The organism is Actinomadura meyerae, from assembly GCF_900188445.1.
GTDB lineage: Bacteria > Actinomycetota > Actinomycetes > Streptosporangiales > Streptosporangiaceae > Spirillospora > Spirillospora meyerae.
Genome location: NZ_FZOR01000018.1, coordinates 1 through 56,194, shown reverse-complemented (window position 1 = coordinate 56,194; position 56,194 = coordinate 1). Strand labels below are relative to the sequence as shown.

The window sequence follows — 56,194 nt, the reverse complement described above, 5'->3', positions numbered from 1 at the left end:
CCCGGCGACGTGGAGGGCGGCGCCGCCCCGGTGGAGATCCCCGTGGTCTACGACGGCGAGGACCTCGACGAGGTCGCCCGACTCACCGGGCTGTCACGGGAGGAGGTGGTCCGGCGGCACGCCGGGGCCGCCTACACGGTCGCCTACCTCGGCTTCTCCCCCGGCTTCGGCTACCTGACCGGTCTCGACCCGGCGCTGCACGTGGCGCGCCGGGAGTCGCCGCGCACGGCGGTCCCGGCCGGGTCGGTGGCGATCGCCGGCCCGTACGCGGCGGTCTACCCGTCCCGGTCGCCGGGCGGGTGGCGGCTGCTCGGGCGCACCGGGCTGCGGCTGTGGGACGTCACGCGCGACCCGCCGTCGCTGCTCCGGCCGGGGACCCGTGTCCGCTTCGTCCCCGAGGAGCGCCCGTGAACGAGGAGCGCGCCCGTGGACGAGGAGCGCCCGTGATCGAGGTCGTGCGGCCCGGTCCGCTGGCGACCGTGCAGGATCTCGGCCGGCCCGGCCGCGCGCATCTGGGCGTCCCGCGGTCGGGGGCAGCCGACGAGCGCGCGCTGCGGCTCGCGAACCGGCTCGTCGGCAATCCCGAGGGGGCGGCGGGCGTCGAACTCACCTTCGGCGGCGCGGTGCTGCGCTTCCACGGGTGCGCCTGGATCGCGCTCACGGGCGCCCCTGCGCCCGTGACGATCGACGGCCGGGCCCATGGGGCCAACGCACCGTGCTTCATACCGGACGGTGGAACGGTGGAGGTCGGCCCACCGTCGTCCGGGCTCCGCAGCTATCTCGCCGTGCGGGGCGGTATCTCGGTCGATCGGGTGCTGGGGAGCCGCTCGACCGACCTCCTGTCCGGCCTGGGCCCGCCCCCGTTGACGCCCGGCGACAGCCTGCCGGTCGGGTCCGCCGAGGGGTTCGCCGACATCGCCGTGGACATCGCTCCCGCACCGGCCATGCCGGACACGCCCGTGCTCCGGATACTCCCTGGCCCGCGCGACGACTGGTTCACCGGTGACGCGCTGGCCACGCTCACGTCCACGCCCTACACGGTGTCGCCGGACAGCAACCGTGTAGGGGTCCGGTTGGAGGGGCCTCCCCTCGTCCGCGCGCGCGACGGCGAACTGGGCAGCGAGGGCATGGTGACGGGGTCGGTCCAGGTGCCGCCCAGCGGGCTGCCCATCATCTTCCTGGCCGACCATCCGCCCACCGGCGGCTACCCGGTGATCGCGGTGCTCGTCTCGGACGCCGTCCCCGACGCCGCTCAGCTCCGTCCCGGCCAGCAGGTCCGCTTCCGCCGCTAGCCCCCGCCGGGGTCAGGTCGGCAGGGCGCGTCAGGTCAGCGGAGCCGGTGCGGACCAGTCCAGGTGGGCGACGTCGTTGAAGCCGCGGATGGACGCCAGGTCGCCGAGGCGCACCAGCAGCGAGATGGACGCGTTGTCGGGGGCGAGGAACGCGAAGGGGCGGGCGCCGGTCGCGGCGGCGAGCGCCTGCGCGATCACGCCGCCGTGGGTGAAGACCGCGATCCGGCCCCCGGCGTGCGCCGCCGCGAGCCGGGTGAGGCTCTCCTCGACGCGGGCGGCGAAGTCGGCGGCGGGCTCGGCGCCCGGGATGACGTCCCAGCGCTCCTCGGCGAACATGCGCTGCGCCACCGGGTCGTTCTCGGCGACCTTCCGGCGGTACAGGCCGCCCTCCCACTCCCCGAGGTGGACCTCGCGCAGGCCCGCCTCCACGCGCGGCTCCAGGCCGAGGCGGCGTGCGAGCGGCGCCGCGGTCTCCGCCGTGCGGCGCAGGGACGTCACGTAGATGGCGTCGAGCTTCTCGCCGGCGAGGCGTTCGCCGACGCGCTCGGCCTGCTCCCGCCCTTCCGGGGCCAGTTCGGGGTCGGCGTGGCCGTCCACGAGCGGGAACGGCCGGTCGGCGCGCGAGGGCGCCGACGCGCCGTGCCTGACCAGAAGAATCTCGGTCGCGCCTTCCGGTGCCTTGTACCGCGTCTGCCGGTACTCGACCGGCTCGTCCCGCTCGTCCCGCTCGTCCACGAACGGCACCCTAGACGATCGCCGCGGTGCCCCGTGCGCCCGGCCCTCTCAGCGGACCAGGGAACCCACGCGGCCGATCTCCTCCTTGAGCGGCCTCTGCGGGACGTCCTCGAACGCGGTCACGGCCACGTCCCCGTCCTGCATCTCCCATACGCCCGCCACACGCCCCTCGTGGAGGACCACCGGAGAGATCCAGCCGCCCGTGCGGCTGACCTTGCTGCGATGCTCCGCCGGTAGGAGATAGATCGCCCCTGTCCCCGCCCCCAGGACGTACGGGTCGAACGCACCCAGTAGCCGGACCGACGCGGTGGGCTCGGTGGCGAGGAGTTCATCGCGATGCTCGGCCAGAACGAACATCTGGACGCCGTCCACCTCCACTGTGGACAGGCCGTCCTCCGCCATCGCGAACCAGCTTTTGACGTCCTTCTTACGGCTCGTCTTGCGCATCAGCCAGTTGTCGAACATGTCGGGGGTCGCGGGGCCGTGCGCGGTGAGGAACGCGTGGACGACGGTCCGCGCCGCCTCGTCCAGCGGCGGCAGGCCCGTCCAACCGGGCAGCCATCGCTCCGGTGCCGTGAACGTGACGCGCGTACCCTGCGCCGGGCCGTGGCACAGCACACCCCACCATGCCAGCGGCTTGAGCAGGACGCCCCAACTCGACCCCAGTACCTCCGCGAGATGCCGGGAGCCGGTCTCCTCGATGACGGCTTGGGTGAGTTCCTCCCGTGTCAGCACCTCACCGCCGGCCAGCGCGGCGGTGGCCGCCTCGGCGAGCGCCTCCAGGTCGGCGGGCGAGGCACCGAAGGTCTTCTGCCAACTGGGCTTCTCCCAGGGACGGGCGGTGGAGCACAACGCGAGGTAGGCCGGGGCCACATCGGCGGGGAGGAGATGCAGGGTGCCGCGCATGGCCCACGTCTTGACGAGGGTCCGCTCGTCCAGGAGCGCCTTGGCCACCGCTCCGCGTTCAGGGCTCCGCTGCCGCACCGCGACCGCGAGTTCCGCGGCCGATGCCACCTGCGCCTGGACGCCCGCAAGGCGACGCGCGACCTCCACCGCCGACGCCTCACCCAGGGGCTCGATGTACTGCCGCCGCATCCGCCAGGCGAGAACCTGCGCCCACGTCACCGCTGTCATGGCCTGATTACACCGCAGACCGCGGACAGTACCGTTCGCCTGCCTCAGGCCAGGCGGTGGGCGAGGTCGGCGAACGCGTTGCGCACGTCGGCCGGGGTGAGCAGCGTGAGGTCGTCGGCGGTGGCGCGGTCACCGAGTTCGGCCGCCCGCAGCGCCCGGCACGCGCACGCCTTCTCGTAGATGGAGCGGGCGAAGCGCCCGTTGCCGAACTCGTCGATCCGTCCCGTCCCGCAGACGCGCTGGAACACGAGGGCGAGGTCGTCGAGCGCGCCGTCGTCCCACCGGTCGCCGCCCTGCTCGGCGATGAGCTGCGCGATGCGCAGCAGCTCGTCCGGGCCGTAGGAGGGGAACTCCACGCGCACGTCGAACCGTGAGGCGAGCCCCGGGTTGGACGCCAGGAACCGGTCCATGTCGGCGCTGTAGCCCGCGAGGACGACGACGAGCCGGTCGCGGTCGTCCTCGGCGCGCTTGAGCAGGGTCTGGACCGCCTCCGCGCCGAACGCGTCGCCGCCGCCGTAGCCCGGGTTGCTCAGCGCGTACGCCTCGTCCACGAACAGGACGCCGCCGAGCGCCGAATCGACGACCTTGTTCGTCTTGAGGGCCGTCGCGCCGAGGTGCTCGCCGACGAGGTCGGCGCGCTGGGCCTCGACCACCTCGGGGCGGGCGAGGAGCCCGGCGGCGGCGAAGATGCGGCCCAGCACGCGCGCGACGGTCGTCTTGCCGGTCCCGGGCGGGCCGGTGAAGACGAAGTGGCGGGTCGGCGGCCGCGTGACGAGCCCCTGCTCCTGCCGCATCCGGGCCACCTGGAGCTGGGCGGCGATCTCCCGGACCTGCCGCTTGACCGGTTCGAGGCCGATCATCGCGTCGAGCGAGCCGAGCGCCTCGTCCAGCGTCGGGGTCTCGGCGTAACCGCGGTACCGCTCGGTGACCTCGGCGAACGCGGTCTCGACGTCCTCCGCGCGCAGGGTGACGAGGTCGTCGGCGCTGGGCTTGGCGGGCTCGCCGGACGCGGACGCGGCGTCCACGACGCGGACGTCCCGCGCGCGCGCCGCCGCCTCCGTCAGCGACCGGACGAACCGTCCGTTGCCCAGTTCGTCGACGATGCCGCGCCGCTCGACCTCCTCGAAGCGCGCGGCGAGCCGCCGCCGGGCCTCCGGGTCGAGCCGGTCCTCGCGGAGCCCGGTGTGGTAGTCGGCGATCCGGAGCAGCTCGGACGGCCGGTAGGACGGGAAGTGCACGCGCGTGCCGAAGCGCGACGCCAGGCCGGGATTGGAGTCGAGGAACTCGGCCATCTGCGCGTCGTAGCCGGCGAGGATGATGACGAGGTTGTCGCGGTCGTCCTCGGCCCGCTTGAGGAGCGTCTGGACGGCCTCGTCGCCGAACCGGTCGGGCTGCCCCTCGGCGGAGTTGACCAGGCCGTACGCCTCGTCGATGAACAGGACGCCGCCCAGGGCGGAGTCGACGAGCCGGTTGGTCTTGAGCGCCGTGGCGCCGAGGAACTCGCCCACGAGGTCGGCGCGCTGGGCCTCGACGAGGGCGGGCTCCGGCAGCAGCCCGAACGCGTAGAAGATCTTGGCGAGGACGCGCGCGACGGTGGTCTTGCCCGTGCCCGGCGGGCCGACGAAGACGAAGTGCCGCATGGGCTTCTCGGTCGGGACGCCGGCGGCGGCCCGCATGTGCGCCGCCTCGATGGACGCGGCGATGGAGCGCACCTGCCGCTTGACCGGCTCCAGCCCGATCATGTTCTCCAGCTCGGCGAGCGCCTCGGCGACGGAGATGTCCGGCGCGGCGTCCACGCGGCGCTCCGGCGGCGGCGCCTGCCGCTCCGGGGACACCGCCGCCCCGGCCGCCTGCGCCGCCGCCTGTGCGGCGGTCTGCGGGGCCGCGGCGGGCTCGTCCGCGGGAGCCCGCCAGTCGGGCCTGCTCGGCCGCTCCTTCTTGTCGGGCTTGTCCGTGCCGGACGGGTTCTTGCGCGGGGCGGGCGGCACGGCGTCCCCCTTCGGGCTCGCCTGTTCCTGGACCCAGCCGGTCTCGTACGCCTCGGCGGGCACCGTGCGGCGGGCCCGGTCCCAGCGGTAGGCGAGGACGGCCAGGGCGGCGGCCCAGCCGGGCGCCGCGCTCGCCTCCGGCAGCGGCTGGGCGAGCGCCGCCGTCGCCGCTCCCGCGGCGGCCAGCGTGACGAGCGTCGTGCGCCACGGGGTGTACCCGCGCAAGCGGAACGCGACCACTGCCACGGGCACCGCGAGCACTGCCAGAAGCAGCGTGGGGCTCAGATAGGACGGATGCCTGCCGTCCGGGTAAAGCCTGCCCAAGGGCACCAGCAGTGCGAGCCAGGACGCGATGACCGCGATGACCGCCATGCCCGTGGGCGAGCGCAGCGTCAGGTGGACGACGACGAGCAGGACGACCGTGCCCACCGCCACGCCCAGGACGGGCCCCTCCAGCAGGACCGTCCCCGCCAGCACCAGCGCCATCAGCAGCAGCCCGCCCAGGAACCGCAGCCCGGGGGTGATCTGGAAATAGCGCACCCGCAGGCGCTCGAAAAGATCCCGCGCCGCGGCGTCCTTCGCCGGGCGGGAGCGAGACCTGCCGAACAAAGCCATCAAGAGCGAGTAAAGCGCAGGACCGCCCGGAACGGGACTCCCCCCGCGAGGAACCTTGGCTCGCGCGCCGCCCGCCTGGGCGTGCCTACCGCAGACTGCGCGGGCGTACCTTCCGCAGAACGGGCCGCGGCGGCGCTGCCATGATGAGGCGCATGCGGATCCTGCGCACGCCAGACGAACGCTTCGAGCAACTCCCGGACTTCCCTTACGAACCCCGCTACGCGGACGTCCCGGCCCAGGACGGTGACGGAACTCTGCGGATGGCCTACGTCGAGGCGGGCCCGCCCGACGGTCCCGTGGTGCTGTGCCTGCACGGTGAACCGAGCTGGTCGTTCCTCTACCGCCGCGTCATGCGGGTCTTGGCGGACGCGGGGCTGCGCGTGGTCGTGCCCGACCTCGTCGGCTTCGGCCGCTCCGACAAGCCCGCCGAGATCACCGACCACACCTACGCCCGCCACATCGAGTGGACGCGCGCGCTGGTCTTCGACGCCCTCGGCCTCCACGACGTGACCCTCGTCGGGCAGGACTGGGGCGGCCTCATCGGCCTGCGCCTGGTGACCGCCCACCAGGACCGCTTCTCCCGTGTCGTCGTCGCCAACACCGGGCTGCCCACGGGCGACTTCCCGATGCCGGAGACGTGGCTGAGGTTCCGCCAGTCCGTCCGCACCGCGCCCGAGTTCGACATCGCCCGCAACATCGCCGCCGGATGCCGCACCGCACTGGCCGACGACGTGCGCGCCGCCTACGACGCGCCGTTCCCGGACGAGTCGTACAAGGCGGGGCCGCGCGCCATGCCGGCGCTCGTCCCCGCCGAGCCCGACGATCCGGAGGCGCAGCCCAACCGCGACGCGTGGGACGTCCTGCGCGCGTGGGAGAAGCCGTTCCTGGTGGCCTTCAGCGACAAGGACCCCATCACCGGGGCGATGGCGCCGCTGTTCAAGCAGCTGGTTCCGGGCGCGCAGGGCGTCGAGCACCCTACGATCGACGGCGCGGGCCACTTCCTCCAGGAGGACGACGGGGAACGGCTCGGCCACGCGATCGCGGCGTTCATGCGTTCCTGAGGAGCCTCCTTGCCCGACCCGACCACCACGACCGACCCCACCACGACCGACCCCACCACGACCGACCCGACCGCTGCCCTCCCCGGCATGGACCACACCCCTGCCGGGCCGCACGCGGTCCCGCGCGTGGCAGGCTACGAGATCGAGGGCGAGCTGCTGGCCGCACCGTCCGCCAAGGGCGCGCCCCTCATCATCGCCGGAGTGGACGAGGTCGGGCGCGGCGCCTGGGCGGGCCCCGTCGTGGTGTGCGCCGCCGTCACCGACCTCAGCCCGCCGCCGGTCGTGCCCGGACGCGGCAAGAAGACCATCGCGCTGACGGACTCCAAACTGCTCACCGAGGCGCACCGCGAGGCGTTCGCCGGACTGCTGCCGGGCTGGCTCGCGGGGCACGCGATCGGTGCGGCGCCTCCCGAGGAGATCGACGAGGTCGGCATGACCGAGGCGCTGCGGCGCGCCGCCGTCCGCGCGCTGGAGTCGCTGCCCGTCCGGCCCGACGTCGTCCTCCTCGACGGCAAGCACGACTTCCTGGGCCGATCCTGGCGCGTCCGGTGCGAGGTGAAGGCCGACCAGAGGTCGGTGACGGTCGCGGCGGCGTCCGTCCTGGCGAAGGTCCACCGCGACCGGCTGATGGCGGAGCTGGACGGCGAGTTCCCCGGCTACGGGTTCGCCGACAGTGCGGGATACCCGTCACCCGTCCACCAGAAGGCGCTGGAAGAGCACGGCCCCACGCCGCACCACCGGATGTCCTGGTCGTACCTGGACGACCTCCCGCGCTGGCGGCATCTGAAGAAGCACCGCGACCCGCTCGCGGGGGAAGGCCAGCTCAGCCTCCTGTGACCCTGGCCGGGCACCGCCCAGGAGTCATCCCCGCCCGGCCGGGTAAGCGCCATCCACGGGAGGTAGATGCCATGGATGCCGTTGTGAAGAACCTGCTGCGCGAGTCCGGCCGGACGTTCGCCGAAGACGCGGGCATCACGCTGAAGGACCAGCCTTCCGCGCTGTTCAAGCTGCTCGTCCTGGCCAACCTGCTGAGCACGCGCATCTCGTCGGAGATCGCGGTCGCCGCCGCCCGCGAGCTGTTCGAGGCGGGCGGCGGAACCCCGCGCGGGATGGCCCGCATGTCGTGGCAGGACCGGGTGGACGCGCTCGGCCGCGGCCACTACGTCCGCTACGACGAGAGCACCGCGTCCCGCCTCGGCGACACCGCCGAGCTCGTCCAGGACAAGTACAAGGGCGACCTGCGGCGCCTCGCGATCGAGGCCGAGCGCGACCCGAACAAGGCCGCCGACCTGCTCCAGGAGTTCCCCGGCATCGGCCCCACCGGCGTGGACATCTTCTGCCGCGAAGCGCAGGCCATCTGGCCGTGGCTTCGCCCCCACATCGACGACCAGGTGAAGAAGGGCGCCGAACGGATCGGGCTGCCCACCGACCCCGGCGAGCTCGCAGACAAGGTCGCCGACAAGGACCTCGCCCGCTTCACCGCCGCCCTGGTGCGGGTCGCCCACGACAAGAAGCTCGCCGACCACCTCAAGGCCGCGTGAGCGCCCCGGTGGGCGACCCGGGCGGAGCCGTCAGTCCTTCCCGCGGGAGGCGACCCACTCCAGGTTCCAGGCGTAGGCCTGGTCGACGGCCATCTTCCCCCAGCGCGGACGGCCGGGCGGCGGGAGGATGAAGCGTCCCTCGCGCCGGACGACCAGCTCGCCGTTCACGTTCTCGATGAGCGCCAGGACGGCGTCGCGGGAGGCGTCCACGCAGTCGTCCATCCGCATCTCGATCGGGGGCGCGCCCACCGGGAACAGGGTGGCGATGGCGTCCAGGCCGCGGAAGTCGTCGGCGCCGTCGTAGATCTCGGCGAACACCAGGATGCGCTTGAAGTCCTTGGTGTGGTCGAGGTTGATGTGGAGGTTCTCGCCCGACTCGACGGCGCCGGTGCGGTCGTCCTTGTCGAGCTTGATGAAGGGCGCGCGCTCCAGGGCGCCCATGTCGCCGATCGCGTGGATGATGCCCTTGCGGCCGTCCTGCAGCTCCCAGAGGCAGCACAGGTCGAGGTCGAGGTCGACGCCGCGGCGGCGCTTGCCGAGGAGCCCCTTCGCGACGCCCGCGCGCGCGGTCCAGTTGAGGTTGACGCGCATGTGGCCGCCGGTCGCGCCGTGCTTGGTGAGCGACACCGATGGCGCGTTCTTCGTCAGGGAGATCTTGCCGCCCTGCTGCGGCGCCGCCCCGGCGGGCGGGGGCGGAGGCGCGTACTGGCCGGGCGGGGGCGGCGCGTACTGGCCACCGGGCGGCGGGGGCGGCGTGTACTGCCCGCCGGGCGGAGGCGGAGGCGGCGCGTACTGGCCGGGCGGAGGCGGAGGCGCGTACTGGCCGCCGGGCGGCGGAGGCGGGACGTACTGCCCGCCGGGCGGGGGCGGCGGCGGCGCGTACTGCGGCTGCGCCGGTGCCTGCGGCTGCGCGGGCTGCGGCGGGGCCGGGGGCGGCGGGGGCGCCGCCTGGCCGGGGTCGTCGACCGAGATGCCGTAGTCGGTGGCGAGGCCCGCGAGGCCCGAGTCGTAGCCCTGGCCGACCGCGCGGAACTTCCACGCGCCCTGCCGCCGGTACAGCTCGCCGAGGACGAACGCCGTCTCCGAGGTCGCGCCCGGGTTGTCGAACCGGGCGACCTCCGTGCCGCCCGCCGCGTCCACCAGGCGCACGTACAGGCCCTGGAACTGGCCGAACGTCCCGCCGTCGGCGGACGCCGCGATGACGACCTTGTCGATGGCGGGCTCGACCCGGTCCAGGTCGACCGCCAGGACGTCCAGGACCGTCGGGCCCTGCTGCTTGCCCTCGTGCCGGACGGCGCCGGAGGCGTGCGCCGGCTGGTTGTAGAAGACGAAGTCGTCGTCCGAGCGCACGCGTCCGCTCTCGGTCACCAGGAGCGCCGACGCGTCCGCGTCCGGCACGCCGGGACCGGCCTGCCAGCCCAGCTCGACCCGCACCGAGGGGACGGGCACCGCGGTGTTGGCACCCTTCTGCATCGACATCAACGCTCCTCATCTTCGGCCGACGGAGACCAACCTATGGCGTGCCGCGCCGGCCCCGCGACCTGCCTGACAGGAGGACGCACGAGCAGGCGCGAGGGTTCCGCCCGCCGTTCGGGGCGTGTCAGGGCACGCGCGCCGTCCATTCGGCGGTGCTGAACTTGTCGGTGACGTACTTGCGGGCCAGCCGCATCTCGTCGTCGCGCACCCGGTCGCCGATCAGCCCGTACCGCCCCCGGAAGTGCGCGATCATGCGGTCGATGATCTCCTCGCGGGGCAGCCCGGTCTGCCGCCGCAGCGGGTCCACCCGCTTCACCGCGCTGGCGATGCCCTTGTCGGACACCTTCTCCCGGCCGATCCGCAGCACCCGCAGCATCTTCTCGGCGTCGATGTCGTAGGCCATCGTCACGTGGTGCAGCACGGCGCCGGACGAGAGCCGCTTCTGCGCCGCGCCGGCGATCTTGCCGTTGTCGGAGGTGATGTCGTTCAGCGGCTGGTACCACGCCCTGATGCCGAGTTCGCCGAGCGCGCCCAGCACCCAGTCGTCCAGGAACGCGTAGCTCTCCGCGAACGACATGCCCGCGACCAGCGACTCCGGCGCGTACACCGAGTAGGTGATGGTGTTGCCGGGCTCGATGAACATCGCGCCGCCGCCGCTGATGCGCCGCACCACGTCCACCCCGTGCCGCCGCGCCGCCTCCGCGTCGACCTCGTTGCGCAGCGACTGGAAGCTGCCGATGACCACGGCGGGCGACGCCCACTCCCACACCCGCAGCGTCGGCGGGCGGCGGCCCGCGCCGACCTCCTCGGCGAGCACCTGGTCGATCGCCATGTGCAGGGCGGGCTCCTGCGGCGGTTCGTGGATCAGCCGCCAGTCGTGGTCGCGCCAGTCGGACGCCCGCGCGACCGCGCGCCGCACCGCGACGCCCACGGCCTCGGCGGTGAGGCCGAGCATCACCGTGTCGCGCGGCAGCCCGGCCTGGACGCGGGCACCGATCGCCCGCGCGTCCAGCCCGGCGGGCAGCCCGTCCAGGACGGCGTTGATCGCGTCCAGGGCCTCGTCCGGTTCGAGGAAGAAGTCGCCGCTGATCCTGGGGGCGCGCAGAAGCCCGTCAACGACGTCGACGTCGGCGACCACGAGCTTGCCGCCGGGGACCTTGTACTCACCGTGCATCACATACAGCAGAACCCGGGGCACGGGTGCCCCATTCCGCAGGTTCGTCCGCCCCGGGCGTAGGGCATCGTTAAGGGACGGTTTCGTGGGGAGGGGGACGGTTCCGGTGAGCAATCTCGATGTCCGGCCCAAGCCGGTGCAGACGGGCGGACGGGACGAGGTGTCGGCGCGGCCCGTGCACGAGCTGCTGCCACCGAGGCGGGTTCCGCTGGGGGAGAGCACGGTCGTCCGCAGGCTGCTGCCCAGCCTGGGACGGCGCATGGTGGGCGCATGGTGCTTCGTCGACCACTACGGCCCGGACGACATCACCGACGAGCCCGGCATGCAGGTACCGCCGCACCCGCACATCGGGCTGCAGACGGTGAGCTGGCTCCACGGGGGCGAGGTACTGCACCGCGACAGCCTCGGCAGCCTGCAGACGATCCGTCCGAAGCAACTCGGGCTGATGACCGCTGGACGGGCCATCGCGCACTCGGAGGAGTCCCCGCGCGCGCACTCGCCGATCCTGCACGGCGCCCAGCTGTGGGTCGCACTACCGGACGGGCACCGCCACACCGACCCCAAGTGGGAGTTCTACGCCGACCTTCCCGTGGTGACCGCGCCCGGCTTCACCGCCAAGGTCCTGCTGGGCGAACTCGACGGCGCGGCCTCCCCCGGTACGACGTTCACCCCCATCATGGGCGCGGACATCACCCTGGACGACGCCGCCGACGTGCGCGTCCCGGTCGATCCCGACTTCGAGTACGCGGCGCTCACCATGTCGGGCCGCCTGGAGATCGACAACGAGCGGCTGGAGCCCGGCTCCATGCTCTACCTCGGCTGCGGGCGCCGCGAGCTGCGGGTCCGCGGCGACGAACCGGGCTCCTTCGTCCTGCTCGGGGGCGAGCCGTTCGAGGAGAAGCTCGTCATGTGGTGGAACTTCGTCGCGCGGGCCGGCGAGGAGATCGCCCAGGCGCGCGAGGACTGGATGACCGGCGACCGGTTCGGCACCGTCGAGGGCTACCACGGCGACCGGCTCGCCGCCCCCGCGATGCCGCCGACCCGCCTGAAGCCCCGCGGCCGCACCCGCTAGGCCACCGCATCGGCCTCCCTGGTGCCCGCGACCTGCCGATCGCTCGTCTCACCTGCATGGTTCGCGATTTCTCGCAGCATGCCGTCATACTCTGCGGCTAACCGGGCCCCTATCCCCCGTGTCTAAGGAGTCGACGGATGCGCTCTCGGCCGCTCTACGACGTCGTGGCAGCCCTCGCGCGGCTCGGCGTGGGCATCGTGTTCATGGCGCACGGCTGGCAGAAGATCGAAGCGGGCATCACCGCGACCGGCCGCACCTTCGACGGCCTCGGCGTGCCGCTGCCCACCGCCGCCGCCGTGTACTCCGCGTTCGTCGAGCTCCTCGGCGGCGCCGCGCTGATCGCCGGGCTGGGCCTGCCGGTCACCGGCGCCCTGCTGTTCCTCGACATGGCGGGCGCGTTCGTGTTCGTCCACGCCGACCAGGGCCTGTTCATGGTGGACGAGGGGGCCGTCCGCAACGGCTACGAGCTCGTCGTCGCCCTCGGCATGGCCAGCCTGGTGTTCGCCGCGGGGGGCGGCGGCCGCCTCACGCTCGACCAGTGGATCATCGGCAAGCGCCTGCGCGGCGCCGGCGACGCGCAGGAGGAGGACGACGCCGCCAGCTTCGTGGAATCGCTCCGCCAGGCCGAGCTCAAGCCGCCGAAGAAGCCGCGCCGCGCACCGAAGCCCCGCGCGCCCGAGCCGCCCGCCGACGCACCCGCCGACGCGTCCGCCGACGCGTCCGCCGGCGCGTCCGCCGGCGCGCCCACCGCAGCCGAGCCGTCCACGCCGGGGTCCGGAAAGACCAAGGGCAAGCCGGGCGACGACCCCGACGACGACGTCCTGGTGGCGGGCCGCCGCAAGGCGTCCCGCCACCGCCGCTCCTCGACGACCCAGCCGATCAAGCCGGCGGGCGACGACAAGCCGTCCTCCACCTGACCGGACGCGGTCCTCCGGGACGAAGGGCGCGTCACATCCCGGCCCGGAGGCCCTGGCGCCAGCTCGGGTGCGCCGGACGCCAGCCCAGCTCGCGCTTGGCCTTGGCGTTGGACGCGCCGCGCAGCTCGGTCATGAGCACGACGCCGGCCTCCCCGGCGGCCAGCCGCCCGACGAACCGCGGGACGCGCATCGGCTTCTTGGCGCCGAGCATCGACGCCACCTCCGGCAGCCACTCCGCGACCGGCGCGGGGTCGTCGTCGACGATGTTGTAGACGCCGCGCCCGCCGTTCTCCACCGCCGCGACCGTGGCCTCCGCGGCGTCGGCGATGTGGACGAAGGACCACACCCCGCCGCCGTCGCCGACGATCGGGAACCGGCGCTTGCGGATCATCTCGAGCTGCTCCGAGCCCGGCGCCATGGAGGTGCCCGGCCCGTAGAACGCGCCGTAGCGCAGCACGATCCCCTCGGTCCAGGAGGCGTCCAGCACGGCCTTCTCCAGGTGCCGGACGGCGGCGATCATCGACGCCATCTGGGCGACCGGTGCGCCGTCCAGGGCGTCCTGCTCGTCCTTGACCGGCCCGCCGGTCCGGGCGTAGGTGAACGCGCCGTTGCTCTGGGCGATGTACCGGCGCACCCCGGCGGCGCGCGCCGCCGCGAGCAGGTTGTCGTTGCCCTCGGTCCGCAGCCGGTCGGTCGCGGCGAAGCTGCGCTCGAAGCGGCGGGTGTCGACGTGCCCGATGGCGGTCAGCTCGTTGACGACCACCTCCGGGGCCGCCTTGCGCACGGCCGCCTCGACCTGGGCGCGATCGAGCGCGTCGGCGATGACCGGCACCGCGCCCAGCGCCGCCGCCGCGGACCCGGCGGCCTCGCCGCGGACCATCGCGTACACCTCGTGTCCCGCGTCGACCAGCCGCGGCACCAGTTCCTTGCCCATCGCTCCGGTCGCTCCCGCCACCAGCACCTTCATCGTCGGCTCCCTCGCTCTCGGGTTCGAGTTCGCCCCTTGAACCGGATGGCCCGCCGATTGCTGACAGAAGTCTTGTGTGACGTGCGTCACACCACGAGGAGAGGCTCCCCGTGGTCCGCCGCCGCCCACTGCTCGGTCGCGCGTTCGAGCTTGTCAGGGTTCGCCTGGGTACGGCAGGCCGTAATGCCCTCGGCCGTGACCTCCAGGCAGATGATGGTGACGACCCGGCCGTCCACCACGGCCACGACGGCGGGTTCGCCATTGGCGACCCAGGCGTACATGGCGGGCGAGCCGCCGACGATGGCGCGCTTGGCGTCGGTGGCCTTGAAGAGGTTCCGCATGAACTTGGCGACCGCGACGGCGCCCTCGAACGCCTTGGTGCGCGCCGGCACCTTCCCTCCGCCGTCGCCCATGGAGACGGCGTCCGCGGTGAGCAGGCGGACGAGCTCGTCGGTCCGGCCGCTGGTGGCGGCCGCGAGGAACTCCTCGACGATCCGGCGGGCGGAGGCGTCGTCGATGTCGTTGCGGGCCCTGCCGCGCGCGACATGCTCCTTGGCCCGGTGGAAGATCTGCTGGCTGGCGGCCTCGGAGATGTCGAGGATCTCGGCGATCTCCCGGTGCGGGTAGTCGAACGCCTGCCGCAGCACGTAGACGGCCCGCTCGTTCGGCGACAGCCGCTCCATCAGGGTCAGGACCGCGTACGACACCGATTCGCGCTGCTCGGCGGTGTCGGCCGGCCCGAGCATCGGGTCCCCCGCGAGCAGCGGCTCGGGGAGCCACCGGCCCACGTAGGTCTCGCGGCGCGCCCGCGCGGAGGCGAGCTGGTTGAGGCACAGGTTGGTGAGCACCTTCGTCAGCCACGCCTCGGGGACCTCGATCCGGTCGGCGTCGGCGGCCTGCCAGCGCAGGAACGTCTCCTGGACGACGTCCTGCGCCTCGTGCGCGGAGCCGAGGAGACGGTAGGCGATGGCCTGCAGACGGGGCCTCGCCGACTCGAACCGGTCGACGTCATCCACCGTCATGGGCATGGCCTGATCATAGTCTTCCGCCCCATCAGGACGGCCCCTCGCCCGCGTCCCCTACCTCCGGTACGCCGAAGGGGAACCGGCCGTCACCGGTTCCCCTTCTCTACTGGCGTCTTCTCTACCGGCGTCTCCGCGGCAGTCGCTCAGCACGACCCCGCGACGGGCGACGTCAGCTGCAGCCGCTGGTGGAGCCGCAGCCCTCGCAGACGTAGCAGCTGCCGGCCGGGCGCATCTTCGTGCCGCAGGTCAGGCAGAGCGGCGCGTCGGCCGTGCGGCCCTGGCGGCTCTCGATCGCCTCCACCGACGAGTGCGCCTCCCCGGCCGGGGCCGCGGCCGCCGGACGGGAGATCTCGGCGGACTGGGCGAGCGACTCGTGGTCGACCTCGTCCTCGGCGTGCAGGACCGCCGGGTCCTCGCCGTTGGCCTGCATCGCGCGCTCCTCGGCGGTGAAGATGCCGAGGCCCGCGCGCTCCTCGTACGGGAGGTGGTCCAGCGCCAGCCGGCGGAAGATGTAGTCCATCACCGAGGTCGCCATGCGGATGTCGGGGTCGTCGGTCATCCCGGCGGGCTCGAACCGCATGTTGGTGAACTTCTCCACCCACGTCTCCAGCGGGACGCCGTACTGCAGGCTGATGGAGATCGCCATGGAGAAGGCGTCCATCACGCCGGCGAGCGTGGAGCCCTGCTTGCCGAGCTTGAGGAAGACCTCGCCGACGCCGTCGTCCGGGTAGGACGAGGCGGTCATGTAGCCCTCGGCGCCGGCCACGGAGAACCGGGTGACGGTCGCGGGACGCTGCTTCGGCAGGCGCCGCCGCACCGGGCGCGGCGTGGCCGGCTCGGCCGGCTCCGCCTTGTCCTTCTTGCCCGCGGCCGACAGCGGCTGGCCGACCTTGCAGTTGTCGCGGTAGATCGCGAGGGCCTTCAGGCCGAGGCGCCAGCCCTCGAAGTACACCTTCTCGATGTCCTCGACGGTGGCCTGCTCCGGCATGTTGACCGTCTTGGAGATCGCACCGGACAGGAACGGCTGGACGGCCGCCATCATCCGGACGTGCCCCATCGGGCTGATCGCCCGCTCGCCCATCGCGCAGTCGAACACCTCGTAGTGCTCGGGGCGCAGGCCCGGTGCGTCCACGACGTGGCCGTGCTCGGCGATGTACTCGACGATCGCCTCGATCTGCTCCTGCTGGTAGCCGAGCTTCTCCAGGGCGCGCGGCACCGTGTGGTTGACGATCTGCATGGACCCGCCGCCGACGAGCTTCTTGAACTTCATCAGCGCGAGGTCCGGCTCGATGCCGGTGGTGTCGCAGTCCATCATCAGGCCGATCGTGCCGGTCGGCGCGAGGAGGCTGGCCTGGGCGTTGCGGTAGCCGTGCTTCTCGCCGGCCTTGAGGCAGTCCGCCCACTGCTTGGCGGCGGCGGCGTGGATCGCCTTGTCGATCTCGTCCAGCGTGCGGATGCCGTCGTTGGCGGCGGCGTGCTTGCGCATGACGCGCTTGTGCGCCTCGGCGTTGCGCGCGTACCCGGCGTACGGGCCGACGACGCCGGCGATCTCGGCGGACCGGCGGTAGGCGACGCCCGTCATCAGCGACGTGATCGCCGCGGCGAGGGACCGGCCGCCCTCGGAGTCGTAGGCGTGCCCGGTCGCCATCAGCAGCGCGCCGAGGTTGGCGTAGCCGATGCCGAGCTGCCGGTAGTCGCGGGTCGTCTCGGCGATCTTCTCGGTCGGGAAGTCGGCGAACGTGATGGAGATGTCCATCGCCGTGATGATCAGCTCGGTGAGCTTCACGAACTTGGCGATGTCGAACGTGCCCGCGTCGGTGAGGAACTTCAGCAGGTTGATGCTGGCGAGGTTGCAGGACGAGTTGTCCAGGCTCATGTACTCCGAGCACGGGTTGGACGCGGTGATGCGGCCCGTCTCGGGGTTGGTGTGCCAGTCGTTGATCGTGTCGTCGTACTGGATGCCGGGGTCGGCGCACTCCCACGCCGCCTTGGCCATCAGCCGGAACAGCTCCTTGGCCTTGACCGTCTCGACGACCTCGCCGGACATCCGGGCGCGCAGCCCGAACTCGCCGTCGGACTCGACCGCGTTCATGAACTCGTCGGAGACGCGGACGGAGTTGTTGGCGTTCTGGTACTGGACGGAGCCGATGTCCTTGCCGCCGAGGTCCATGTCGAACCCGGCGTCCCGCAGCGCGCGGATCTTGTCCTCCTCGCGCGCCTTGGTCTCGATGAACTCCTCGATGTCGGGGTGGTCGACGTCCAGCACGACCATCTTCGCGGCGCGGCGGGTCGCGCCGCCGGACTTGATCGTCCCGGCGGAGGCGTCGGCGCCGCGCATGAAGGAGACGGGGCCGCTGGCGGTGCCGCCGGAGGACAGCAGCTCCTTGCTGGAGCGGATGCGGGACAGGTTCAGGCCGGCGCCCGAACCGCCCTTGAAGATCACGCCCTCTTCCTTGTACCAGTCGAGGATGGACTCCATCGTGTCGTCCACCGACAGGATGAAGCACGCGCTCACCTGCTGCGGCGACTTGGTGCCCACGTTGAACCAGACCGGCGAGTTGAAGCTGAAGAGCTGGTGGACCAGCGCGTACTTCAGCTCGTGGTCGAAGATCTCGGCGTCCTCCTCGGACGCGAAGTAGCCCTCCCGCAGGCCGGTCTCCACATAGACGCCGACGACCCGGTCGACGAGCTGCTTCAGGCTCCACTCCCGCTGCGGGGTGCCGACCGCGCCGCGGAAGTACTTGGACGTCACGATGTTGACCGCGTTCAGCGACCAGAAGTCGGGGAACTCGACGCCGCGCTGCTCGAAGTTCACCGAGCCGTCGCGCCAGTTGGTCATGACGACGTCACGACGCTCCCAGCGCATCTCGTCGTACGGGTGCACGCCGGGCGTGGTGAAGATGCGCTCGACCTTCAGCCCCTTGCGGCCCCCCTTGCCGCGCCGGGCCGCCGAGCCGCTCACCGTCTCCGTCATGACCTTCCCCCTTCTCGGGCCCTCCCGCCGGACCCTGTTCAGGAACAACCCCGCCACCGCGCGGACCATGCCCGCGCGGAGGCGCTTTCACTGTGCTTTGTGCGATGTGCGATGCCGCTTTGTGCGATGCCGGAACCGCCCCTACCGGGGCGGGCCGGGCTCCCCCGAGGAACCGGCCTTCCGCAGTGCTTCGATCTCCTTGGCGAAGTCGTCCAGCGACTCGAAGCTCCGGTAGACCGAGGCGAATCGCAGATACGCGACTTCGTCGAGTTCGCGCAGCGGCCCCAGAATCGCGAGGCCGACCTCGTGCGAGGGGATTTCCGCGGAGCCGGACGATCTGATCGCCTCTTCGACCCGCTGCCCCAGCTTCGCGAGCGCATCCTCGTCGACCGGACGGCCCTGGCAGGCCCTGCGCACCCCGGCGATGATCTTTTCCCGGGAGAACGGCTCGGTGACCCCGCTGCGCTTGGCCACCATGACGAGCACATTCTCCTGCGTGGTGAATCGCTTGCCGCATTCCGCGCACGACCGGCGGCGCCGAATGGCCGCCCCGTCGTCGGTGGAACGGCTGTCGATCACTTTGGTGTCAGGGTTCCGGCAGAACGGGCAGTGCACGTTCGATCCCTCCCTGACGTAAACGAGTTACACCGATGTGGGCGCCATATATAGGGAACTACATCGATGTGACTACTAGATGTTGTGGTCAACCGTACGGCTCGGCGCAGGGCTTCGCAACCTGATCGGGAGCCTCGCGCGTCACATCCGGCACGTCCGCGCAGGTCACCTCCCGCCTCCCCGATTTCGGCCCGGGCGTGTCGTCACGCAGGGTCCAGGCCGATCACAGAACGCCTGGTCGCAGGCCCTGCGGACACCGAGAACCCCGGTCCGGCGGGGCTTCCCGCGCCGCCCGCGCAAGCCCGCCGGCACCGAGGCGGGCCGTCACGGCGCGGACGGGCGCGAGCCCGCCGCTACAGGGCCCAGAGGGGCGCCAAGCCAGGGGGCGGCCACGGAGGGCGCCAGGACGGTCGCGGAGGACCTCAGGGCGGCCGTGCAGGACCCCAGAACGGTCGCGGGCGTCAGCCGGCGGGGAGGCGGATCTCCTGACCCGGGTGGACGACGGGGTCGCCCCGGAGGCCGTTTAAATCCATGATGCGGTCGACGGTCCGCCGCGGGTCGCCGCCGGGGTCGGCGGCGGAGGCGATGCCCCACAGCGTGTCACCGGGCCCGACGACGACGGTTCGGGCCGGACCGGACGGGGCGCCCCGGCCGCCTTCGCCGGCGCCGGCGAAGGCCCCGGGGCCGGCGCTGAGCCAGAGCGCGACAAGCGTGAAGGTGGCGGCAAAGCCCACCAGAACGGCGCGGCCGCGGCGGGTCAGGCGGATCGGGGGGCGGTCACTGTGCGGCGAACCGGACATCTCTCCCCTCCCTGACGTCGAATGAATTTTCGATCGAACGCCTGTACGATGTTGTATCAGGCGGCGACCGGAAAAAGCGAGCCCATCTTCGAACAATTGTTTGATCATTAGGCCGGGACGCGATAGCGTTCATGACAAGGAGTGACCGATCGAGGCGCCCGGGAGGCGACGAGCGATGAGCAAGGTCCGGGACCTGCCCGACGGGCCGATGGACGAGACGGGCCTGACGCAGCGGCAGCGCATGGTGCTGGAGGTGATCCGCGACTCGGTCCAGCGCCGCGGCTACCCGCCGTCGATGCGCGAGATCGGCGAGGCCGTCGGGCTGACCAGCACCTCCAGCGTGTCGCACCAGCTCCGCTCGCTGCAGCGCAAGGGCTTCCTGCGGCGCGACCCCAACCGCCCGCGCGCCGTCGAGGTGCGGGTGCCCGGGGCGACGCCGGTGCGCACCGACGAGGAGGCCTTCGAGGCCGCGGGAGGGCAGCCGGCCGCGGCGCAGCCCGCGCCCGCCTACGTGCCGCTCGTCGGCCGGATCGCCGCCGGTGGCCCGATCCTCGCCGAGGAGTCCGTCGAGGACGTGTTCACGCTGCCGAAGCAGCTCGTGGGCGAGGGCACGCACTTCCTGCTGAAGGTCACCGGCGACTCGATGATCGACGCCGCGATCGCGGACGGTGACTGGGTCGTCGTCCGGCAGCAGCCGGTGGCCGAGCAGGGCGACATCGTGGCGGCCATGATCGACGGCGAGGCCACGGTGAAGACCTTCAAGCGGCGCGACGGCCACATCTGGCTGATGCCGCAGAACCCCGCCTACGAGCCGATCCCCGGCGACGAGGCGTCCGTGCTGGGCCGCGTGGTCGCGGTCCTGCGCAAGATGTAGCGCGCCCGCGGAGACGGCCGCCGGAGCCCCTCCGGCGGCCTGTCGGCATGCACTGGCCACGGGCCACTCCCACCGGCCCCGACGCCCCGCGCCCCGGGAGGGGCGCGGGGTCCGGCGGTCAGCGCTTCGGGACGATGTTGACGATCTTGGGGGCGCGGACGATGATCTTCATGATCTCCGCGCCGCCCAGCGCGTCCTGGACCTTGGCGGAGGCCAGCGCGCGGCGCTCCAGCTCCTCCTCGGCGATGCCGGGCGGCACCTCCAGCCGGTCGCGGACCTTGCCGGCGACCTGCACGACGCAGGTGACCGACTCCTCCACCAGCAGCGCCGGGTCGGCCGACGGCCAGCCGGCCCGGATCACCGGGGCGGTGCGGCCCAGCAGCTCCCACGCCTCGTCGGCGGTGTAGGGCGCGAACAGCGACAGCAGGATCGCGATCGTCTCGGCGGCCTCGCGGACGGCCGGGTCGGCGGCGCCGGGGCCGGAGTCGATGGCCCTGCGGGTCGCGGTGACCAGCTCCATGATCCGCGCGATCGCGACGTTGAACCGCTCGGTCTCGACCAACGTGGTGGCCTCGTCGACGGTGCGGGCCGTGACGCGGCGCAGCGCCGTGTCGCCGGTCGCGGGGTCGGTGCCCGGCGCGGACGAGACCTCGGTGGCGATGCGGTGCACGCGGGACAGGAACTTCGCCATGCCGTGCGGGGACACGTCGGCCCAGTCGATGTCGTCCTCGGGCGGGCCGGAGAACAGGATCGCCAGCCGGACGACGTCCACCCCGAACTCGGCGATCTGCTCGCCCAGGTCGACGCCGTTGCCCAGCGACTTCGACATCGCCTTGCCCTGGTTGATCACCTGGCCCTGGTTCAGCAGCCGGCGGAACGGCTCGGTGAAGTCGACCATCCCCATGTCGTACAGGACCTTGGTGAAGAAGCGGCTGTACAGCAGGTGCAGGATGGCGTGCTCGACCCCGCCGGTGTACTGGTCGACCGGCATCCACCGGCGGACCTGCTCGACGTCGAACGGGCCGCCCTCGTAGCCGGGCGAGCAGTAGCGGAAGTAGTACCAGGACGAGTCGACGAACGTGTCCATGGTGTCGGTGTCGCGGGTCGCGTCGCCGCCGCACTTGGGGCAGTCGGTGTTGACCCAGTCGGTCGCGGCGGCCAGCGGCGAGGTGCCCTTGGGCGCCAGGTCGGCGCCGCGCAGGCCCTCGGGCAGCGTCACCGGCAGCTGCTCGTCCGGGACGGGGACCTCCCCGCAGGACGGGCAGTGGACGATCGGGATCGGGCAGCCCCAGAACCGCTGCCGCGACACCAGCCAGTCGCGCAGCCGGAAGTTGACGGCCGCGCGTCCGGTGCCGCGCTCCTCCAGGACCTCGATGATGCGGGCGATGCCCTCGGCCTTGCCCAGCCCGTCGATCGGCCCGGAGTTGACGATCGCGCCGTCGCCGGGGGTGGCGACGCCGGTCTCGGCGGGGTCGTCCATCCCGGTCTCGACGACGACGCGGACGGGCAGGCCGAACTTCAGCGCGAAGTCCAGGTCGCGCTGGTCGTGCGCCGGGACGGCCATGATCGCGCCGTGCCCGTACTCGGCCAGCACGTAGTCGGACGCCCACACCGGCAGCCGCTCGCCGTTGACCGGGTTGATCGCGTAGCGGCCCAGGAACACGCCGGTCTTCTCGCGCTCGGTGGACAGCCGCTCGATCTCGCTCTCCCGCGAGACCTCCTCGCGGTAGGCCTCGAACGCGGCGCGGTGGTCGGGGTGGCAGATCTCCTCGGCCAGGTCGGCGTCGGCGGCGACGACCATGAACGTCGCGCCGAACAGCGTGTCGGGGCGGGTGGTGTAGACGGTGACGGGCTCGTCGCGCCCCTCGATGACGAAGTCGACGTCGGCGCCGGTGGAGCGGCCGATCCAGTTGCGCTGCATCAGCAGGACGCGCTCGGGCCACTTGCCCTCCAGCTGCGCCATGTCGTCCAGCAGCCGGTCGGCGTAGTCGGTGATCTTGAAGTACCACTGGGTCAGCACGCGCTTCTCGACCAGCGCGCCGCAGCGCTCGCAGTGCCCGCCGACGACCTGCTCGTTGGCCAGGACGGTCTGGTCCTTCGGGCACCAGTTGACGTGGCCGCCCTTGCGGTAGGCCAGGCCCCGCTCGTAGAAGCGCAGGAACAGCCACTGCGTCCACTTGTAGTACTCGGGGTCGGAGGTGTGCAGGCGGCGCGTCCAGTCGAAGGACGGCGCGTACCGCTGGAAGGAGGCGGCCTGCGTCTCGATGTTGGCGTAGGTCCACTCGGCGGGGTGCGAGTCGCGCTTGATGGCGGCGTTCTCGGCGGGCAGGCCGAAGGAGTCCCACCCGATGGGGTGCAGGACGTTGTAGCCGCGCTGGAACCAGTAGCGCGCGGGGACGTCGCCGATGGCGAACGCCTCGGCGTGCCCCATGTGCAGGTCGCCGCTGGGGTAGGGGAACATGTCCAGCGCGTAGCGGCGCTCGGTGCCGGTGTCCTTCTCATCGGCCGCGAACGGGTCGAGCTCCGCCCAGCGGGCCTGCCACTTGTCCTGAACCGCCCGTGGGTCGTACTGCTCGTCGCTGCTCACGCTTACAGACTCCGCTTCGTCCTTCAGGTTCCTGGGCCGTCCGCCGACATGAAACGGCCCCTCGCACAGGAGGGGCCACCACGCTGACGTCAGTGCGTCAACGTGGTCCTTCGAGGAGCAGCCTGGCTGACATACATCAAGAATAGCGCAGCCGCAAGCCCTCCGCCCGTGGTTAAGGCGCCACAGCGGGCGGTAGAAGCGGGACATGAGCGAAATGGCACGTCAAAGCACCGGAAGAGGTGGCCTTCTCCCGGTCCGGTACAGCAGGATGTGCGGAACCGTTCGTAGACTCGTCGGTAACTAACCGCCGGGTCGCCTTTCGCGCGAGGAGTGCCATGCTCAACCTGTCCGTGCTGCTGGAGGACGCCGCCAGGGAGACGCCCGAACGGGAGGCCGTCGTGTTCGGCGACCTTCGGCTCTCCTACGCGTTCGTCGAGTCGGTCGCCAACCAGGTCGCGAACCTGCTGCGGTCGCGCGGCATCGGACCGGGCGACAAGGTGGCGCTGTCCAGCCCGAACCTGCCGTACTTCCCGATGGTGTACTTCGGGGCGCTCAAGGCGGGCGCGGTGGTCGTCCCGCTGAACGTGCTGCTCAAGCCGCGCGAGATCGCCTACCACCTCGGCGACTCGGACGCGAAGGCGTTCTTCTGCTTCGAGGGCACCCCGGAGCTGCCGCTCGGCGAGATGGGGCACGCCGGGTTCGCGCAGGCCGAGGGGTGCGAGCACTTCTTCCTGCTGCCCGCGAACCCCGCGGCGACAGAGTCCCCGATCGAGGGCGCGGAGCTGTTCTGGGCCGCGCTGGCCGGGCAGCCGGGCACGTTCGACACCGCGCAGACGGGGCCGGACGACACCGCGGTCATCATCTACACGAGCGGGACGACGGGCCAGCCCAAGGGCGCGGAGCTCACGCACAGCAACCTGCTGTCGAACGCGATGGTGGACGACACGCTCTTCCACCGGACGCTGCACGACACCTCGCTGGTGACGCTGCCGCTGTTCCACATCTTCGGCCAAACGTGCGTGATGAACGTCGGCTTCTACCGCCGCGCGACCCTCGTCATGCAGGCGCGGTTCGACGCGAAGCAGGCCGTCGAGCTGATGGTCAAGGAGAAGGTGAACATCTTCGCGGGCGTCCCGACGATGTACTGGGGCCTGCTGACCGACGACACCTCCGCCGAGGACGTCGCGGCGATCAAGGAGAACCTGCGGGTCGCGGTGTCGGGCGGGTCGGCGCTGCCGATGGAGGTCCTCAAGGGGATCAAGGAGAAGTTCGGCGTGGACGTCCTGGAGGGCTACGGCCTGTCCGAGACCTCGCCGGTCGCCTCGTTCAACCGCCCGGACCGCCCGACCAAGCCCGGTTCGATCGGCCTGCCCGTGTGGGGCGTCGAGATGAAGCTGATCGACGACGACTGGAAGGAGATCGAGGGCGAGGGGCCCGGCGAGATCGCCATCCGCGGGCACAACATCATGAAGGGCTACTACCGCCGGCCCGACGCGACCGAGGCCGCGATCAGGGACGGGTGGTTCCGCACCGGCGACGTCGCCCGCCGCGACGAGGACGGCTACTACTACATCATCGACCGCTCCAAGGACATGATCATCCGCGGCGGGTACAACGTGTACCCGCGGGAGCTGGAGGAGGTGCTGATGACGCACCCGGACGTGTCGCTCGCGGCCGTCGTGGGCGTCGAGCACCCCTCGCACGGCGAGGAGATCAAGGCGTACGTGATCCGCAAGCCCGGCGCCGCGGTGACCGAGGACGAGCTGGTCGCCTGGGGCAAGGAGCAGTTCGCCAACTACAAGTACCCGCGGATCGTGGAGTTCCGCGACGAGCTGCCGATGACCGCCACCGGGAAGATCCTCAAGCGCGAGCTGCGCTGACCGCCGAGCATGCGCAGGCCGGGGCCCGGGGCCTCAGCGGACGCTGAGGTCCTGGGTCCCGACCACGCGCAGCAGCTTCATCGCCTCGTGCGAGGGCGTCCCGGGCGTGGTCGTGTAGAGGACGACCCGCTGGTCGCGTTCCGGGACGTACAGGACGTCGCAGTGCATCTCCAGCTCGCCGACGACGGGATGCGTCATGGTCTTGCGGCTGCCGCGCCTGATCCCGACCTCGCCCTCGTCCCAGAGCCGGGCGAACAGCGCGCTGCGGGCGGCGACCTCGGCGACCAGCCGGGCGATGCCCGCGTCGCCCGGGTACCGTCCGGACGCGAGCCGCAGGTCGGCCACCAGCTCCCGGGCGAGCTGCGTCATGTAGGGGTCGGTGCCGTACCGCTCGGCGGCCCGGCCGGTGAACAGCCAGCGGACGACGTTGCGGTCGCGGGGCTCCATCGCGGCGAAGTCGGTCATGAGCGCTGCCGCGAGCGGGTTCCAGGCGAGGATGTCCTGCCGGGCGTTCAGCACGTAGGCGGGAGTGTCGTCCAGGCGTTCGAGCAGGTGGACGATGCCGGGCGGGACGTCCTGCGAAGGCCCGCTCGGTAGTTCGGGCGCTTCACCGGCGAGGCTGAACAGGTGAGCGCGCTCGGCGTCGGTCAGCCTCAGCGCGCGCGCCAGCGCACCGAGGATCTGCCTTGACGGATGCGGCCCGCGTCCCTGCTCCAGCCGGATGTAGTAGTCCACCGACATCCCGGCCAGTTGCGCGACCTCCTCACGGCGCAGACCCGGGGTGCGGCGGCGCGGCCCTCCGGGGAGACCGACGTCCGCGGGCTGGATGCGGGCCCGCCGCGAGCGCAGGAACGCCGCCATCTCCTGTCTGTCCATGCCTTCCAGCATGACCGACCCGGTGCGGCGGCGTCCGGGCCGAGGGTGGTACGGCCGGTCCCAGCCTCGGCCGGTCTCTCCTCGGCCCGGACGCCGCCGGGAAGCCTGGACGGCATGACGACACAGATCGCACTCATCACCGGAGCCAACAAGGGCATCGGCCTGGAGACGGCCCGCATCCTCGGCGGCCGCGGCATCACCGTCCTGGTCGGGGCCCGGTCGGCCGAGCGCGGCGAGCCGGCCGCCGCCGCGCTCGCCGCCGAGGGGATCGACGCCCGGTTCGTCCGGCTGGACGTCACCGACGCCGGCACCGTCGAGGCCGCCGCCAAGTGGATCGATGCGGAGTTCGGCCGGCTCGACATCCTGGTCAACAACGCGGCGATCACCACGACCGGCGCCACCGGCTTCCCGCCGAGCCGGACGACCGCCGAGCAGGTCCGGGCCGCGTTCGAGACGAACGTGTTCGGCGTGGTCGCGGTCACCAACGCGATGCTGCCGCTGCTGCGCCGCTCCCCCGCCGGGCGGATCGTCAACGTGTCCAGCGAGCTGGGGTCGCTGGCGCGGCACGGCGACCCGTCCCACCCGGCGCACGGCGTCAACCTGCTGCCGTACAACACGTCCAAGTCGGCGCTGAACGCCGTCACCGTCGCCTACGCCAAGGAACTGGCCGGCACCCCGGTCACGGTGAACGCCGCCACGCCCGGGTACTGCGCGACCGACCTCAACGGCCACGCCGGGCACCGGACGGCGGAGCAGGGGGCGTCCGTGATCGCCGGGGTGGCGCTCCTCGGCGACGGCGGCCCGACGGGCGCGTTCCTCGGCGAGGACGGCCCCCTGCCCTGGTAGCCGGTCCGGGGCCCGGTCAGGTCCGGGTCCGGGTCAGAACGCGTAGGGCAGGCGCTTGATCCCGTTGATGAAGTTGGACTCCAGCCGGTCGGGCTCGGCCGTCGCGCGGATGTCCGGCGTCCGGCGCAGCAGCTCGCGGAACATCACGGTGATCTCGCGCCGGGCCAGGTGCGCGCCGAGGCAGAAGTGCGGCCCGGGCCCGCCGAACCCGACGTGCGGGTTCGGGTCGCGCAGGATGTCGAACTTCTCCGGGTCGGTGAAGACGGACTCGTCGCGGTTGGCCGACCAGTAGTAGAGGACGAGCTTGTCGCCCTCCTTGACCTCGTGCTCGTTGAGCATGGTGTCGCGGGTGGCGGTGCGCCGCATCCAGATGACCGGCGACACGTACCGGACGATCTCCTCGATCGCGCCCGCCATGCGGCCGTCGAAGTCCTCGGTGAGCAGGGCCCGCTGGTCGGGGTTGCGGGTGAAGAGGTCGAGGCCGTGCGCGATGGCGTTGCGGGTGGTCTCGTTGCCGGCGACGACGAGCAGGATGAAGAACGAGCCGAGCTCCTGGTCGCTGAGCGACTCGCCGTCGACGTTGGCGTTCACCAGCGCGGACGTCAGGTCGTCGGTGGGGTTCTCGCGGCGCTGCCGGCCGAGGTCCTCGACGATGCCCTTGAGCGTCTCGCCGGCGCCGAGCAGCGCCATCGCCATCTCCTCGGCGTTCTGCGAGGGCAGGAACTCCGAGTCGTTGCCCGCGAGGATGACGTTCGTGGCGTCCAGGACGGTCTTGTAGTGCTCCTCGCCGATGCCCATCATGTCGCAGATGATCTTCAGCGGGAGCCGGGCCGCGACGTCGGCGACGAAGTCCCCGCTGCCGCCGCCCGCGGCCATGTTCTCCACGATCTGCCCGGCGACCCGCTCCACCTGGTCCTCGAACCGCTGGATCATGCGCGGGGAGAACGCCCGGGAGACGATGCGCCGGATCTTGGCGTGCCGCGGGTCGTCCATGCTGATCATCGAGCCGAAGTACTCGTGCATGTCGCCGGGCATGTCCGGGATGCTGATCGCGCCCTTGCCGGAGCAGAAGTCCTGCGGGCGGCGGGACGCCTCGACGATGTCGGCGTGCCGGGTCAGCGCGAAGTAGCCGGGGCCACGCGGCGCGATGACGATGTCGGGTTCCTCGAAGCGGACCAGCTCCGGATGCCGGCGCAGGGCCTTGAACGCCTCGTGCCGGTCGCCGTGCGGCCGCCGCCAGAACTCCCAGTCCGTCAGGTCTATGTCCTCGACCTTGAGCACGTGCCCACCACCTCATCGCATTCCGAACCTGATTCGGTTTACAGGCAGCCTCTCAAAGTAAAGCGGCGAGCGCACACCGATCGGCGAGGTGACCCGCCTCACAATAATCCCGCCGCCGCCACGCCACCGCCCCGGAGCGGCGCGGGAGGCGCGCCCGGACGGGCTGATCGACCGGGCGCCCCGGCCGCCCGGTAGCGTGCGCCGCGAACCGAGGAGGCGGACATGAGTGACATCACACCCGGATCGGTCACGGCGAACGGGCTCGACTTCGGCTACCTGGCGGCGGGCCCGCAGGACGGCCCCCTGGCGCTGCTGCTGCACGGCTTCCCCGACTCGGCGCACACCTGGCGGCACCTGATGCCCGAGCTGGCCGCCGCCGGATACCGCGCCGTGGCACCGTTCATGCGCGGCTACGCGCCCACGTCCGTCCCCGAGGACGGCGCCTTCCAGACCGGTGCGCTCGCGGCCGACGCCGTCGCCCTGCACGAGGCCCTCGGCGGCGGGCCCGACGCCGTCGTGATCGGCCACGACTGGGGCGCGTTCACCGCCTACGGCGCCGCGAACATCGCGCCCGGCCGGTGGCGGAAGGTCGTCGCCATGTCCGTCCCGCCGATGTCGGTGATGGGCACCGCGTTCTTCGACTACGAGCAGCTCAAGCGCTCGTTCTACATCTTCGTGTTCCAGACGCCGCTCGCGGAGGCGGCGCTGAACCGCGCGTTCGTCGAGGGCCTCTGGCGCGACTGGTCCCCCGCGGACGGACGCGATCGCACGGCGGACGTCGACCGCGTCATGGAGTGCCTCGCCGCCCCGGCCAACGCCGAGGCGGCGATCGGCTACTACCGCGCCATGCTCGACCCGTCCCGGCTCGTCGAGCGGTACGCCGCCGAGCAGGAGGCCGCCGCCGCCGTCGGCGTGCTGCCCGTGCTCTACCTGCACGGCGCCGAGGACGGCTGCCTCGGCGCCGACGTCGTCGACCTCGGCGCCGTCCGCGCGGCGCTGCCGCCCGGCTCGCGCGCCGAACTCGTCCCGCGCGCGGGCCACTTCCTCCAGCTCGACCGGCCGGCGGACGTCAACGCGCGGATCCTCGACTGGCTGTCCTGATCAGGCGGCCGTAGATCGGCCGGCCGTCCTGAACCGGCCGCACCGTCCTGATCAGGCCGGTGCGGCCGCCCTGATCAGGTCGGCCGCGCGCTCGCCGATCATGATGGCGGGGGCGTTGGTGTGGCCGCGGGTGATCTCCGGGAGGACCGAGACGTCCGCGACGCGCAGGCCGCCGACGCCGCGGACGCGCAGCTCCGGGTCGACCACGGCGTCGTCGTCGGTGCCCATGCGGCAGGTGCCGGTCGGGTGGTACAGCGTCTCGGCGTGCTCCCGGACGTAGCGGGCGAGGGCCTCGTCGTCGCCCGGTCCGACGTAGGGGTCCATGGGTTCGCCGACGTAGGGCTTGAGGGCCTCGCCGGACATCAGCTCGTCGGCGTACTTGAGCCCGTGGACCAGGCGGCGCAGATCGCTCTCGTGGGTGAGGTAGGCCGGGTCGATCACCGGCGGCGCGGCCGGGTCGGCGGACGCCAGCGTGATCCGCCCCGCCGACTCCGGCCGCAGCAGGACGACGCCGAGCGTCACCCCGTGCTCGGTCGGCGGCTCGAGGCCGTGCGCGACGTACGGGGCCGGCGCGAAGACCAGCTCCAGGTCGGGCGCGGGCTGCGCCGGGTCGCTGCGCAGGAACACCACCGCCTCGCCGACGTTGGAGGTGAACGGGCCGCGCCGGGCGACCAGGTACCGGACGATGTTGGCCGGCGACTCCGCGCCCGCGAGCGTGACCTTCTTCGGGCAGTGCCGGACGACGCCGACCGACAGGTGGTCCCGCAGGCGGCGGCCGACCTCCGGCCGTTCCAGGACGGGCTCGACGCCGGCGCCGCGCAGCTCGCCGGGGTCGCCGATCCCGGAGAGCAGCAGCAGGTGCGGCGAGCCGATCGCGCCCGCGGACAGCACGACCTCGCGGCGGGCGGTGACGCGCTCGCCGCCGTACTGGACGCCGGTCGCGCGGCCGTCCTCGATCAGGACCCGCGACACCTGCGCGCCGGTGACGACCGACAGGTTCCGGCGCTTGCGCGCGGGGCGCAGGTACGCGTCGGCGGCGCTGCACCGCCGGCCGCGCCGCTGGCTGACCGGCGTCTGCGCGTAGCCCTCGTTGGACGGCCCGTTCAGCTCGGGCAGCCGGGTCAGCCCGGCGGCGGCGCACGCCTCCAGGAACGCGCGGGTCGAGGCGTTCGGGCTGCGCTGCTCGGAGATCGTGACCGGCCCGGACGTCCCGTACACGCCGCCCTCGTTGCTGCCGACGCGTCCCTCGGCGCGCTTGAAGTACGGCTCGACGTCGGCGTAGGACCAGCCGGGCACGTCCCAGCCGTCGAAGTCGGCGCTGTGGCCGCGCACCCACATCATCGCGTTGAGCGAGGACGACCCGCCGAGCATCCGGCCGCGCGGCCAGTACAGCTCGCGCCCGTCCATCTCGGGCTGCTTGGCGGTGCTGAAGTCCCAGTCGTACTCGGTCTTGAAGAGCTTGGCGAAGGCGGCCGGGATGTGGATCTCGCTCTTGTCGTCCGGGCCGCCGGCCTCCAGCAGCGCGACGCTGACCGACGGGTCCTCCGACAGCCGCGCGGCCAGCGCGCAGCCCGCGGACCCGGCACCGACGATGACGTAGTCGTAGTCCATGAGGACCTCCGCACTCCGCTGGGCCGCGGCACGGCCCGTCAGTGCCTGCTTACCACCGGGGAGCGGCCGCGTCCATGGCCCGCGCGGGCCGTCCGGGCACGCCGGTCAGGCCGCTCACGCCGCTCACGCGAGTGAGCCGCTCCGGCCCGTCCCTCCGGTCCGTCACTCCGGTCCGTCACTCCGGTCCGTCACTCCGGCCGGCGCAGGCCCGCGACGAGGAACCCGGCGAGCCGGCGCGCGTCGTAGCGGGGATCGGCGTCGGCGCCGATGCAGAGGTTGCCGACGCCGCGCATCAGTTCGAGGGCGTCCACGTCGGAGCGAATCTCGCCGGCGTCGGCGGCGGCCTTGAGCAGGTCACCGCACACGGGGACGAGCCGGTCGAGGAAGTAGTCGTGCAGAGCGCAGCCGGACTCCTCGCCGTGCAGCACGCCGGCGAGCCCGTGCTTGGTGACCAAGAAGTCGACGAAGAGGTTGATCCACCGCCCCAGCGCGGCGTACGGGGACGGGCAGCTCCCGAGCAGCGCGGGCCCCGCCTCGGCGCACGCCTCCACCTGGTGCCGGTAGACGGCGATGATCAGGTCGGCCCGCGTCGGGAAGTGGCGGTAGATCGTCCCCACCCCGACGCCCGCCCTGGCCGCGATGTCGCGCACCGGCGCGTCCACCCCGGACGCGACGAAGACCGCCGCGGCCGCGTTGAGCAGGGCCTCGCGGTTGCGCCGCGCGTCCTTGCGCCTGGGCGCGGCCGCGTCCCGCGCGCCCTCGCCGCCGCCGTTCACCGTCATGCCTCCACCATCGCCGCTTGCCATCCGGAACCACGTTCCGTATCGTTCAGGAACCGGGTTCCGCTTTGGCTCCATGATGCCAGACCGGAGATCCCGGCATGCGCGCGCATCCGAGCGGGCACTCCACCCGGACGCACACCCGTTCAGGCGCATGTCCATCTGCACAACGCTCTGACCTTTGGAGATCCTCCATGCAGTACCGCACCTTGGGCCGCACCGGCGTCCAGGTCAGCTCTCTCGCGCTCGGCGCGATGAACTTCGGGTCCATCGGCGACACCCCGCAGGACGAGGCCACCGCCATCGTGGACGCCGCGCTGGAGGCGGGCGTCAACCTCATCGACACCGCCGACATGTACGGCCGCGGCGAGTCCGAGGAGATGGTGGGCAAGGCCATCGCCGGGCGCCGCGACGACATCGTCCTCGCCACGAAGGCCGGCATGCCCATGAGCGAGGAGCGCAACCACCGCGGCGCCTCCCGCCGCTGGCTGGTCACCGAACTGGAACACAGCCTGCGCCGCCTCGGCGTCGACCATGTGGACCTCTACCAGATCCACCGGTGGGACCCGGCGACCAGCGACGAGGAGACGCTGTCGGCGCTGACGGACCTGCAGCGCGCGGGGAAGATCCGCTACTTCGGCTGCTCGACCTACCCCGCGTACCGGATCGTCCAGGCGGAGTGGGCGGCGCGCGCCGGGGGCCTGGGCCGCTTCGTGACCGAGCAGCCCAGCTATTCGATCCTGCAGCGCGGGATCGAGGCGGACGTGCTGCCCGTGACCGAGCAGTACGGCCTCGGTGTGCTCGCGTGGAGCCCGCTGGCCTCCGGCTGGCTGACCGGTGCGATCCGCGCGGGGCGGGAGGCCGCCACCCGCCGCTCGTCCATGCTGCCGGAGCGGTTCGACCTCTCCGTCCCCGCCAACCGGGCCAGGCTGGACGCGGTCGAGCGGCTCGCGGCGGTGGCCGACGAGGCCGGGCTGACGATGATCCAGCTCGCGCTCGGCTTCGTGACCGCGCATCCGGCCGTGACCAGCGCGCTGATCGGCCCCCGCACGCTGGACCACCTGCACTCGCAGCTCGCCGCCGCCGACACCGTGCTGCCCGCCGACGTCCTGGACGCGATCGACGAGATCGTCGCGCCCGGCACCGACCTCGCGCCGCACGAGAAGTTCGACACCCCGCCCGCGCTGCTCGACCCGTCCCTGCGCCGCCGCTGAGGCGGACGGGGCGCGGCGCCCGCGGGACACCGTTCCAGATCATTCCGGAACCTTGTTCCGTTTCAGGCTCGGGAGCACCATCGGCGTCCTCGCCCGAGGAGCTCGCTCAAGCGGGCCCGCTCAGGCGGGGGCGCCGAACTCCGGGACGTCGGCGGGCGTCAGGTCGGTCCGGATGCGGTGGTACCGGACGGCGTGCCGCCACCGGCCGCCCTCCACCGCGGCGTCCCCGCTGAACTCCACGACGACCTCCGGCTCGGTCCGCACGTACCGGATCGGCGGGTGGGCGCCGTACGGGCCGCCCGCGAACCCGGAGGGCAGCTCGGGCGGCCAGGGGTGGTCGGGTTCCGCGTGCCGCAGGACGCCGCCGAGGACGGTGCGGGCGGCGGGCGCCAGCGGCGTCGTCCGCGCCACGACGCGCAGGCGGCCCTCGGCGTCGTAGCGGCCGAGGATCAGCGACTCGGGCGCCTGCCGGGTGCCGGTCACCCCGCCGACGACCGCCTCGGCGGTGATGCGCCGCTTCACCTTCCACCAGCGCCGCCGCCCCTCCTCGTAGGGGGCGCCGGCGTCCTTCACGACCAGGCCCTCGATGCCCTGCTCGGCCAGCGCGTCGAACCACAGCCGGGCCTCCTCGACGTCGGCGGTCTGCGGCGTGCCGATCACGCGCGAGCCGGGCGGCGCGCCGCCGAGCAGCGCCTCCAGGACCTCGCGCCGCTCGCGCAGCGGCCGCGGGCGCAGGTCGGCGCCGCTCGCCTCGAGGACGTCGAACACGACGTAGTGGCAGGGCTCGGTGCGGGCGAGTTCGGCCCGGCGGCGGCCGGCGACGTGGCGGCGCTGCAGCGCCCCGAAGTCGAGGCGGCCGTCCAGTCCCCAGCGGACGATCTCGCCGTCCACCACCGTGCCGGGCGGGAACGCCGCCCCGACGGCCGCGACGATCTCGGGGAACGCGTCGTCGAACCGCACCCGGCGGCGCGACCACAGCCGCACGGCGCCGTCGTCGTCCACCATCGCGACGGCGCGGAACCCGTCGAACTTCGGCTCGTAGCGGCAGCCGCCCGGGCACGCCTGCGGCAGCGGGACGCGGTCGACCGTCACGGTCAGCATCGGCTTCACCGGGGACCGGATGTGCATGGCCTCCCGTCCCCGCGCTCGCTGATCCTCCGACCCCGGCCTACCCCCGCTGACCTGCGGCGATATCGGGGCAGGACGAATGTTGACCGGCGGGAGGTCAGTTCGAGAAGCGGCGGATCAGGATGGCGAGGCGCCGCTCGTGGTCCGCGCGGCGCATGCGGCCGTTGCGCATGAGGGAGACCAGGCCGTGCAGCGCGCTCCAGAACGTCTCGGTGAGCGGCTCCAGCTCGTCCTCGCCGGCGAACGGCCGGACGGTCTCGCGCAGCTCGCCGAACGCCTCCTTCAGCGGGGCCGGGGCCTCGGGGGTCGCGAACGGCAGGTCGACGGCGAGGACGAACATCGCGTCGTAGAGGGCGGGCCTGCGGTCGGCGAACCCGGCGTAGGCGCGGGCGACGCCGGCGAGGGCCGCGGCGGGATCGGCGGCCGCCTCGCGGACCGCGCGCAGGTCGGCGGCCATCTCGGCGCACCCCTCGACCGCGACGGCCGCCATGATGGCGTCCTTGCCCTTGAAGTGGCTGTAGAGGACGGGCTGGCTGTACTCGATCTCGGCGGCGAGGCGCCGGGTGGTCACCGCGTCCCAGCCCTCGGCCTCGGCCAGTTCCCGGGCCGCCGTGACGATCAGCCTCTCCCGCTCCGCCCGCTCGCGCTCCCGGCGCGTCTGGATTGACATGACCGCGATTCTAGCAGCGCTAGCCAATCTGCCAACGCTTGTGCTAGCTTCGATCTCGTTCCTAGCACTGCTAGTACCTGGAGACACGCTGATGCTCGCCCCCATCGCCTACGGGCTCGCCACCGTCCTCGCCCTGTTCGTCACCTTCATCGGCGCGCGCTTCCTCTACGCGCCGCACGCCGCCGCAGCCGGATACGGCGTCCCCGCCGAGCCCGGTGCGGCCGACGCCTACCTGACGATCAAGGGGGTGCGCGACCTCACCTTCGGCGTCCTCGGCCTCGCCCTCATCGCCTTCGCCGGAGCCCACGCCGCCGGCTGGTACATGCTGGTCGTCGCGATCGCGCCCTTCGGCGACTGCGTGATCGTGCTGCGCAACGGCGGCACCAAGGCCGCCGCGTTCGGCATCCACTTCGCGACCGCCGTGATCGTCCTGGTCAGCGCCGCCCTGCTCTTCGCCCTCTGACTCGCTCCCGGGCAAGCCGGCGCGACCGCCGGCCACCGGCCGCCCCATCCGAACAAGGAGACACCATGTCGCTGATCTCGCCGGACTTCGACTCGTCCGTGCTCGTCCGCTCCGCCGAGGCCGAGGTCGTCGGACGGGCCCCCACCACCGTCCGGCTGCTGGCCGACAGCGGCTCGACCGGCGGCGCCCTCTCCACCCAGCGGGTCACGCTGACCGGCGGCGCGGACGGCGCCAGGCCGCACCGCCACGACGGCTCCGCCGAACTGTTCTCCATGCTGGACGGCACCGCGCAGCTGCTGTCCGGCGAGCAGGTCGTCACCGCCGGACGCGGCGACCTGGTCATCGTCCCGCCCGGCCTCCCGCACGCCTTCGCCGCCGCGCCCGGCGAGGACGCCGACATCCTCATCGTCATCACGCCGGGCGTCGAGCGGTTCGAGTACTTCCGGCACCTGGAGCGCATCGCCTACGGCAAGGTCCCGCCGGAGAGCCTCCTGGACGTCCAGGAGCTCTACGACACCAACTTCCTCGGCAGCGCCGCGTGGGACGCCGCCCGCGCGTGAACCGCCTCCGGACGCCGACGAGCCGACCGAGAACACCCGGTCGGCTCGTCACACTGGCGGGAGCGAGTCCGCCGTCACGATCCCCAGTCGGGGCGCAGCGGCATGTTGCTCGCGCCGTCGTCGTGCAGCTTGACGCCGAGCGTCTGGTGCAGCTGGATCCAGTTCTGGTTGAAGCCCAGCACGCAGCCCGCCATGTAGACGCGCCACACGCGGGCCGTGCCCTCGCCCACCTCGGCGACGGCCTCGTCCCAGTGCTCGTCCAGGTTGCGGCACCACGCGGTCAGCGTCCGGGCGTAGTGCTCGCGCAGGTTCTCCTGGTGCCGGATCTCGAAGCCCGCGTCGTTCATCTGCGACTGGACGTAGCCGGGGCCCTCCAGCTCACCGTCCGGGAACACGTACCGGTTGATGAACCCGTTCTCCTTGCGGGGCGGGGCCAGGTTGTCCGGACGCGTGATGGTGTGGTTCAGCATCCGGCCGCCCTTGCGCAGCTTCCCGTACAGGAACGAGAAGTAGGACGGCAGGTTCGCCTTGCCGATGTGCTCGGTGAGGCCGATGGAGCTGATCGCGTCGAAGCCGGTCTCCGTCACGTCCCGGTAGTCCAGGTGCCGGACCTCGGCGAGGTCGGACAGGCCCCGGTCGGCGATCGCCTTCTGCGCCCACTCCGCCTGCTGCTTGGACAGCGTGACGCCGAGCGCCTTGACCCCGTACTCCTTCGCGGCGTGCATCACCATGCCGCCCCAGCCGCAGCCCACGTCCAGCAGCCGCATCCCCGGCTTCAGGCCGATCTTCTTCGCGACCAGGTCGTGCTTGGTGAACTGGGCCTCCTCCAGCGTCGCGTCCGCGTGCGGGTAGCACGCGCACGTGTACGCCATGGAGGGGCCGAGCACCCACTCGTAGAAGGTGTTGGAGACGTCGTAGTGGTGCGAGATCGCCTTCGCGTCCCGCCTCTTGGAGTGCCGCAGCCACGACGGGATCCGGCTGAACGGCGCCTCCTGCGGCGGCGGGTCCAGCCGGCGCGAGACGGCGCCGCGCAGCAGCGGGTCGCCGAGGACGGAGCCGGCGATCCGCGCCTTGTCGCGCGGCGTCACCTCGCTCAGCACCTGCTGCATCGTCGTGAGCGCCTCGATCATGTCGCCGTCGACGTCGATCATCCCGGTGACGTAGGCGCGGGCGAGGCCCAGCGCGCCCGGTGAGCGCAGCAGGTACGACACCGCGTACGGCGAACGGACGTCGAACCGGATGTCGGCGCCGGGCACCCCCGCCCGCGATCCGTCGTACGCCGTGAACTCCACTGGCGCCTCAGCCCCGGCGAGCCGCTCGAAGACCCTGGCCAGCGTCATTGTGATCCCTCCTGTCTCTCCGCCCGGACCCGGCCTGCCGGCCGTCGGCCCCCTGGGCTCCCCCGATACGGCGGACGCATGTCAGCGTCCGCGCACGCACTTGTCGTAGAGGTCCAGCAGCCGCTCGCGGGAGTCGTAACGCCCCTTGAGCCGCCGGTAGGTCTCCCCGTCGTAGTACCGCCAGAACTCGTCGCGGCCGTAGAAGGCGGTCGAGTAGAGGGACTTGTGCCCGTCGAGAGCGGCGACCTTCCGCTCAATGAGCCGGTTGTGGTACTCGGGGATCTGGCCGGGCGGGATGCGGACCGTCCCCCAGAAGCCGACGTTCACGTACGGCCGGCCGACCTCCAGCGGGTACAGCGGCCACCGCTCCTTCGCGCGCAGCGGGCACAGCCACACCGGGCTCATGCCGACCTTGTCGTGGAAGAACTCCAGGAACTCGGGCAGCCGCTCCACCGGCACCTCGATGTCCTGGATGACGTCCTCGCGCGGGCGCAGCCCCCGCCAGCGCTCCGCGCGCGCGATGATGTGGTACCGGCGGTCGTAGGCGACCAGCTTGCGGTACACATCGGAGCGCTTGTACTTGTCGGGCCACAGCCGCCGGATCGTCGGGTTCTGCACGCCGAACGCGCCCGAGCACCAGAACCAGTCGGTGTCCCAGCGCCAGATGTAGTCGCGGACCGTCAGGAAGTCGACCGACCGCTCCTGGATGGACCGGTAGTAGATCTGCTGGCCGGTGTAGTCGGAGGTGTACGGCGCCGAGTCGGCGAAGAAGCCGAGCGTGATGTACTGCTCGCCCGGGCTGAAGTACGTCCCGTCCATGAAGTCGACGGACTCGCCCTCGTACGTCCCCGACTCGGTGATCTCGCCCATCGCCTTGGCGAGCCCGGCGGTGTCGGTGAACCGCAGGTGCCGGAGCCGGACGTACGGGCTGACCGGGCGCAGCTCGATCTTCAGCCGCAGCGTGTAGCCGAGCGTCCCGTAGGAGTTCGGGAACCCGAAGAACAGGTCGGAGTGCTCGTTGTCACGGGTCGCCGTGACGACCTCGCCGTCCCCGGTGAGGACCTCCATCTCCAGGACGCCCTCGTGCGGCAGCCCGTCGCGGAACGACGTCGACTCGATGCCGAGCCCCGTCACCGCGCCGCCCAGCGTGATGGTCTTCAGCTGCGGGACGACCGTCGGCATCAGCCCGTGCGGCAGCGTCGCGTCGACGAGGTCCTCGTAGGTCGTCATCCCCTGGACCTGCGCCGTGCGCTCGTCCGCGTCGACGCTCAGCACCTTGTCGAACCCGGACACGTCCAGGCCGGGCGCCGCCGAGGGGTCGCGCCACCGGAACAGGTTCGAGGTCCGCTTCGCCAGCCGTACCGGCGTGCCCTCCGGGATCGCCTCGTAGGACCTCTTGAGCGCGTCGACCGCCCGTTGGTGGTCGCCCTTGACCGCAAGCTCCGTCATCTAACCCCTCCCTGACCTAGTAAATCGATCATCCCATGCATCGTCCACATAATTCGGACGTTGCAGGTGTCACAGGTCGAGAGGGGAATAACCCCGTCGGCGTACACATCGGTCGTTTCGTCTCCTGGAGGCGACGGAAACCGCTAGAGGGCGGCCACGTCAACCTTTCCCCGGAGGTGCATGCCGACAAACCCCGGTCACTTCACCAGGCGCAGGATCCACGGGTAGCGGAACGTCTCGCCGGTCAGCGCGTACACGGCCGCGACCGCCGACAGCACCCACGCGACCGCGTACACGACCCCGCCGATCCCGAACGTGACGATCGTGAGCAGCAGCAGCGTCACCTGGAAGTTCACCGCCTCCGCCGCCTGCCGCCGGACGTACTCCGACCGCTTGCCGCTCGTGAGCATCAGCACGAGCGGGCCGACGAACAGCGTCGGCACCGCCACGGCGTGCGCCGCCGCCGCGAGCATCCGGTCCTCCCCGGTGAGGGCCTCGGCGACCGGCGCCGCCCGCACCGGCTCCAGGTCGCGGGTGACGGCCCCCAGCTGGCCGCGCGTCTTGGCCGTGATCGCCAACTGGACGCGCATGTCGAACTCGTCCTCGTCGACGCGTCCCTCGGCGTAGGCGTCCTGGAGCCGCTGGATGGCCGACTCGCGCTCGGCGTCCGAGGCCCGGAGATCTCCCACCGCGTAGCTGCTGTCCATGCCTCCCATGCTGCGCGCGGCGGCGCCCGCGGACCATCAGGGATGACCCTGAGCCGCCCCTGAATCGGCCATGGGCCGCCCGGTCTGGCCGTACTCCTTCCCCGGGACGAGCCGCCCGCCGTACAGCTCGGACACGGTCACGAACGCGTACCCCTGCGCGGCCAGCCGGTCGATGATGCGCGGGACGGCCTTCACCGTCGTCGGGTGGATGTCGTGCAGCAGCACCACGTAGCCGGGCTTGACCGCCTTCAGCACCCGCTTCTCGACGTAACGGCTGTCGCGGTGCGACCAGTCGAGCGGGTCGACCGTCCACAAAATCTGCGCGAGGCCCTGCTCCCGCGCGGCCTTCGTGAGCCGCTTGGACACCGACCCGTACGGCGGCCGCAGCAGCTTGGGCGTGACCCCGGACGCCCGCCGGACGGCCTCCTGCGTCCGCGTCAGCTCCGACACGACCTTCTCCCTGGAGGAGGTGCCGAGGTCGGCGTGCGTGTAGCTGTGGTCGCCGATCTCGTGCCCGGCCTCGTGCTCCCGGCGCACCAGCTCCGGGTGCTCGGCGACGTTCTCCCCCACGACGAAGAACGTCACCCGCACCTTGCGCGCGGCGAGGATCTCCAGCAGCTCCTCCGTGGAGGCGGCCGGCCCGTCGTCGAACGTCAGCGCCACGCACTTGACCCGCGCGCAGTCGGGGGGCGGCGGCGGTGGCTCGGGCGTCGGTTTCGGCGCGGCTTTCGGCGCGGGCTTCGGCTTCGCGGCCGGAGCCTCGCCGCGCGCGGAGGTCAGCCCGACCTCCGCCGGGCCACCGCCGAGCGAGCTGAGCCACCCGAAGACCGCCGCCGCGAGCACGCCCGCCGCCCCCCGCCGGACAAGCTCCAGCCCGCCCATCACCACCCCCGCTGCCGTTCCCCCAAGATCAGCCAGTCTAGGGCTCGGGCCCTTGCCCGCAGGGCATTCCGGCGCTGTGTCGGGAACCCGGGCACCCCGGACGTCGTTATCGTCGTACACCGCATCCGCGACCAGAGGACGGGGTGGACGATGAGGTTCCGGGACCGGTTCGGGATACGCAAGAACCGGGGGGCCACGGTGACACGGCTGGACCGGGAGGCGACCGACACCGACATCGAGGCGCTGATCGCGTTCGCGCGGTCCCGCCGCGGCGTCGAGTTCTTCGTCGAGCCGGAGACCTTCGCCACCGACACCACCGCCGTGGCGGTCGCCCACGACGGCGAGTGGACCCGCCGCCGCGTCGGCTCCCCCAAGGTCATCGGCAAGGTGGCCCGCGACCTGGGCCTGCCCGTCTACGACGTGCAGATCGTCGGCTACCCGCCCCGGATGCGCGCCTGGAACGCCCGCAACCCCGACCGCCGCATCGACCCCGGCACCCCCGGCGAAGCCGTGGCCCCCTGACCCCCGCGCCTCCCCCACCACCCCACGCCGCGACGCCACCCGGTCGTGACTCTTCATCCCTCGCTTCTCGCTCGTCGGCCCGCGGCATCGCGACGGCCGACCGTGACTCCGTGGCCTGCGCGTGTCGTTCGTTGGTCTTCGGCATGGCGTCAGCCGGCCTTTCTGTCGGCTCTGTCGTCTCTGTCGGCTCTGTCGGCTCTGTCGTCGTAGGCGGCGGCCAGCTGGGCGGGGGTCATGCGGAGCGCGAGCCGGGAGGGCGGGATGCCGGCGTTGATCACCTCGCGGAGGATGGCGGCCATCGAGTAGGCGGGGTCGGCGTCCAGGGCGCGCTGGAGGGCGACGTTGGCGAGGCCGCCGTCGCCCGCGGTGTAGGCGGCGAAGGCCAGGAGCGACGCGGGTGCGGGGGCGTACCGCTCCTCCACGCGGCGGAGGACGTCGCGCCAGAAGGCGATGTCGGCGGCTGGGGCGTCCTCGTCGATGCGGATCCATGCCTCGTCCCGGAAGCGCAGGTCGGTGAGCAGCAGGCCGAGCCAGGCGACCTCGTCGTCGGTGGGACCGGCGCGGCCGCGGTCGAGCAGGGCGCGCAGGCGGGCGAGGTCCTCCTCCAGGGAGGAGCCGCGCGCCCGGCGGCGTTCGGCCCTGGCGGTGGCGTCGCGCATGGCGGCGCGGGCCGGCCCGCCGAGGGGCTGGACGGAGCGGACGAGTTCGGCCCGGTCGGCCAGCGCGACGTGGCCGGCGTAGGTCGCCTGGGCGGCGAGGGCGCTGGCGGAGATGTCGTAGGGGGTGCCCTCGGGCGGGCAGCAGGTGTCGTCGCAGGTGAGCGACCACCAGCGGCCGGAGGCGACGCGGATCGCCTCGGCGACGGGGACCCCGGCCGAGGCGAGGGCCGCGCGCATCGGGGCGGCGGCCGCCTCGACCTCGGCGGCGGGGCCGTAGCCGAGCAGCAGGGAGCGGGCGTAGCCGTTGGCGGCGAGGACGTCGGCCGCGCGGCCGCCGTCGTCGGCCGGTAAGTCGAGCCGTACCGCGCAGATGCCGCGACCGCCCTCGAAACCGATCACGACGAGGCTGCGGGACGGGTGGAAGCCGAGCAGGTAGGGGACGGCGGCGATGGCGTCCTGGGCGCTGCGGATCACGAGAGGTGCCATGGCGTCGACGTTCGCAGCGGCCGGACGCGCCCGGCGGAGATTCCGGGGACTGTGGATAACCTCGGGGCGGGCGTGGGCGCCGGCCGGGGGCGGTAGCGTTGGGCGGCGTGCCCGCCCCTGATCTGCTGAACGCCAGCGATACCCAGATTCCGGACATGGCGACCCTGCTCGCCGCGGCCGTCGCGTCCATCGGGGGTGCCGAGCGCCCCGGCCAGGTGGAGATGGCGCGGGCGGTGGAGAAGGCGATCGACTCGGGCGAGCATCTCGCCGCGCAGGCGGGCACCGGCACCGGCAAGTCGCTCGCCTACCTCGTGCCCGCGATCCGGTACGCGGTGGAGAAGCAGACGACGGTGGTGGTGTCGACCGCGACGATCGCGCTCCAGCGGCAGCTCGTCGACCGCGACCTGCCCCGGCTGGCGGAGGCCCTCGGGCCCATGCTGGGGACGGAGCTGAAGTTCGCGATCCTGAAGGGGCGCCGCAACTACCTGTGCCTGCACCGGGTGCAGACGGGCGTGCCCGAGGAGGACGACGGGGCGGGCCTGTTCGACCCGCAGCAGCTCTCGACGCTGGGCCGCCAGGTCAAGCGGCTGAACGAGTGGGCGGACGAGACCGGCACCGGCGACCGGGACGAGCTGGTCCCGGGGGTGAGCGAGCAGGCGTGGCGGCAGGTGGCCGTCACGGCGAAGGAGTGCCTGGGCGCCCAGCGGTGCCCGCAGGGCACCGAGTGCTTCGCCGAGCTGGCCAGGGCGGAGGCCGGTGAGGCGCACATCGTGGTCACCAACCACGCGCTGCTGGCCATCGACGCCCTGGAGGAGTTCCAGGTCCTGCCCGAGCACGACGTCGTGGTGGTCGACGAGGCGCACGAGCTCGTCGACCGGGTCACGTCGGTCGCCACGGGAGACCTGAGCGGTGCCGGGGTCGAGACGGCCGCGCGGCGGTGCGGCCGGCTGATCGAGGAGGCCGTCGCCAACCGGCTGACAGAGGCGGCGAAGGGGCTCGGCGTCCTGCTGGAGGATCTGCCCCAGGGGCGCATGGACGTCCTGCCGAGCGCCCTGGGCAACACCCTCGCGGTTGTACGGGACGCCGCGCACGCCTGCGTCACGGCCCTCGGCCCCGACAAGAAGGAGTCGGATCCCGGTGACATGGCCGCGCGCAAGGCCGCGCGGTCGTCGCTGGAAGACCTGCACGACACGGCCGTGCGGATGCTGGAGGCGTTCCAGCCCGAGATGGCCGAGCGCTTCGACGTGGTGTGGGTGGAGAAGCCGTTCGTCCCGGACGGGCGGCCGAAGCGCCCGCCGGCGCTGCACGTCGCGCCGATCGGCGTCGGCGGCCTGCTGCGGACGACCCTGTTCGAGCGGCGCACCGCGATCCTGACGTCGGCGACGCTGACGCTCGGCGGGTCGTTCGAGCCGCTCGCCCGGCAGTGGGGCCTGCCTCCGCTGGACGAGCAGGCCCCCAGGGACGCCAAGACGGCCGCGGAGGGGCTCGCCCGGACCGCGACCGAGAAGGGCGAGCAGACCGAGGTCGTCTGGTCGGGGCTCGACGCGGGGTCGCCGTTCGACCATGGGAAGGCCGGCATCCTGTACGTCGCGCGGCACCTGCCGCAGCCAGGGCGGGACGGCCTCGCCGACGCCTACCTGACGGAGATCACCGAACTGATCGAGGCGGCGGGCGGGCGGACGCTGGGCCTGTTCTCCTCGATGCGGGCGGCGCGGCAGGCCGCCGACGAGCTGAAGGACCACCTGTCCCACCCCCTGCTGTGCCAGGGCGAGGACTCGACGTCCCTGCTGGTGAAGCGGTTCGCCGAGGACGAGCGCACGTGCCTGTTCGGCACGCTGTCCCTCTGGCAGGGCGTGGACGTCCCGGGCCCGTCGCTGCAGCTCGTCATCATGGACCGCATCCCGTTCCCGCGCCCGGACGACCCGGTGTCGTCGGCGCGGTCGCGGGCGGTCGCGGCGCGCGGCGGCAACGGGTTCATGGCGGTCGCCGCGACGCATGCCGCGCTGCTGCTGGCGCAGGGCGCGGGCCGGCTGCTGCGGTCGATGGACGACCGCGGCGTCGTCGCCGTCCTCGACCCGCGGCTGGCCACGGCCAGGTACGGCGGGTTCCTGAAGAACTCCCTGCCGCCGTTCTGGGCGACGACCGACCCGGACGTGGTCCGCGGCGCCCTGCGCCGCCTCGACGCGGCCGCCGCGGAGTGACCCGCCCGCGATGCCTCACGCGCGGGTGACGCGCGGGGGCACGCGCGCTGCGGCTCAGCGGCGGTAGCCGGCGAGGAAGTCGCCGATGCGGCCGACGGCGTCCTCCAGGTCGTCGGCGTACTGCAGGGTGACGACGCGGAAGTGGTCGGTGGACGGCCAGTTGAAGCCCGTCCCCTGCACGATGAGCAGCTTCTGCTGTTCGAGCAGGTCGAGGGCGAACTGCATGTCGTCCTCGATCGGGTACATCTCGGGGTCCAGGCGCGGGAAGACGTACAGGGCGCCCTGCGGCTTGACGCAGGACACGCCGGGCAGGTCGTTCAGCAGCTTCCAGGCGCGGTCGCGCTGCTCGCCGAGGCGCCCGGTCGGCAGGACGAGATCGTCGATGCTCTGGTAGCCGCCGAGCGCGGCCTGGATGGCGTGCTGGCCGGGGACGTTCGGGCACAGCCGCATGTTGGCGAGGATGTCGAGGCCCTCGATGTAGGACTCGGCGTGCTCCTTCGGCCCCGACAGCACCACCCAGCCGGACCGGAACCCGGCGACCCGGTAGTTCTTCGACAGCCCGCCGAAGGTGAGGCACAGCAGGTCGGGGGCGAGCGAGGCGATCGGGACGTGCTCGGCGTCGTCGTACAGGATCCGGTCGTAGATCTCGTCGGCGAAGATGAGCAGGTTGCGGCGGCGGGCGACCTCGACGATGCGGGAGAGCACCTCGCGCGAGTAGACGGCCCCGGTCGGGTTGTTGGGGTTGATGATGACGATCGCGCGGGTGCGGTCGCCGATCTTGGCCTCGATGTCGTCCAGGCTGGGCTGCCAGCCGTCGTCCTCGTCGCACAGGTAGTGGACGGGCGTGCCGCCGCAGAGGGAGACCGCGGCCGTCCACAGCGGGTAGTCCGGCGCGGGGATGAGGACCTCGTCGCCGTCGTTGAGCAGCGCCTGCAGGGTCATGACGATGAGCTCGGACACGCCGTTGCCGAGGTAGACGTCCTCGACGTCGATGCCGGCGACGCCGCTGTCCTCCAGGCGCTGCACGATGGCGCGGCGCGCGGGCAGGATGCCCTTGGAGTCGCTGTAGCCGTGCGCGTCCGGCAGGTTGCGGACCATGTCCTGGAGGAGCTCGGGCGGGGCCTCGAACCCGAACGGGGCCGGGTTGCCGATGTGCAGCTTGAGGATGTTGTTGCCCTCGGCCTCCAGCTGCTTCGCGCGCTTCAGCACGGGCCCGCGGATGTCGTAGCAGACGTTGGTGAGCTTCCCCGATTGGTTGACCTGCATGGACTTACCATAGCCGCGGCCCGCGCCCGCGATCCCCGTTCCCCCCGGCGTGGCGGGAGGAACGGGGGCGGGACGGGTCACGGCGCGGAGATCGCGGACAGGATCGCCAGCCGCGCCGCGCGCCGCGCGGGGCGGATCGCGGCGAGCGCCCCGGCGACCGCGCCGACGACGCCGACGAGCGCCAGCTGGACGGCGGGCGGGGCGAACGGGTTGCCGAGGGCGCTGCCGAGCCCCCAGCCGAGGAACAGCCCGAGCCCGATGCCGCCGGCGGTGCCGAACAGCGCGACGATCAGCGACTCCCACCGGACCATCGACCTGATCTGCGGCCGGGTCGCGCCGACCGCCCGGAGCAGCCCGAGTTCGCGGGTCCGTTCGTGGACGGCGAGCGACAGCGTGTTGGCGATGCCGAGCAGCGCGACGACGATGGCGAGGATCAGCATCCCGTAGACGACGGTGATGAACCCCTGCTGCTCCTCCGTCTGCGCGGCCACGAAGTCGTCCCGGGTCTGCACCTCTGGGGCGCCGTACGCGGCGCTCAGCCGGGTGAGGGCGCGGGTGGCGTCGGCCTCGGAAGCACCTGGCCGCAATTGGACGAACGCTCTGGTGTCCAAGGGCTGCCTGGTGTGGGCGTCCCATACGCTGCGCGGCACGAGGTAGTCACCGGTGAGATCGGTGTTCTCATAGACGGCGCCCACGGTGAGCCGCTGGGACGCACCGTCGGCGAACGTCACGCCCACCTGCGACCCGACGCGCCAGCCCTTGTCGTCGGCGACGCCCTTCGACACCGCGAACGTACCGGCGTCCTTGACGTCGCCCTGGGTGACGTCCAGGTCGAGGACGCGGCTGAGGGCGGACGGGTCGGCCACGCTGACCGTCGAGGGGTCGCCGTCCACCCGCATGCTGCCGGTCCCGGCCCCCGCGATCTCCTGGACCTCGGGCAGCCGCGCGGCGTCCCGCACGAGCCCGGTGCCGAACCCGCCGGTCTCGTTGTTGCCCGCGTTGATCACGAGCGATCCCTTGAACGACCCGGCGACGCTGTTCTCCAGGGACGCGCCCAGCGACCCGATGAACACGGTCATCAGCGAGACGACGCCGACGCCGATCATCAGCGCGGTCGCGGCGCCGGCGGTGCGGGCCGGGCTGCGGGACGCGTTGTCGCGGGCGAGCCGGCCCGGCACGCCGCGCAGCCGCGCCGCGGGGCCGCCGATGAGGGCCGCGACCGGGCGGGCGGCGACCGGCCCGAGCACGACCATCGCGGCGACGGTGACCACCGCGCCCGCGGCCGCCATCGCCATCTGCTCGGTGACCGCGCCGAACACGACGGTCCCCGCCGCGACGGCGCCGAAGACGCCGCCGATGACGATCCGGGCGTCGGACGGCCGGGACGCCTCGGCCGCGACCTCGCGCAGCGCCGCCAGCGGCGGCGTCCGGGACGCCTTCAGCGCCGGCCCGAGCGCCGCGACGAGGGTGACCGCGAGGCCGACCGGCACCGCGATGAGGACCGAGGTGGCGGCGACCGTGAGGCCCTCCATCGCGATCCCGATCCGGAACCGCGTGAACATCCACCGCAGCAGGGCCGCGAAGCCGAGCCCGCCGCTGAGCCCGGCGAGGGTGGCGGCGCCGCCGACCACGAGGGCCTCGAACCCGACGATCGCGACGACCTGCCGGCGGCCGGCGCCGAGGGCCCGCAACAGCGCCGACTCGCGGGTCCGCTGCGCCATCGTGATCGCGAAGGTGTTGTGGATGGAGAACGCGGCGACGAGCAGCGCGACCCCGCCGAACGCGGCCAGCACGATCCGGAACACGCGCAGGAAGCCGCTCTCGACGAGGCTCATGCCCTCCTCGACCTGCGCCTTGTTGGTGACCGCCTCCACCCCGGCGGGCAGGACCGGCCCGATGCGGGACGCCAGTTCCGCCTGGCTGACGACGTCCTCGGCGCGGACGGCGACGCCCCCGACGCGGTCGCTCCCCTTCGCGATGTGCTCGCGGGCGCCCTCCAAGGTGAACGCCGTGAACGACGTCTCGCCGAAGGCGTCCTCGTCACCGAACTTGCTGATGCCGACCACGGTCACCGGGACCTTCTGCGGTGTGAGCACCGCCGTGCGGTCCCCGACCTTGAGGCCTCCCTCGTCGGCGAACATCTTGTTGACGACGACCTCGTCCGGCGTGCGCGGAGCACGCCCGGACACCAGGTGGTACGGGTTGAGCTCAGGGTCGGTCAGCCAGTTTCCGGCCATCCGGGGGCCGCGCGACTGGATCGTGGTGCCGTCCTTGGCGAGCAGCTGGCCCGACCCCTGGATGGTGGGCTCGGCATTGGCGACGCCATCCACCTGGCGCACCCTGTCCACAACGGACGCGTCGATGTCCCCGCGCGCGCCCCATGGCGCGTCGCTCACCTTGGTCGCGTTGCGTACGGTCACGTCCGTGTTGCCGTACGCCTTGGAGAAGTAGCCGTCGATGCTCGCCGCGAGCGTGTCACCGAGGACGAGCGTCCCCGTCAGGAACGTCACGCCCAGGAAGACCGCCACCAGGGAGCCGACCAGCCGACGTTTGCGTCCCCACAACTCCTTGAAGACGAGCCCGATCATGAGTGGTCTCCCAGCCCTCGCATGCGGTCCAGCACCCGGTCGGGTGTGGGGGCGTCCATGACGTCGACGATGCGGCCGTCGGCGAGGAACACGACCGCGTCGGCGTGCCCCGCGGCGACCGGGTCGTGGGTGACCATCGCGACGGTCTGGCCGAGGTCGTCCACGGCGTTGCGGAGCAGCGCCAGCACCTCGGCGCCGGTGCGGGAGTCGAGGTTGCCGGTCGGCTCGTCCGCGAACACGATCTGCGGACGCGTGACGAGCGCGCGCGCCAGCGCGACGCGCTGCTGCTGCCCGCCCGACATCTCCGAAGGCCGGTGCGACAGCCGGTCCCCCAGCTTCAGGACGCGGACGACGGTGTCCAGCCACTCCGCGTCCGGGCGCGTCCCCGCCAGCGTGAGGGGGAGCACGATGTTGTCGCGCGCCGTGAGCGTCGGGATCAGGTTGAACGCCTGGAACACGAACCCGATGCGCTCGCGGCGGAGCCTGGTGAGCCGCCGGTCCGACAGCGCCCCCAGCTCCTGGCCGCCCACGTAGACCTTGCCGGACGTCGCGTCCTCCAGCCCGGCCACGCAGTGCATGAGCGTGGACTTGCCGGCGCCGGACGGGCCCATGATGGCGGTGAACCGCCCGTCCGGGAACTCGATGGTGACGTCGTCGAGCGCGCGCACCGCCATGTCACCGGACCCGTACACCTTCCCGAGGTGCTCCGTCCGGGCGCCGCCGCGCACTTCGCCGACCGTTCGTCTTGCCTCTGCTGCGTTTCCCATGCCGGGATCGTGGCGGTGCGCCATGCCGCCCGTCGTCGGGCGAGGAGAGGCACCCGCGCTGCTCCCCCGGACGCACGCGGCAGCCCCCGGCTACGTCCGCCGCGGTACGCCTCCGCCCCCGCGGCGGAGGCCGGTACCGCGCGAAGATCAATAAGACGCGATGTCCAATTGTGATGCGGGCAACATACATGCAGGCTTGCTTGCTTGTATCCGCGCTCGTACCGTCGAGCCATGTCAGTCAGCAGCCGCAGGCGGCACCGCCACGGCTCCTCCGGGCGCCGCACGCAGGAGGAACGCCGGTCGCGCACCCGGGCCAGGCTCCTGGAGGCGACCATGGAGTGCCTGGTCGACCTCGGCTGGTCCGGGACGTCCACCACGGAGGTGGCCCGCCGCGCGGGCGTCTCCCGCGGCGCGCAGCAGCACCACTACCCGACGAAGATGGTGCTCGTCGCCGCCGCGCTGGAGCACCTCCTGGAGGCGCAGCGCCTGGCGTACGAGACGGCGTTCGCGGTGCTGCCGGCCGACCGGCGCAACGTCTCGGGCGCCCTCGACCTGCTGTGGGAGGTGTTCCGGGGCCGTCCCGCCAAGGCCCTCATGGAGCTGGCCGTGGCGGCGCGCACCGACGACGAGCTGCGGCCGCTGTGCATCGACATGAACGAGCGGATCCTCCAGGTCATCCTGGAGACGTTCGAGCGGCTGTTCCCGCAGAACACGCTGACCCCCGACTTCGCCCCGACGATGCTGCGCGCCCTGTTCGCGATGTTCGTCGGGCTCTCCATCCAGAACGCGCTGGACGACGACGCCGAAGGCCACCAGGCCGCGGTGCTGCGCCAGGTCAAGGACGTCGCGCGGCTGATCGTCCCGCAGCAGGGCGCACCCTCGGGCGCGCCGATGCCCGACACCCCCGCCGAGGCGTCCGCCCCGGACGCGCCCCTGCCGGACGCGCCGACCGCGTCCGGGCACCGAACCGACTGACCCACCCCGACGACTCCGACCCCCGCAGCACCCCCCGTTCCACCCCAGCACCACCGCCGGCCCGCCATCGGTACGCGCCGGCCGCCTCACCCCGAGGGAGCGCCACATGCCGAAAGCCCCCACCGAACTCGCCGACGAGGTCCGCGAGCAGGTCAAGGACAAGAAGTCGTACCTCGGCGTCATCGACCGCCTGAACAAGGCGTCGGTGGACAAGCACTGGGAGGCCTACGCCGACATCCCCTGGGACGACCCCGAGTTCACCGTCGACAAGAACGATCCGCGCTGGATCCTGCCGCCGTTCGACCGGCTCGGCGAGACGGCCTGGTACCAGGCGCAGCCGCCGGAGATCCAGGCGCAGATCGGGCTGTGGCGCGTCGCCACCGCGATGAAGATCGGGCTCCAGTTCGAGAACCTGCTGAAGCGCGGGCTGCTCAACTACGCCTACCGGCTGCCGAACGGGCGGCCCGAGTTCCGGTACGTCTACCACGAGACGACCGAGGAATGTCACCACGGGATGATGTTCCAGGAGTTCGTGAACCGGACGAAGATGCCGATCCGCGGCATGCCGCGCTCGCTCAGCCTCATCGCGCAGGCCGCGCCGTGGATCCCGCTGGTCAGCACCGAGATGTTCTTCGTGTTCGTGCTCGGCGGCGAGGACCCGATCGACTACGTCCAGCGCAAGTCCCTCAAGGGCGGGCACATCAAGCACCCGCTCGAGGAGACCATCATGAAGATCCACATCGCGGAGGAGGCCCGGCACATCTCGTTCGCCCGGCACTACCTCAAGCACCGGGTGCCGAACATGCACCCGGTGCGCCGCCGGATCCTCGGGCTGGCCACCCCGGTCGTCCTCGGCGTGATGGCGCGGATCATGCTGTCCCCGCCCGGGCCGATGGTGCGGCACTTCAACATCCCGAAGGACGTCGTCCGCGCCGCCTACCGGAGCGAGGCGTCGCAGGCGGAGATCTCCAACTCGGTCGGCAAGATCCGCGACCTGATGGCCGAGCTGGGCGTCATCGACCCGGTGAACAGGCGGGTGTGGAAGGCGTTCGGGATCTGGGACGAGCCCGGCCGGCGCCGCGACGTCGACTCCGCCAAGGCCGCGTAGCGTGGCCGCGGTCCAGCGGGACCCCGCCGTGGTGACGCCGGCGGCGGGGCCGGACGGCCCGTACAAGGTCGTCATCGTCGGGACGGGCTTCTCCGGCCTCGGCATGGCGATCGGGCTGAAGAAGGCCGGCGTGCACGACTTCGTCATCCTGGAGAAGGCGGACGAGGTCGGCGGGACGTGGCGGGAGAACACCTACCCCGGCTGCGCCTGCGACATCATGTCGCTGCTGTACTCGTACTCCTTCGAGCCCAAGGCCGACTGGTCGCGGATGTTCCCCGAGCAGGCGGAACTGCTCCAGTACATCAAGGACATCGTCGCCAAGTACGAGCTGGCGCAGCACATCCGGTTCAACGCGGAGGCGACCGGGGCGGAGTACGACGACGCCACCGACACCTGGCGGGTGACCGTCAACGGCGAGGAGACCGTGCGGGGGCGGGCGCTGGTCGCGGGCATGGGCCCGCTGCACTACCCGAGCATCCCCGACCTGCCGGGGCTCGCCTCGTTCGAGGGGACGACGTTCCACTCCGCCCAGTGGGACCACTCCTACGACCTGGCCGGGAAGCGGGTCGCGGTGGTCGGGACCGGCGCGTCGGCGATCCAGTTCGTCCCGCAGATCGCGAAGCGGGTCCGGCACCTGACGGTGTTCCAGCGGACGCCGCCGTGGATCCTGCCGAAGCCCGACCGCCCGGTCACCGCCGTGGAGCGGGCGCTGTTCCGGCGCGTCCCGCTCGTCCAGCGCGGCTACCGCAACGGCATCTACCTGGTGCAGGAGAGCTTCGTCCTCGGGTTCAAGAACCCGCGGCTGCTCAAGGCGGCGAGCGCCCTCGCCCGGTGGCATCTCGCCCGGCAGGTCCCCGACCGGGACCTGCGCCGCAAGCTCACCCCCGACTACACGATGGGCTGCAAGCGGACGCTGGTGTCGAGCGACTACTACCCGGCGCTGATGCGGCCCAACGTGGAGCTGACCACCGAGGGCATCGCCGAGGTCCGCGAGCACTCGATCGTGACCCGCGACGGCCGGGAGCACGAGGTCGACGCGATCATCTTCGGCACCGGCTTCCACGTCACCGACGCGTTCGACGGCGCGCACATCGTCGGGCGCGGCGGGGTGAAGATCCAGGACGCCTGGAAGGACGGCATCGAGGCGCACCTCGGCGTCGCGGTCGCGGGCTTCCCGAACCTGTTCCTGCTGCTCGGACCCAACTCCGGGCTCGGCCACAACTCGATGATCTTCATCATCGAGGCGCAGGTCCGCTACGTCCTGCAGGCCCTGGCGATGCTGGACGCGGCGGGCGGCACGCGGATCTCGGTGAAGCCGTCCGTCCAGGACCGGTTCAACCGGTGGGTGCAGCGCAAGTCGGAGGGCGCCGTCTGGGTCGCCGGCGGCTGCGACAGCTGGTACCTCGACCGCGCCGGCGTCAACCGGGCCGCGTGGCCGGCGTCCACGCTGAACTTCTGGCTGCGGACCCGCCGGCTCGACCCGGGCGACTTCCAGATCGAGCGCGGCACCGGGCAACGGGACGAACCGGCCGCCCGCGCCGGGTGACCGCGGGTACCGGCGGGCCGCGCCCGCCCCTACAATCCCCCTAATTCAACATCGAATCCAATTAACCACCGCGGGCGGGGCACTCCCCCGAGGCCCGGCCCGCGGTCCATCGAGCGGAGCGCGCAATGAGCATCGCGATCGTGACCGGAGGCGCATCCGGCATCGGCCGTGCGATCGCCACGTCCCTGGTGGCGCGCGGCGACACCGTCGTCGTGAGCGACATCAACGCCGGCGGCGCGGCGGAGGTCGCCGACAAGCTGAACACCCTCGGCAAGGGCCGGGCGGTCTCCGCCGCCCTCGACGTCACCGACGCCGACGCCGTCGCCGACCTCTACAAGAGCGTCAAGGCCGAGCACGGCCGGCTCGACATCGTCTTCAACAACGCCGGCATCGCGGTCGGCGGCCTGGCCGAGGAGCTCACCCTCGACCACTGGAACCGGGCGATCGACATCAACCTCAAGGGCGTCGTCCACGGCGTCCACGCCGCCTACCCGATCATGCTGGAGCAGGGCCGCGGCCACATCGTGAACACCGCGTCGCTGGCGGGGCTCGTCCCGATGCCGATCGGCATCCCCTACACCGCGACCAAGCACGCCGTCGTCGGCCTCTCCCTCGGCCTGCGCGCCGAGGCGGCCGGACGCGGCGTCAAGGTCAGCGTCGTCTGCCCGTCGTTCGTCGACACCCCGCTGCTGCACAACGTCAACCCGGACCTGCCCGAGACGGCGCTCAGCGGCGACGCGACCGGTGACATCAAGAAGGCGTCCCCGCGCCTCTACACGGCGGAGAAGCTGGCCCGCGACATCATGCGCGGCGTCGCGAAGAACCAGGCGCTCATCGTCGCGCCCGCGCACGGCCGGCTCGCCTGGCGCGGCACCCGCATGAACCCGGGCGGCGCCGTCCGCGTCGCCCAGATCGCCGTCGACCGGATCCGCGCCGGGAAGTGACCCGGCGCGGCCGTCACCCGGGCGACCGGCGGATGATCAGCAGCGCGACATCGTCCTCGGCCCGCTCGCGGCCGATCAGCGCCGTCATGACGGCGGCGCCGACGGCCTCGGGCGGGCCCGCGGACACCGCGCGGCGCAGCCGCTCGATGCCGGTGTTCAGGGACGCGTCGCGCCGCTCGATCAGCCCGTCGGTGTAGAAGCACAGCAGCGCCCCCGGCGGGAGCTCCAGCGTCATGGTCTCGCGCGCCATGTCGTCCCCGAGGCCGATGAGGACGTCCGGCTTCGCCTCGACGGCCAGCGCGGGCTCGCCGGGCAGCGCGAGGATGGGCGGGAGGTGCCCGGCCGAGGACAGCCTGACCCGGCGCATGTCGGAGTCGAACACGGCGTACAGGACGGTCGCCGTCGCCTCCGGCTCGAAATGCGTCATCTTCCGGTCGAGCTTGCGCAGGACCTCGGCGGGATCGGTGCTGTCCAGCGCGTACGCCCGCAGCGCGCTGCGCATCCGTCCCATGACGACGGCGGCGCCGAGGCCGTGCCCCGCCACGTCCCCCATCACGATGCCGACCTCGCCGGACGGAAGGGTGAACACGTCGTACCAGTCCCCGCCGACACTGGCCTTCCCGGGCCGGTAGCGGGCGGTCAGCTCGGCGCCGGGGATGTCGGGGAGCCCGGCCGGGACGAGGCTGCGCTGCAGTTCCCGGGCGCCGGCGCTTTCGGCGCGGCTCGCCAGCGACTGCAGGGCCATCGCGACGCTCGAGGCCGCGAGCCGCAGCAGCTCGGACTCGTCGTCGGTGAAGCGGCGCGGAGCGAGCGTCCCGACGTGCAGGACGCCGACCAGCGCTCCGCCGCCGATGAGCGGCACGCCGAGCAGGGACCGCAGCCCCCGCTGCACCAGCAGCGGGTTGAAAAGGCCCGCGCTCGGCACGTCCGGGATGTAGATGGTCCGCCGCTCCGCGGCGACGCGCCCGGCGAACCCCTGCCCGACCGGGACGTGCGCCGCCTGGGTGACCTCCTCCTCTATCCCCCTCGCGGCCGTCGCCATGAGGTACCGGCCCTGCGGGTCGAGGAGCAGCACCACCGCGGTGTCGACGTCCAGGGCCCGGCACAGCCGGTCGAGCAGCGTGTCCAGGAACTCGTCCACGTCCATATGAGCGAACGCCTCATCGGTGATCAGTCTGATCCGCTCCAGCTCGCGGGCTGCCCGGTCTCCGGTACCCGCTGAGTTCTCCAACGTTCCACCCATATATTCGTTAGTTGATGTTCTGCAACTAATACCCGAGCCCTGCGCACAGATCCAGAGAGTGACGCAGATCACGGCGACCAGTCCAGCTCGGCGCCGCCATAGGCTGGACGCATGGAACGCATCCTGGTCAGCTCGTGCCTGGCGGGGCGGCACGTCAGGTACGACGGCGCGGCCAAGCCGGTCGAAGGCGACCTCTTCCACCGGTGGCGGACGGAAGGCCGTCTTGTCCCATTCTGCCCCGAAGTTTCGGGTGGCCTGGCCGTACCGCGCCCGGCGGCCGAGATCGTCGGTGGCGACGGAGCCGACGTCCTGGACGGCCGGGCCCGCATCCGCACCGGCGCCGGCGACGACGTGACCGAGGAGTTCCTCCGCGGCGCCCGCCTCGCCCTGGAGACGGCCCGCCGCTCCGGGGCCCGCATCGCCCTGCTCAAGGAGGGCAGCCCCTCCTGCGGCAGCCACCGGGTCTACGACGGCACCTTCACGGGCGCGCACCACCCCGGCACGGGCGTGACCACCGCCCTGCTCCAGCGCGCCGGCATCGAGGTCTTCAGCGAGGACGACCTGGAAGCCGTCCAGTCCCGCCTGGACGCCCTGGAAGCCTGACCCCCTCCTCTCAAGCCCGACTCCGGCGTCCGTCGCCCATCAGACACGAGCCTCGGCCCGCCCGAGCGCCCGCGCCGACGGGCATCGACCGATGACCGCCACAGGCGGCGGAATCGGCGACCTCGGCCGATGCCCCTCGTCTCCGGTCCGGTGGCTCATCGCCTCCCGAGCCGGTTCAGATGGCGATCACCGCTCCTTGACGGCCTCAAGGAAGGTCGCCCAACGGTCCGCATCGAGGACGAGCACGGCTCCGGCCGGTGCCTTGCTGTCCCTGACCCCGATGCCGCGCCGCAGGCGGGCGACCTCGACACAGTTGCTCGAACCGTTGCTCCGGGAGCTCTTGCGCCACGTGGCGCGATCCCGCGCCCCATGAACCCGATCCATTGATCCTCCCTGCTTGCCAGGCCCCTACCCTCATTACGCAGATCATCCGGACGTGCGGATTGAGGACACCCGAAACTGATCAGCGGCATGACCTCTGAACCATTCGCCAGGCGGCCGCCAGACATCCCCCGGCGCTCCTTTCTTCCGGCGATACCACCTGGCCGGCCAGGCCCCTGGCCCGGCCCGACCTCGAAGGGGATGGCATGAGCGACCGGTCGAGCGCTACACATCTCGTCGTAATCGGAACGGCGGCGGTGGTCAAGCAGCGGCAGTGGACCGCTTTGCGACTCATCGCCGAGCATGCTCCCGGGACAGCGCCCGCACCCGTGTCCGCCGATCTCGCCGCCGACCCACCGACGGTCGTGATGTCCCGCCTGCCAGGAGTACCGCTCTCGGAACCTGTGGGCGTGGAGCAGGCCGCCGCCGTCGCCCGCACCGTGGTTCAGGTCCAGAAGGCGGTGCCGCGGGCGATCCTGGCCGACCGGCTCACTCGAACGGCAGCACCGGTGTTCGGAACAGGAGACGGGAATGTGGCCGATTGGCTGTGGGACGGTTCTCAGGCCCGCCTGGTCGATTTCGAGTACTCCGGACTCAGTGACCGCGCTTACGAGCTCGCGGAGATGGTCGAGCACATCTCCGTACGGCAGCGGGACGGGACCGCTCTCGTTCGCGCTCTGGAGCAGGTCGCGTCCGCGGAGTCCGACGCTTCGAGACTCTTGGACTGCCGGCGTCTGCACGCGCTGTTCTGGCTGCTGCGGATACTCGGCAGCGGACAAGGTCGATCGCCGAGAGGATCGGTCGACCTGGCCGCCCAGGCGACGCGAGTCCTGAACCTGTTGGGATGAAACGAGAAAGGCCCCGCCGGTGACGGCGGGGCCTTCCTGCAATATAAGTCCGGCGGCGTCCTACTCTCCCACACAGTCTCCCATGCAGTACCATCGGCGCTGAAGGGCTTAACTTCCGGGTTCGGAATGGGACCGGGTGTTTCCCCTTCGCCAAAACCACCGAACGCCTCAACGCACCACCCGATACCGGGCGGGCAAATCAACGTCCGAGCGACTCAACTCGGTATTATATTATGCACTGCGATTCCCGGATTGTTTCCTGAGAACCACACAGGGACGCGAACAAACCCACAACAGCGACTCGCTTTGAACGTTCAGTGTGTTCAAGCCACTCGGCCTATTAGTACCGGTCGACTCCACACGTTACCGCGCTTCCATCTCCGGCCTATCAACCCGGTCGTCTACCGGGGGCCTTACACCCAC

The 56,194-nt window shown here is 72.2% G+C and carries 49 protein-coding genes and 2 rRNA genes (1 of these 51 cut by a window edge); 22 read left to right on the top strand and 29 right to left on the bottom strand.

What is annotated here, in order from left to right; all coding sequences use genetic code 11:
• A protein-coding gene (pxpB, locus tag CHF16_RS19485; RefSeq protein WP_089327502.1) for a 5-oxoprolinase subunit PxpB crosses the window boundary here: on the top strand, positions 1-411 show its 3' portion. The gene continues 204 nt to the left of window position 1, outside the view; 411 of the gene's 615 nt are visible here — the last part of the coding sequence; its start codon lies beyond the left edge, outside the window; its stop codon occupies positions 409-411.
• Between the two features lie 32 nt (positions 412-443).
• The gene (locus CHF16_RS19480) at positions 444-1,292 is read left to right on the top strand and encodes a 5-oxoprolinase subunit C family protein (RefSeq protein WP_089327501.1); all 849 of its coding nucleotides are present in this window, start codon (positions 444-446) and stop codon (positions 1,290-1,292) included.
• Between the two features lie 30 nt (positions 1,293-1,322).
• Here CHF16_RS19480 and CHF16_RS19475 read toward each other — a convergent pair whose 3' ends face one another.
• Genes CHF16_RS19475 through CHF16_RS19465 form a run of 3 tightly spaced genes read right to left on the bottom strand, consistent with a single transcriptional unit; the run spans position 1,323 to position 5,764 of the window.
• Entirely contained in the window at positions 1,323-2,027 is a 705-nt protein-coding gene (locus CHF16_RS19475; RefSeq protein WP_089327579.1) for a histidine phosphatase family protein, read from the bottom strand.
• A 48-nt stretch (positions 2,028-2,075) separates the two neighbouring features.
• Positions 2,076-3,161, bottom strand: a complete 1,086-nt coding sequence (locus CHF16_RS19470; protein WP_089327500.1) for a winged helix DNA-binding domain-containing protein — start codon at positions 3,159-3,161, stop codon at positions 2,076-2,078.
• A gap of 44 nt (positions 3,162-3,205) precedes the next feature.
• Positions 3,206-5,764 carry an AAA family ATPase gene (locus tag CHF16_RS19465; protein WP_089327499.1) on the bottom strand — a complete coding sequence of 853 codons (2,559 nt, stop codon included), beginning with the start codon at positions 5,762-5,764 and terminating at the stop codon, positions 3,206-3,208.
• 152 nt (positions 5,765-5,916) lie between these two features.
• Between CHF16_RS19465 and CHF16_RS19460 the strand changes: the two genes are divergently transcribed.
• The 3 genes from CHF16_RS19460 (at position 5,917) to CHF16_RS19450 (ending at position 8,366) form a co-directional block, all read left to right on the top strand.
• A complete protein-coding gene (locus CHF16_RS19460; protein WP_089327498.1) occupies positions 5,917-6,825 on the top strand; it encodes a haloalkane dehalogenase in 909 nt (302 codons plus the stop codon).
• An 87-nt stretch (positions 6,826-6,912) separates the two neighbouring features.
• On the top strand, positions 6,913-7,662 hold the full coding sequence (locus CHF16_RS19455; RefSeq protein ID WP_089327578.1) for a ribonuclease HII: 750 nt from the start codon (positions 6,913-6,915) through the stop codon (positions 7,660-7,662).
• Positions 7,663-7,733: 71 nt separating this feature from the next.
• Positions 7,734-8,366 carry an HhH-GDP family DNA glycosylase gene (locus tag CHF16_RS19450; protein ID WP_089327497.1) on the top strand — a complete coding sequence of 211 codons (633 nt, stop codon included), beginning with the start codon at positions 7,734-7,736 and terminating at the stop codon, positions 8,364-8,366.
• Between the two features lie 30 nt (positions 8,367-8,396).
• Here CHF16_RS19450 and CHF16_RS19445 read toward each other — a convergent pair whose 3' ends face one another.
• Complete coding sequence (locus CHF16_RS19445; protein ID WP_089327496.1) at positions 8,397-9,845, bottom strand: TerD family protein; 1,449 nt, start codon at positions 9,843-9,845, stop codon at positions 8,397-8,399.
• A 121-nt stretch (positions 9,846-9,966) separates the two neighbouring features.
• Complete coding sequence (lplAB, locus tag CHF16_RS19440) at positions 9,967-11,016, bottom strand: lipoate-protein ligase LplAB (protein ID WP_089327577.1); 1,050 nt, start codon at positions 11,014-11,016, stop codon at positions 9,967-9,969.
• 106 nt (positions 11,017-11,122) lie between these two features.
• On the opposite strand from lplAB, the gene CHF16_RS19435 reads away from it, so the two are divergent.
• Together CHF16_RS19435 and CHF16_RS40345 are read left to right on the top strand one after the other, a co-directional pair.
• Positions 11,123-12,088 (top strand): pirin family protein, encoded by a 966-nt coding sequence (locus tag CHF16_RS19435; RefSeq protein ID WP_089327495.1) that lies wholly within the window; start codon positions 11,123-11,125, stop codon positions 12,086-12,088.
• A 137-nt stretch (positions 12,089-12,225) separates the two neighbouring features.
• Entirely contained in the window at positions 12,226-13,005 is a 780-nt protein-coding gene (locus CHF16_RS40345) for a DoxX family protein (RefSeq protein ID WP_089327494.1), read from the top strand.
• Positions 13,006-13,036: 31 nt separating this feature from the next.
• Here the strand turns inward: CHF16_RS40345 and CHF16_RS19425 are convergent, their stop codons facing one another.
• The 5 genes from CHF16_RS19425 to CHF16_RS19405 all read right to left on the bottom strand — a co-directional run bounded on the left by CHF16_RS19425 (position 13,037) and on the right by CHF16_RS19405 (position 19,386).
• Positions 13,037-13,972 (bottom strand): NAD-dependent epimerase/dehydratase family protein, encoded by a 936-nt coding sequence (locus CHF16_RS19425; protein ID WP_089327493.1) that lies wholly within the window; start codon positions 13,970-13,972, stop codon positions 13,037-13,039.
• 86 nt (positions 13,973-14,058) lie between these two features.
• Positions 14,059-15,000, bottom strand: coding sequence for an RNA polymerase sigma-70 factor (locus CHF16_RS19420; RefSeq protein WP_089327492.1), 942 nt, complete (start codon positions 14,998-15,000; stop codon positions 14,059-14,061).
• Between the two features lie 166 nt (positions 15,001-15,166).
• Positions 15,167-17,971, bottom strand: a complete 2,805-nt coding sequence (locus tag CHF16_RS19415; RefSeq protein WP_089327491.1) for a vitamin B12-dependent ribonucleotide reductase — start codon at positions 17,969-17,971, stop codon at positions 15,167-15,169.
• 141 nt (positions 17,972-18,112) lie between these two features.
• Positions 18,113-18,586, bottom strand: a complete 474-nt coding sequence (nrdR, locus tag CHF16_RS19410) for a transcriptional regulator NrdR (RefSeq protein WP_089327490.1) — start codon at positions 18,584-18,586, stop codon at positions 18,113-18,115.
• 461 nt (positions 18,587-19,047) lie between these two features.
• Positions 19,048-19,386, bottom strand: coding sequence for a LysM peptidoglycan-binding domain-containing protein (locus CHF16_RS19405; RefSeq protein ID WP_179271595.1), 339 nt, complete (start codon positions 19,384-19,386; stop codon positions 19,048-19,050).
• Positions 19,387-19,561: 175 nt separating this feature from the next.
• Here CHF16_RS19405 and lexA point away from each other — a divergent pair, with 175 nt between their 5' ends.
• Positions 19,562-20,260 carry a transcriptional repressor LexA gene (gene lexA, locus CHF16_RS19400; RefSeq protein ID WP_089327488.1) on the top strand — a complete coding sequence of 233 codons (699 nt, stop codon included), beginning with the start codon at positions 19,562-19,564 and terminating at the stop codon, positions 20,258-20,260.
• 118 nt (positions 20,261-20,378) lie between these two features.
• Here the strand turns inward: lexA and leuS are convergent, their stop codons facing one another.
• Entirely contained in the window at positions 20,379-22,847 is a 2,469-nt protein-coding gene (gene leuS / locus CHF16_RS19395; protein WP_179271594.1) for a leucine--tRNA ligase, read from the bottom strand.
• A 335-nt stretch (positions 22,848-23,182) separates the two neighbouring features.
• Here leuS and CHF16_RS19390 point away from each other — a divergent pair, with 335 nt between their 5' ends.
• Positions 23,183-24,727 carry a long-chain-fatty-acid--CoA ligase gene (locus CHF16_RS19390; RefSeq protein WP_089327487.1) on the top strand — a complete coding sequence of 515 codons (1,545 nt, stop codon included), beginning with the start codon at positions 23,183-23,185 and terminating at the stop codon, positions 24,725-24,727.
• Positions 24,728-24,760: 33 nt separating this feature from the next.
• Here the strand turns inward: CHF16_RS19390 and CHF16_RS19385 are convergent, their stop codons facing one another.
• The gene (locus tag CHF16_RS19385; protein WP_089327575.1) at positions 24,761-25,603 is read right to left on the bottom strand and encodes a helix-turn-helix transcriptional regulator; all 843 of its coding nucleotides are present in this window, start codon (positions 25,601-25,603) and stop codon (positions 24,761-24,763) included.
• A 114-nt stretch (positions 25,604-25,717) separates the two neighbouring features.
• Here CHF16_RS19385 and CHF16_RS19380 point away from each other — a divergent pair, with 114 nt between their 5' ends.
• Positions 25,718-26,449, top strand: coding sequence for an SDR family oxidoreductase (locus CHF16_RS19380; RefSeq protein WP_089327486.1), 732 nt, complete (start codon positions 25,718-25,720; stop codon positions 26,447-26,449).
• Between the two features lie 33 nt (positions 26,450-26,482).
• On the opposite strand, the gene CHF16_RS19375 is transcribed toward CHF16_RS19380, so the two are convergent.
• A complete protein-coding gene (locus CHF16_RS19375; protein ID WP_089327485.1) occupies positions 26,483-27,730 on the bottom strand; it encodes a cytochrome P450 in 1,248 nt (415 codons plus the stop codon).
• 222 nt (positions 27,731-27,952) lie between these two features.
• On the opposite strand from CHF16_RS19375, the gene CHF16_RS19370 reads away from it, so the two are divergent.
• Complete coding sequence (locus CHF16_RS19370) at positions 27,953-28,831, top strand: alpha/beta fold hydrolase (RefSeq protein WP_089327484.1); 879 nt, start codon at positions 27,953-27,955, stop codon at positions 28,829-28,831.
• A 51-nt stretch (positions 28,832-28,882) separates the two neighbouring features.
• Here the strand turns inward: CHF16_RS19370 and CHF16_RS19365 are convergent, their stop codons facing one another.
• Together CHF16_RS19365 and CHF16_RS19360 are read right to left on the bottom strand one after the other, a co-directional pair.
• Positions 28,883-30,442: a GMC family oxidoreductase gene (locus CHF16_RS19365; protein WP_089327483.1), complete on the bottom strand. Its 1,560-nt coding sequence runs from the start codon at positions 30,440-30,442 to the stop codon at positions 28,883-28,885.
• 188 nt (positions 30,443-30,630) lie between these two features.
• Positions 30,631-31,224: a TetR/AcrR family transcriptional regulator gene (locus tag CHF16_RS19360; RefSeq protein WP_089327482.1), complete on the bottom strand. Its 594-nt coding sequence runs from the start codon at positions 31,222-31,224 to the stop codon at positions 30,631-30,633.
• 191 nt (positions 31,225-31,415) lie between these two features.
• Between CHF16_RS19360 and CHF16_RS19355 the strand changes: the two genes are divergently transcribed.
• Positions 31,416-32,435 carry an aldo/keto reductase gene (locus CHF16_RS19355; protein ID WP_089327481.1) on the top strand — a complete coding sequence of 340 codons (1,020 nt, stop codon included), beginning with the start codon at positions 31,416-31,418 and terminating at the stop codon, positions 32,433-32,435.
• A 120-nt stretch (positions 32,436-32,555) separates the two neighbouring features.
• On the opposite strand, the gene CHF16_RS19350 is transcribed toward CHF16_RS19355, so the two are convergent.
• Both CHF16_RS19350 and CHF16_RS19345 read right to left on the bottom strand, forming a co-directional pair.
• A complete protein-coding gene (locus tag CHF16_RS19350; protein WP_245868830.1) occupies positions 32,556-33,563 on the bottom strand; it encodes an ATP-dependent DNA ligase in 1,008 nt (335 codons plus the stop codon).
• A gap of 97 nt (positions 33,564-33,660) precedes the next feature.
• Complete coding sequence (locus CHF16_RS19345) at positions 33,661-34,233, bottom strand: TetR/AcrR family transcriptional regulator (protein ID WP_089327480.1); 573 nt, start codon at positions 34,231-34,233, stop codon at positions 33,661-33,663.
• A 91-nt stretch (positions 34,234-34,324) separates the two neighbouring features.
• Between CHF16_RS19345 and CHF16_RS19340 the strand changes: the two genes are divergently transcribed.
• Positions 34,325-34,696: a DUF4267 domain-containing protein gene (locus CHF16_RS19340; protein WP_089327479.1), complete on the top strand. Its 372-nt coding sequence runs from the start codon at positions 34,325-34,327 to the stop codon at positions 34,694-34,696.
• Positions 34,697-34,761: 65 nt separating this feature from the next.
• Entirely contained in the window at positions 34,762-35,256 is a 495-nt protein-coding gene (locus tag CHF16_RS19335; RefSeq protein ID WP_089327478.1) for a cupin domain-containing protein, read from the top strand.
• A gap of 74 nt (positions 35,257-35,330) precedes the next feature.
• On the opposite strand, the gene CHF16_RS19330 is transcribed toward CHF16_RS19335, so the two are convergent.
• From CHF16_RS19330 to CHF16_RS19315, 4 genes are all read right to left on the bottom strand, one after another.
• Positions 35,331-36,596: a class I SAM-dependent methyltransferase gene (locus CHF16_RS19330; protein WP_089327477.1), complete on the bottom strand. Its 1,266-nt coding sequence runs from the start codon at positions 36,594-36,596 to the stop codon at positions 35,331-35,333.
• A gap of 81 nt (positions 36,597-36,677) precedes the next feature.
• The gene (locus tag CHF16_RS19325) at positions 36,678-38,045 is read right to left on the bottom strand and encodes an FAD-binding oxidoreductase (protein ID WP_089327476.1); all 1,368 of its coding nucleotides are present in this window, start codon (positions 38,043-38,045) and stop codon (positions 36,678-36,680) included.
• 197 nt (positions 38,046-38,242) lie between these two features.
• The gene (locus CHF16_RS19320; protein ID WP_089327475.1) at positions 38,243-38,752 is read right to left on the bottom strand and encodes a DUF1707 and DUF4870 domain-containing protein; all 510 of its coding nucleotides are present in this window, start codon (positions 38,750-38,752) and stop codon (positions 38,243-38,245) included.
• A gap of 36 nt (positions 38,753-38,788) precedes the next feature.
• The gene (locus CHF16_RS19315) at positions 38,789-39,634 is read right to left on the bottom strand and encodes a polysaccharide deacetylase family protein (RefSeq protein ID WP_089327474.1); all 846 of its coding nucleotides are present in this window, start codon (positions 39,632-39,634) and stop codon (positions 38,789-38,791) included.
• A gap of 150 nt (positions 39,635-39,784) precedes the next feature.
• Here CHF16_RS19315 and CHF16_RS19310 point away from each other — a divergent pair, with 150 nt between their 5' ends.
• Positions 39,785-40,156, top strand: a complete 372-nt coding sequence (locus CHF16_RS19310; protein ID WP_089327473.1) for a hypothetical protein — start codon at positions 39,785-39,787, stop codon at positions 40,154-40,156.
• Positions 40,157-40,305: 149 nt separating this feature from the next.
• Here CHF16_RS19310 and CHF16_RS19305 read toward each other — a convergent pair whose 3' ends face one another.
• Positions 40,306-41,301, bottom strand: a complete 996-nt coding sequence (locus CHF16_RS19305) for a DUF4192 domain-containing protein (protein WP_089327472.1) — start codon at positions 41,299-41,301, stop codon at positions 40,306-40,308.
• A 155-nt stretch (positions 41,302-41,456) separates the two neighbouring features.
• Here CHF16_RS19305 and CHF16_RS19300 point away from each other — a divergent pair, with 155 nt between their 5' ends.
• Positions 41,457-43,502, top strand: coding sequence for an ATP-dependent DNA helicase (locus CHF16_RS19300; RefSeq protein WP_179271603.1), 2,046 nt, complete (start codon positions 41,457-41,459; stop codon positions 43,500-43,502).
• 54 nt (positions 43,503-43,556) lie between these two features.
• On the opposite strand, the gene CHF16_RS19295 is transcribed toward CHF16_RS19300, so the two are convergent.
• The 3 genes from CHF16_RS19295 to CHF16_RS19285 form a co-directional block, all read right to left on the bottom strand.
• Complete coding sequence (locus CHF16_RS19295; RefSeq protein ID WP_089327471.1) at positions 43,557-44,768, bottom strand: pyridoxal phosphate-dependent aminotransferase; 1,212 nt, start codon at positions 44,766-44,768, stop codon at positions 43,557-43,559.
• Positions 44,769-44,845: 77 nt separating this feature from the next.
• Positions 44,846-47,356 carry an ABC transporter permease gene (locus tag CHF16_RS19290; RefSeq protein ID WP_089327470.1) on the bottom strand — a complete coding sequence of 837 codons (2,511 nt, stop codon included), beginning with the start codon at positions 47,354-47,356 and terminating at the stop codon, positions 44,846-44,848.
• Positions 47,353-48,123, bottom strand: a complete 771-nt coding sequence (locus tag CHF16_RS19285; protein WP_089327572.1) for an ABC transporter ATP-binding protein — start codon at positions 48,121-48,123, stop codon at positions 47,353-47,355. Before CHF16_RS19285 ends, CHF16_RS19290 begins: the two co-directional genes overlap by 4 nt.
• 231 nt (positions 48,124-48,354) lie before the next feature.
• Between CHF16_RS19285 and CHF16_RS19280 the strand changes: the two genes are divergently transcribed.
• The 4 genes from CHF16_RS19280 to CHF16_RS19265 all read left to right on the top strand — a co-directional run bounded on the left by CHF16_RS19280 (position 48,355) and on the right by CHF16_RS19265 (position 52,696).
• Positions 48,355-49,098, top strand: coding sequence for a TetR/AcrR family transcriptional regulator (locus CHF16_RS19280; protein ID WP_245868826.1), 744 nt, complete (start codon positions 48,355-48,357; stop codon positions 49,096-49,098).
• Between the two features lie 106 nt (positions 49,099-49,204).
• A complete protein-coding gene (locus CHF16_RS19275) occupies positions 49,205-50,206 on the top strand; it encodes an AurF N-oxygenase family protein (RefSeq protein ID WP_089327468.1) in 1,002 nt (333 codons plus the stop codon).
• A gap of 28 nt (positions 50,207-50,234) precedes the next feature.
• On the top strand, positions 50,235-51,752 hold the full coding sequence (locus CHF16_RS19270; protein WP_089327571.1) for an NAD(P)-binding domain-containing protein: 1,518 nt from the start codon (positions 50,235-50,237) through the stop codon (positions 51,750-51,752).
• A gap of 125 nt (positions 51,753-51,877) precedes the next feature.
• Positions 51,878-52,696 carry an SDR family NAD(P)-dependent oxidoreductase gene (locus CHF16_RS19265; protein WP_089327467.1) on the top strand — a complete coding sequence of 273 codons (819 nt, stop codon included), beginning with the start codon at positions 51,878-51,880 and terminating at the stop codon, positions 52,694-52,696.
• A 13-nt stretch (positions 52,697-52,709) separates the two neighbouring features.
• On the opposite strand, the gene CHF16_RS19260 is transcribed toward CHF16_RS19265, so the two are convergent.
• Positions 52,710-53,927 (bottom strand): PP2C family protein-serine/threonine phosphatase, encoded by a 1,218-nt coding sequence (locus CHF16_RS19260; protein ID WP_218826735.1) that lies wholly within the window; start codon positions 53,925-53,927, stop codon positions 52,710-52,712.
• 123 nt (positions 53,928-54,050) lie between these two features.
• On the opposite strand from CHF16_RS19260, the gene CHF16_RS19255 reads away from it, so the two are divergent.
• A complete protein-coding gene (locus CHF16_RS19255; RefSeq protein WP_089327465.1) occupies positions 54,051-54,542 on the top strand; it encodes a 2-thiouracil desulfurase family protein in 492 nt (163 codons plus the stop codon).
• 186 nt (positions 54,543-54,728) lie between these two features.
• Here CHF16_RS19255 and CHF16_RS19250 read toward each other — a convergent pair whose 3' ends face one another.
• Positions 54,729-54,926: a DUF397 domain-containing protein gene (locus CHF16_RS19250; protein WP_089327464.1), complete on the bottom strand. Its 198-nt coding sequence runs from the start codon at positions 54,924-54,926 to the stop codon at positions 54,729-54,731.
• A 203-nt stretch (positions 54,927-55,129) separates the two neighbouring features.
• Between CHF16_RS19250 and CHF16_RS19245 the strand changes: the two genes are divergently transcribed.
• Positions 55,130-55,771, top strand: coding sequence for a phosphotransferase (locus CHF16_RS19245; RefSeq protein ID WP_089327463.1), 642 nt, complete (start codon positions 55,130-55,132; stop codon positions 55,769-55,771).
• Between the two features lie 47 nt (positions 55,772-55,818).
• Here the strand turns inward: CHF16_RS19245 and rrf are convergent.
• Both rrf and CHF16_RS19235 read right to left on the bottom strand, forming a co-directional pair.
• A 5S ribosomal RNA gene (gene rrf / locus CHF16_RS19240) occupies positions 55,819-55,935 on the bottom strand.
• A gap of 155 nt (positions 55,936-56,090) precedes the next feature.
• A 23S ribosomal RNA gene (locus tag CHF16_RS19235) occupies positions 56,091-56,194 on the bottom strand; the annotation flags it as partial.

Bases quoted from the DNA above. Each gene is read 5' to 3' on its own strand.
- CHF16_RS19465 (WP_089327499.1), bottom strand. From the start codon at position 5,764: ATGGCTTTGTTCGGCAGGTCTCGCTCCCGCCCGGCGAAGGACGCCGCG.
- CHF16_RS19285 (WP_089327572.1), bottom strand. From the start codon at position 48,123: ATGGGAAACGCAGCAGAGGCAAGACGAACGGTCGGCGAAGTGCGCGGC.
- CHF16_RS19290 (WP_089327470.1), bottom strand. From the start codon at position 47,356: ATGATCGGGCTCGTCTTCAAGGAGTTGTGGGGACGCAAACGTCGGCTG.
- CHF16_RS19320 (WP_089327475.1), bottom strand. From the start codon at position 38,752: ATGGACAGCAGCTACGCGGTGGGAGATCTCCGGGCCTCGGACGCCGAG.
- CHF16_RS19310 (WP_089327473.1), top strand. From the start codon at position 39,785: ATGAGGTTCCGGGACCGGTTCGGGATACGCAAGAACCGGGGGGCCACG.
- CHF16_RS19295 (WP_089327471.1), bottom strand. From the start codon at position 44,768: ATGCAGGTCAACCAATCGGGGAAGCTCACCAACGTCTGCTACGACATC.
- CHF16_RS19330 (WP_089327477.1), bottom strand. From the start codon at position 36,596: ATGACGCTGGCCAGGGTCTTCGAGCGGCTCGCCGGGGCTGAGGCGCCA.
- CHF16_RS19350 (WP_245868830.1), bottom strand. From the start codon at position 33,563: ATGCACATCCGGTCCCCGGTGAAGCCGATGCTGACCGTGACGGTCGAC.
- CHF16_RS19425 (WP_089327493.1), bottom strand. From the start codon at position 13,972: ATGAAGGTGCTGGTGGCGGGAGCGACCGGAGCGATGGGCAAGGAACTG.
- CHF16_RS19275 (WP_089327468.1), top strand. From the start codon at position 49,205: ATGCCGAAAGCCCCCACCGAACTCGCCGACGAGGTCCGCGAGCAGGTC.
- CHF16_RS19455 (WP_089327578.1), top strand. From the start codon at position 6,913: ATGGACCACACCCCTGCCGGGCCGCACGCGGTCCCGCGCGTGGCAGGC.
- CHF16_RS19315 (WP_089327474.1), bottom strand. From the start codon at position 39,634: ATGGGCGGGCTGGAGCTTGTCCGGCGGGGGGCGGCGGGCGTGCTCGCG.
- CHF16_RS19255 (WP_089327465.1), top strand. From the start codon at position 54,051: ATGGAACGCATCCTGGTCAGCTCGTGCCTGGCGGGGCGGCACGTCAGG.
- CHF16_RS19445 (WP_089327496.1), bottom strand. From the start codon at position 9,845: ATGTCGATGCAGAAGGGTGCCAACACCGCGGTGCCCGTCCCCTCGGTG.
- CHF16_RS19345 (WP_089327480.1), bottom strand. From the start codon at position 34,233: ATGTCAATCCAGACGCGCCGGGAGCGCGAGCGGGCGGAGCGGGAGAGG.
- CHF16_RS19250 (WP_089327464.1), bottom strand. From the start codon at position 54,926: ATGGATCGGGTTCATGGGGCGCGGGATCGCGCCACGTGGCGCAAGAGC.
- CHF16_RS19355 (WP_089327481.1), top strand. From the start codon at position 31,416: ATGCAGTACCGCACCTTGGGCCGCACCGGCGTCCAGGTCAGCTCTCTC.
- CHF16_RS19360 (WP_089327482.1), bottom strand. From the start codon at position 31,224: ATGACGGTGAACGGCGGCGGCGAGGGCGCGCGGGACGCGGCCGCGCCC.
- lplAB (WP_089327577.1), bottom strand. From the start codon at position 11,016: ATGCACGGTGAGTACAAGGTCCCCGGCGGCAAGCTCGTGGTCGCCGAC.
- CHF16_RS19415 (WP_089327491.1), bottom strand. From the start codon at position 17,971: ATGACGGAGACGGTGAGCGGCTCGGCGGCCCGGCGCGGCAAGGGGGGC.
- CHF16_RS40345 (WP_089327494.1), top strand. From the start codon at position 12,226: ATGCGCTCTCGGCCGCTCTACGACGTCGTGGCAGCCCTCGCGCGGCTC.
- lexA (WP_089327488.1), top strand. From the start codon at position 19,562: ATGAGCAAGGTCCGGGACCTGCCCGACGGGCCGATGGACGAGACGGGC.
- CHF16_RS19450 (WP_089327497.1), top strand. From the start codon at position 7,734: ATGGATGCCGTTGTGAAGAACCTGCTGCGCGAGTCCGGCCGGACGTTC.
- CHF16_RS19390 (WP_089327487.1), top strand. From the start codon at position 23,183: ATGCTCAACCTGTCCGTGCTGCTGGAGGACGCCGCCAGGGAGACGCCC.
- CHF16_RS19300 (WP_179271603.1), top strand. From the start codon at position 41,457: ATGGCGACCCTGCTCGCCGCGGCCGTCGCGTCCATCGGGGGTGCCGAG.
- CHF16_RS19385 (WP_089327575.1), bottom strand. From the start codon at position 25,603: ATGGACAGACAGGAGATGGCGGCGTTCCTGCGCTCGCGGCGGGCCCGC.
- CHF16_RS19335 (WP_089327478.1), top strand. From the start codon at position 34,762: ATGTCGCTGATCTCGCCGGACTTCGACTCGTCCGTGCTCGTCCGCTCC.
- CHF16_RS19420 (WP_089327492.1), bottom strand. From the start codon at position 15,000: ATGCCCATGACGGTGGATGACGTCGACCGGTTCGAGTCGGCGAGGCCC.
- CHF16_RS19380 (WP_089327486.1), top strand. From the start codon at position 25,718: ATGACGACACAGATCGCACTCATCACCGGAGCCAACAAGGGCATCGGC.
- CHF16_RS19460 (WP_089327498.1), top strand. From the start codon at position 5,917: ATGCGGATCCTGCGCACGCCAGACGAACGCTTCGAGCAACTCCCGGAC.
- CHF16_RS19280 (WP_245868826.1), top strand. From the start codon at position 48,355: ATGTCAGTCAGCAGCCGCAGGCGGCACCGCCACGGCTCCTCCGGGCGC.
- CHF16_RS19470 (WP_089327500.1), bottom strand. From the start codon at position 3,161: ATGACAGCGGTGACGTGGGCGCAGGTTCTCGCCTGGCGGATGCGGCGG.
- CHF16_RS19265 (WP_089327467.1), top strand. From the start codon at position 51,878: ATGAGCATCGCGATCGTGACCGGAGGCGCATCCGGCATCGGCCGTGCG.
- CHF16_RS19245 (WP_089327463.1), top strand. From the start codon at position 55,130: ATGAGCGACCGGTCGAGCGCTACACATCTCGTCGTAATCGGAACGGCG.
- CHF16_RS19370 (WP_089327484.1), top strand. From the start codon at position 27,953: ATGAGTGACATCACACCCGGATCGGTCACGGCGAACGGGCTCGACTTC.
- CHF16_RS19305 (WP_089327472.1), bottom strand. From the start codon at position 41,301: ATGGCACCTCTCGTGATCCGCAGCGCCCAGGACGCCATCGCCGCCGTC.
- CHF16_RS19365 (WP_089327483.1), bottom strand. From the start codon at position 30,442: ATGGACTACGACTACGTCATCGTCGGTGCCGGGTCCGCGGGCTGCGCG.
- CHF16_RS19405 (WP_179271595.1), bottom strand. From the start codon at position 19,386: ATGTCCGGTTCGCCGCACAGTGACCGCCCCCCGATCCGCCTGACCCGC.
- CHF16_RS19325 (WP_089327476.1), bottom strand. From the start codon at position 38,045: ATGACGGAGCTTGCGGTCAAGGGCGACCACCAACGGGCGGTCGACGCG.
- CHF16_RS19340 (WP_089327479.1), top strand. From the start codon at position 34,325: ATGCTCGCCCCCATCGCCTACGGGCTCGCCACCGTCCTCGCCCTGTTC.